The organism is Actinoplanes sp. NPDC023936 (assembly GCF_040639325.1).
In the GTDB taxonomy this organism is placed as follows: Bacteria; Actinomycetota; Actinomycetes; order Mycobacteriales; family Micromonosporaceae; genus Actinoplanes.
In genome coordinates this window covers 705-55,163 of the sequence record NZ_JBEZZR010000015.1, presented here as the reverse complement: position 1 = coordinate 55,163, position 54,459 = coordinate 705, and the positions used below count along the sequence as shown (strand labels likewise).

The 54,459-nt window shown below is 69.7% G+C and carries 51 protein-coding genes and 1 tRNA gene; 28 read left to right on the top strand and 24 right to left on the bottom strand.

Annotated elements, in window-relative coordinates; genetic code table 11:
* From AB0F72_RS20865 to AB0F72_RS20855, 3 genes are all read left to right on the top strand, one after another.
* Positions 1-459: hypothetical protein (locus AB0F72_RS20865; protein ID WP_360433631.1), on the top strand; the 459-nt coding region annotated here is incomplete at its 5' end.
* Between the two features lie 139 nt (positions 460-598).
* Positions 599-1,414 carry a site-specific integrase gene (locus AB0F72_RS20860; protein WP_360433628.1) on the top strand — a complete coding sequence of 272 codons (816 nt, stop codon included), beginning with the start codon at positions 599-601 and terminating at the stop codon, positions 1,412-1,414.
* Positions 1,415-1,816: 402 nt separating this feature from the next.
* Complete coding sequence (locus AB0F72_RS20855) at positions 1,817-2,572, top strand: phage Gp37/Gp68 family protein (protein ID WP_360433625.1); 756 nt, start codon at positions 1,817-1,819, stop codon at positions 2,570-2,572.
* On the opposite strand, the gene AB0F72_RS20850 is transcribed toward AB0F72_RS20855, so the two are convergent.
* The 3 genes from AB0F72_RS20850 to AB0F72_RS20840 form a co-directional block, all read right to left on the bottom strand.
* Positions 2,559-3,647 carry a three-Cys-motif partner protein TcmP gene (locus AB0F72_RS20850; protein ID WP_360433926.1) on the bottom strand — a complete coding sequence of 363 codons (1,089 nt, stop codon included), beginning with the start codon at positions 3,645-3,647 and terminating at the stop codon, positions 2,559-2,561. The two genes, AB0F72_RS20855 and AB0F72_RS20850, sit on opposite strands and share 14 nt — an antisense overlap.
* A gap of 356 nt (positions 3,648-4,003) precedes the next feature.
* Positions 4,004-4,195 carry a hypothetical protein gene (locus AB0F72_RS20845; protein ID WP_360433622.1) on the bottom strand — a complete coding sequence of 64 codons (192 nt, stop codon included), beginning with the start codon at positions 4,193-4,195 and terminating at the stop codon, positions 4,004-4,006.
* A gap of 555 nt (positions 4,196-4,750) precedes the next feature.
* Positions 4,751-4,891 (bottom strand): hypothetical protein, encoded by a 141-nt coding sequence (locus tag AB0F72_RS20840; RefSeq protein WP_360433619.1) that lies wholly within the window; start codon positions 4,889-4,891, stop codon positions 4,751-4,753.
* Here AB0F72_RS20840 and AB0F72_RS20835 point away from each other — a divergent pair.
* Complete coding sequence (locus AB0F72_RS20835) at positions 4,890-5,492, top strand: NYN domain-containing protein (RefSeq protein ID WP_360433617.1); 603 nt, start codon at positions 4,890-4,892, stop codon at positions 5,490-5,492. The two genes, AB0F72_RS20840 and AB0F72_RS20835, sit on opposite strands and share 2 nt — an antisense overlap.
* 366 nt (positions 5,493-5,858) lie before the next feature.
* On the opposite strand, the gene AB0F72_RS20830 is transcribed toward AB0F72_RS20835, so the two are convergent.
* Positions 5,859-6,563 (bottom strand): hypothetical protein, encoded by a 705-nt coding sequence (locus tag AB0F72_RS20830; protein WP_360433923.1) that lies wholly within the window; start codon positions 6,561-6,563, stop codon positions 5,859-5,861.
* Positions 6,564-6,676: 113 nt separating this feature from the next.
* Between AB0F72_RS20830 and AB0F72_RS20825 the strand changes: the two genes are divergently transcribed.
* A complete protein-coding gene (locus tag AB0F72_RS20825; protein WP_360433614.1) occupies positions 6,677-7,441 on the top strand; it encodes a DUF6301 family protein in 765 nt (254 codons plus the stop codon).
* On the opposite strand, the gene mctP is transcribed toward AB0F72_RS20825, so the two are convergent.
* From mctP to AB0F72_RS20785, 8 genes are all read right to left on the bottom strand, one after another.
* Positions 7,438-9,087, bottom strand: a complete 1,650-nt coding sequence (mctP, locus tag AB0F72_RS20820; protein ID WP_360433611.1) for a monocarboxylate uptake permease MctP — start codon at positions 9,085-9,087, stop codon at positions 7,438-7,440. The two genes, AB0F72_RS20825 and mctP, sit on opposite strands and share 4 nt — an antisense overlap.
* Entirely contained in the window at positions 9,084-9,290 is a 207-nt protein-coding gene (locus AB0F72_RS20815; RefSeq protein WP_360433608.1) for a DUF3311 domain-containing protein, read from the bottom strand. The genes mctP and AB0F72_RS20815 overlap by 4 nt, the downstream gene beginning before the upstream one ends.
* 121 nt (positions 9,291-9,411) lie before the next feature.
* Positions 9,412-10,704, bottom strand: a complete 1,293-nt coding sequence (locus tag AB0F72_RS20810; protein WP_360433605.1) for a glycoside hydrolase family 18 protein — start codon at positions 10,702-10,704, stop codon at positions 9,412-9,414.
* A 74-nt stretch (positions 10,705-10,778) separates the two neighbouring features.
* Positions 10,779-11,888 (bottom strand): bifunctional RNase H/acid phosphatase, encoded by a 1,110-nt coding sequence (locus tag AB0F72_RS20805; RefSeq protein ID WP_360433602.1) that lies wholly within the window; start codon positions 11,886-11,888, stop codon positions 10,779-10,781.
* Positions 11,885-12,619, bottom strand: coding sequence for a C4-type zinc ribbon domain-containing protein (locus AB0F72_RS20800; RefSeq protein WP_360433599.1), 735 nt, complete (start codon positions 12,617-12,619; stop codon positions 11,885-11,887). The genes AB0F72_RS20805 and AB0F72_RS20800 overlap by 4 nt, the downstream gene beginning before the upstream one ends.
* On the bottom strand, positions 12,616-13,449 hold the full coding sequence (locus tag AB0F72_RS20795; protein WP_360433596.1) for a Nif3-like dinuclear metal center hexameric protein: 834 nt from the start codon (positions 13,447-13,449) through the stop codon (positions 12,616-12,618). Before AB0F72_RS20795 ends, AB0F72_RS20800 begins: the two co-directional genes overlap by 4 nt.
* Positions 13,450-13,572: 123 nt before the next feature.
* Positions 13,573-14,157, bottom strand: coding sequence for a flavoprotein (locus AB0F72_RS20790; protein ID WP_360433593.1), 585 nt, complete (start codon positions 14,155-14,157; stop codon positions 13,573-13,575).
* A 49-nt stretch (positions 14,158-14,206) separates the two neighbouring features.
* On the bottom strand, positions 14,207-15,433 hold the full coding sequence (locus tag AB0F72_RS20785; protein ID WP_360433590.1) for a helix-turn-helix domain-containing protein: 1,227 nt from the start codon (positions 15,431-15,433) through the stop codon (positions 14,207-14,209).
* Between the two features lie 246 nt (positions 15,434-15,679).
* Between AB0F72_RS20785 and AB0F72_RS20780 the strand changes: the two genes are divergently transcribed.
* Positions 15,680-16,315, top strand: a complete 636-nt coding sequence (locus AB0F72_RS20780; RefSeq protein ID WP_360433587.1) for a bifunctional DNA primase/polymerase — start codon at positions 15,680-15,682, stop codon at positions 16,313-16,315.
* Between the two features lie 99 nt (positions 16,316-16,414).
* On the opposite strand, the gene AB0F72_RS20775 is transcribed toward AB0F72_RS20780, so the two are convergent.
* Positions 16,415-17,278 (bottom strand): hypothetical protein, encoded by an 864-nt coding sequence (locus tag AB0F72_RS20775; RefSeq protein ID WP_360433584.1) that lies wholly within the window; start codon positions 17,276-17,278, stop codon positions 16,415-16,417.
* Positions 17,279-17,465: 187 nt separating this feature from the next.
* Here AB0F72_RS20775 and AB0F72_RS20770 point away from each other — a divergent pair, with 187 nt between their 5' ends.
* Positions 17,466-17,981, top strand: a complete 516-nt coding sequence (locus AB0F72_RS20770) for a DUF402 domain-containing protein (RefSeq protein WP_360433581.1) — start codon at positions 17,466-17,468, stop codon at positions 17,979-17,981.
* A 476-nt stretch (positions 17,982-18,457) separates the two neighbouring features.
* Here the strand turns inward: AB0F72_RS20770 and AB0F72_RS20765 are convergent.
* The 4 genes from AB0F72_RS20765 to AB0F72_RS20750 all read right to left on the bottom strand — a co-directional run bounded on the left by AB0F72_RS20765 (position 18,458) and on the right by AB0F72_RS20750 (position 21,874).
* Positions 18,458-18,529 (bottom strand) — tRNA-Val (locus AB0F72_RS20765).
* A gap of 28 nt (positions 18,530-18,557) precedes the next feature.
* Positions 18,558-19,031 carry a peroxiredoxin gene (locus tag AB0F72_RS20760; RefSeq protein WP_360433578.1) on the bottom strand — a complete coding sequence of 158 codons (474 nt, stop codon included), beginning with the start codon at positions 19,029-19,031 and terminating at the stop codon, positions 18,558-18,560.
* 65 nt (positions 19,032-19,096) lie between these two features.
* Positions 19,097-19,528: a DUF3052 domain-containing protein gene (locus AB0F72_RS20755; protein ID WP_014441437.1), complete on the bottom strand. Its 432-nt coding sequence runs from the start codon at positions 19,526-19,528 to the stop codon at positions 19,097-19,099.
* Positions 19,529-19,627: 99 nt separating this feature from the next.
* Complete coding sequence (locus tag AB0F72_RS20750) at positions 19,628-21,874, bottom strand: transketolase C-terminal domain-containing protein (RefSeq protein ID WP_360433575.1); 2,247 nt, start codon at positions 21,872-21,874, stop codon at positions 19,628-19,630.
* 50 nt (positions 21,875-21,924) lie between these two features.
* Here AB0F72_RS20750 and AB0F72_RS20745 point away from each other — a divergent pair, with 50 nt between their 5' ends.
* The 5 genes from AB0F72_RS20745 (at position 21,925) to AB0F72_RS20725 (ending at position 29,993) form a co-directional block, all read left to right on the top strand.
* The gene (locus AB0F72_RS20745) at positions 21,925-22,329 is read left to right on the top strand and encodes a YjbQ family protein (RefSeq protein WP_360433572.1); all 405 of its coding nucleotides are present in this window, start codon (positions 21,925-21,927) and stop codon (positions 22,327-22,329) included.
* A 206-nt stretch (positions 22,330-22,535) separates the two neighbouring features.
* Entirely contained in the window at positions 22,536-25,274 is a 2,739-nt protein-coding gene (gene aceE, locus AB0F72_RS20740) for a pyruvate dehydrogenase (acetyl-transferring), homodimeric type (protein WP_360433569.1), read from the top strand.
* Between the two features lie 83 nt (positions 25,275-25,357).
* Positions 25,358-27,478, top strand: coding sequence for a methyl-accepting chemotaxis protein (locus AB0F72_RS20735; RefSeq protein WP_360433566.1), 2,121 nt, complete (start codon positions 25,358-25,360; stop codon positions 27,476-27,478).
* A 155-nt stretch (positions 27,479-27,633) separates the two neighbouring features.
* Positions 27,634-29,040, top strand: coding sequence for a glutamate--tRNA ligase (gene gltX, locus AB0F72_RS20730; protein ID WP_360433563.1), 1,407 nt, complete (start codon positions 27,634-27,636; stop codon positions 29,038-29,040).
* A 299-nt stretch (positions 29,041-29,339) separates the two neighbouring features.
* Positions 29,340-29,993, top strand: coding sequence for a hypothetical protein (locus tag AB0F72_RS20725; protein ID WP_360433560.1), 654 nt, complete (start codon positions 29,340-29,342; stop codon positions 29,991-29,993).
* Here AB0F72_RS20725 and AB0F72_RS20720 read toward each other — a convergent pair.
* The gene (locus AB0F72_RS20720; RefSeq protein ID WP_360433557.1) at positions 29,920-30,570 is read right to left on the bottom strand and encodes a TetR/AcrR family transcriptional regulator; all 651 of its coding nucleotides are present in this window, start codon (positions 30,568-30,570) and stop codon (positions 29,920-29,922) included. The genes AB0F72_RS20725 and AB0F72_RS20720 overlap by 74 nt on opposite strands.
* 537 nt (positions 30,571-31,107) lie before the next feature.
* On the opposite strand from AB0F72_RS20720, the gene AB0F72_RS20715 reads away from it, so the two are divergent.
* From AB0F72_RS20715 to AB0F72_RS20690, 6 genes are all read left to right on the top strand, one after another.
* Positions 31,108-32,292, top strand: a complete 1,185-nt coding sequence (locus AB0F72_RS20715; RefSeq protein WP_360433920.1) for a helix-turn-helix domain-containing protein — start codon at positions 31,108-31,110, stop codon at positions 32,290-32,292.
* Positions 32,293-32,513: 221 nt separating this feature from the next.
* Positions 32,514-33,452, top strand: a complete 939-nt coding sequence (locus AB0F72_RS20710) for an ACP S-malonyltransferase (protein WP_360433554.1) — start codon at positions 32,514-32,516, stop codon at positions 33,450-33,452.
* Positions 33,449-34,399, top strand: a complete 951-nt coding sequence (locus AB0F72_RS20705) for a beta-ketoacyl-ACP synthase III (RefSeq protein WP_360433551.1) — start codon at positions 33,449-33,451, stop codon at positions 34,397-34,399. The genes AB0F72_RS20710 and AB0F72_RS20705 overlap by 4 nt, the downstream gene beginning before the upstream one ends.
* A 47-nt stretch (positions 34,400-34,446) precedes the next feature.
* The gene (locus AB0F72_RS20700) at positions 34,447-34,689 is read left to right on the top strand and encodes an acyl carrier protein (protein WP_014441425.1); all 243 of its coding nucleotides are present in this window, start codon (positions 34,447-34,449) and stop codon (positions 34,687-34,689) included.
* Position 34,690: 1 nt separating this feature from the next.
* A complete protein-coding gene (fabF, locus tag AB0F72_RS20695; RefSeq protein ID WP_360433547.1) occupies positions 34,691-35,917 on the top strand; it encodes a beta-ketoacyl-ACP synthase II in 1,227 nt (408 codons plus the stop codon).
* Positions 35,918-35,935: 18 nt separating this feature from the next.
* Positions 35,936-37,324 carry a carboxyl transferase domain-containing protein gene (locus AB0F72_RS20690; RefSeq protein ID WP_360433544.1) on the top strand — a complete coding sequence of 463 codons (1,389 nt, stop codon included), beginning with the start codon at positions 35,936-35,938 and terminating at the stop codon, positions 37,322-37,324.
* A gap of 5 nt (positions 37,325-37,329) precedes the next feature.
* Here the strand turns inward: AB0F72_RS20690 and AB0F72_RS20685 are convergent, their stop codons facing one another.
* Both AB0F72_RS20685 and AB0F72_RS20680 read right to left on the bottom strand, forming a co-directional pair.
* Complete coding sequence (locus AB0F72_RS20685; protein ID WP_360433541.1) at positions 37,330-39,075, bottom strand: glycoside hydrolase family 3 N-terminal domain-containing protein; 1,746 nt, start codon at positions 39,073-39,075, stop codon at positions 37,330-37,332.
* A 167-nt stretch (positions 39,076-39,242) separates the two neighbouring features.
* Positions 39,243-39,734 (bottom strand): DUF3145 domain-containing protein, encoded by a 492-nt coding sequence (locus tag AB0F72_RS20680; RefSeq protein ID WP_360433538.1) that lies wholly within the window; start codon positions 39,732-39,734, stop codon positions 39,243-39,245.
* Between the two features lie 243 nt (positions 39,735-39,977).
* On the opposite strand from AB0F72_RS20680, the gene AB0F72_RS20675 reads away from it, so the two are divergent.
* Positions 39,978-40,304, top strand: a complete 327-nt coding sequence (locus AB0F72_RS20675; RefSeq protein WP_360433534.1) for a hypothetical protein — start codon at positions 39,978-39,980, stop codon at positions 40,302-40,304.
* 90 nt (positions 40,305-40,394) lie between these two features.
* Here AB0F72_RS20675 and AB0F72_RS20670 read toward each other — a convergent pair whose 3' ends face one another.
* Positions 40,395-41,003 carry a carbonic anhydrase gene (locus AB0F72_RS20670; RefSeq protein WP_360433531.1) on the bottom strand — a complete coding sequence of 203 codons (609 nt, stop codon included), beginning with the start codon at positions 41,001-41,003 and terminating at the stop codon, positions 40,395-40,397.
* Positions 41,004-41,172: 169 nt separating this feature from the next.
* Between AB0F72_RS20670 and AB0F72_RS20665 the strand changes: the two genes are divergently transcribed.
* Together AB0F72_RS20665 and AB0F72_RS20660 are read left to right on the top strand one after the other, a co-directional pair.
* Entirely contained in the window at positions 41,173-42,129 is a 957-nt protein-coding gene (locus AB0F72_RS20665) for an alpha/beta hydrolase (RefSeq protein ID WP_360433528.1), read from the top strand.
* A 202-nt stretch (positions 42,130-42,331) separates the two neighbouring features.
* Positions 42,332-44,452: an AAA family ATPase gene (locus tag AB0F72_RS20660; protein WP_360433526.1), complete on the top strand. Its 2,121-nt coding sequence runs from the start codon at positions 42,332-42,334 to the stop codon at positions 44,450-44,452.
* A 29-nt stretch (positions 44,453-44,481) separates the two neighbouring features.
* Here the strand turns inward: AB0F72_RS20660 and AB0F72_RS20655 are convergent, their stop codons facing one another.
* On the bottom strand, positions 44,482-45,411 hold the full coding sequence (locus AB0F72_RS20655; protein WP_360433523.1) for a superoxide dismutase: 930 nt from the start codon (positions 45,409-45,411) through the stop codon (positions 44,482-44,484).
* Between the two features lie 133 nt (positions 45,412-45,544).
* Between AB0F72_RS20655 and AB0F72_RS20650 the strand changes: the two genes are divergently transcribed.
* From AB0F72_RS20650 to AB0F72_RS20635, 4 genes are read left to right on the top strand one after another with little or no spacing between them, the layout of a single operon-like run.
* Positions 45,545-46,459, top strand: a complete 915-nt coding sequence (locus tag AB0F72_RS20650; RefSeq protein ID WP_360433520.1) for a cation diffusion facilitator family transporter — start codon at positions 45,545-45,547, stop codon at positions 46,457-46,459.
* 39 nt (positions 46,460-46,498) lie between these two features.
* On the top strand, positions 46,499-46,810 hold the full coding sequence (locus tag AB0F72_RS20645; RefSeq protein WP_360433517.1) for a hypothetical protein: 312 nt from the start codon (positions 46,499-46,501) through the stop codon (positions 46,808-46,810).
* A 55-nt stretch (positions 46,811-46,865) separates the two neighbouring features.
* Positions 46,866-47,810, top strand: coding sequence for a PfkB family carbohydrate kinase (locus AB0F72_RS20640; RefSeq protein ID WP_360433514.1), 945 nt, complete (start codon positions 46,866-46,868; stop codon positions 47,808-47,810).
* Between the two features lie 26 nt (positions 47,811-47,836).
* Complete coding sequence (locus AB0F72_RS20635) at positions 47,837-48,673, top strand: 5'/3'-nucleotidase SurE (RefSeq protein ID WP_360433511.1); 837 nt, start codon at positions 47,837-47,839, stop codon at positions 48,671-48,673.
* Between the two features lie 147 nt (positions 48,674-48,820).
* Here the strand turns inward: AB0F72_RS20635 and AB0F72_RS20630 are convergent, their stop codons facing one another.
* Complete coding sequence (locus AB0F72_RS20630; RefSeq protein WP_360433507.1) at positions 48,821-49,171, bottom strand: STAS domain-containing protein; 351 nt, start codon at positions 49,169-49,171, stop codon at positions 48,821-48,823.
* A gap of 287 nt (positions 49,172-49,458) precedes the next feature.
* Here AB0F72_RS20630 and AB0F72_RS20625 point away from each other — a divergent pair, with 287 nt between their 5' ends.
* The 3 genes from AB0F72_RS20625 (at position 49,459) to AB0F72_RS20615 (ending at position 52,294) form a co-directional block, all read left to right on the top strand.
* Positions 49,459-49,851 carry a hypothetical protein gene (locus tag AB0F72_RS20625; RefSeq protein ID WP_360433504.1) on the top strand — a complete coding sequence of 131 codons (393 nt, stop codon included), beginning with the start codon at positions 49,459-49,461 and terminating at the stop codon, positions 49,849-49,851.
* A 235-nt stretch (positions 49,852-50,086) separates the two neighbouring features.
* Entirely contained in the window at positions 50,087-51,535 is a 1,449-nt protein-coding gene (locus AB0F72_RS20620; RefSeq protein WP_360433501.1) for a serine/threonine-protein kinase, read from the top strand.
* 72 nt (positions 51,536-51,607) lie between these two features.
* Entirely contained in the window at positions 51,608-52,294 is a 687-nt protein-coding gene (locus tag AB0F72_RS20615; protein WP_360433498.1) for a hypothetical protein, read from the top strand.
* A 37-nt stretch (positions 52,295-52,331) separates the two neighbouring features.
* Here AB0F72_RS20615 and AB0F72_RS20610 read toward each other — a convergent pair whose 3' ends face one another.
* Positions 52,332-54,122, bottom strand: coding sequence for a 5'-nucleotidase C-terminal domain-containing protein (locus tag AB0F72_RS20610; protein WP_360433495.1), 1,791 nt, complete (start codon positions 54,120-54,122; stop codon positions 52,332-52,334).
* Positions 54,123-54,459: the final 337 nt, after the last annotated feature.

Genomic DNA, 54,459 nt, shown 5'->3' with positions numbered 1-54,459 from the left:
GTCCTCTCCAGCCCACAGGCCCGCCGCCTGGCCCGAGAAGCGATTGATCGAGTGCTCAGCGCAGTCTCTTCGCGCCGAGACTCCAGTAGCGTCCTCGGTGCGATCTCGAACCTGCACCAAGAACTCGTCGATGCAATCTCGACAGACGAACTCAATTTCAATCTCGCCGGCACGCGTGTCGCAGGTCGTTCCGAGCAGGATTCGGCTCCTTCGCCCACGACATCTGAGATGACTATTAGCGCAGCAGGAACCACGACCCGTGACGTGGATCTGAAGCGGGCGTGGACGATCTTAGTCACCTGCTACATCGCTATTGCAGTAGTTCAACACATAGCGAGTTATCTCCAGGCAGTCGATCCCGCATTCGACATAGAGAAGTTTATAGATCACCACGTCAATGCGCTTGGCGGCGCATGTGCCGTTCTTGGTACGTGGGCCTTGATGAAGAAGCTGTCCTAGCCGGCGGCATCAACTCTCGGTAATCCGATTCCGGAAGTACCTTTGCTCCCCCAGGCTTACCACCAGGTCGGCACCGTCCGCCCGACCCACCCTCCTTAGGCCGAGTGACGTCCGCGAGTGGGATAGCAGCCTCGTGGGTGTGCTCGCGGTTGCCACCCGTTCGGTCTGCTTCTCACACCTGAGCGCGATCATGACTGCGGCCGTCGACGACCGGTTGATCGCTAAGAATCCGTGTTCGGCAAAGTCGGTCACTCAGCCTCAGCCGATCCCCCGCAAGGTCGTGCCCTGGACGCCACCGACCGTCGCCGCGATCCGCGCCGCCCTGCTTCCGCGCTACCGCTGCACGGTGGATCTCGGTGGTGGCTGCGGCGCTCGGCAAGGCGAGATCTTCGGCGTGGCACCGGAGGACTTCGACTTCGACGGTGGGTGGCTCACCATCCGCCGTCAGGTCAAGCGGGTCCGGTCCCGGCTGGTGTTCGGGCTTCCGAAGAACGACAAGGAGCGGCAGACCCTGCTGCCGGCCTCGGTGGCCCGTGAGATCAAAACCCACCTGGCCGAGTTCGAGCCGGTCCCGGTCACTCTGCCCTGGGAGGACCCGCTCCGCGGTGAGGAGGTCACGGTGAACTTGGTCTTCACCACCAGCCGCCGCGGCGCGCTCAACCGGACCACGTTCAACAAACTGTCTTGGCATCCGGCCATCGCCGCCGCCGGCCTGGACCGGACCCGCACCAACGGCATGCACGCGCTGCGGCACCTGTTCGTCTCCACGCTGCTCGACGCCGGTGAGAACATCCGGGCCATCTCCGAGTGGCTTGGCCACTCCGATCCGGCCTTCACGCTGCGCGTCTACACCCACCTGATGCAGTCCAGCCAGGGCCGCGCCCGGACCGCGCTCGACAACATGATCGGGCTGCTGATGGCCCCGCCATGGCCCCACGGCCGAGATGACCAGTGAAACGCCTGATCAGCCTGCATGCACTACGCAGAATCCGGCGTACAGGCCGACTCGTCCGCCGCCCTCTCTAGGTCACGATCACCGGGGCGGTTTTGACTTGGCCTTATTCATACGCGTCGTTGGTCAATGTTGGCGGACTTTGGTCAGCGTTCGACGCCCTGAAGACGCCCTGACGCCCTGGAGACGCCCCAGGTAGAAGCCAGCGATCACACGCGATGGCGCTCCTTCACCCACACCGCGTCTTCTTGATTACAGTGACGCGCATCCGTCTTACGGTGACATGCTCGGATCCCTGTCCCCTCGTTGGGTGTAGTTGGGCCTATGTATCCGTTTGGATGCCGAACATCCCTTCCGGTGCGAACGGATGTTCGACAGAATGAAGAGGAAAGGAGGTGGTCACCGATGGCTGCTAACAGCACGATCGAGTGGACTGAGGCGACATGGAATCCCACCACAGGTTGCGACCAGATTTCGGCTGGATGCGACAACTGCTATGCCTTAACGCTTGCGAAGCGACTCAAGGCGATGGGCTCAGCGAAGTACCAGACTGACGGCGACCCTAGAACTTCCGGCCCCGGCTTCGGCGTCTCGCTACATCCAGATGCGTTAGACATCCCTCGCCGATGGCGAGACCCGCGGGTCGTGTTCGTCAATTCTATGTCCGATCTTTTTCACGCCCGGGTACCGCTTGAGTATGTGCGCCGGGTCTTCGAAGTCATGGCAGAAACACCGCGTCACACCTACCAGGTGTTGACCAAACGAGCTAGCAGACTAGCCAAGATCGCTCCGCAGCTTACTTGGCCTGAGAACGTCTGGATGGGCGTTTCGGTCGAGGCAGAAGATCAACTTGGTCGCGTAGACGCCCTACGAAACGTTCCCGCCTCGGTTCGGTTCGTCTCCGCCGAACCACTACTTGGCCCACTAGATGAACTTTCTCTACACAACATCGACTGGCTGATTGTGGGTGGAGAGTCGGGGGCTGGCGCACGTCCGATCGATCCCGAGTGGGTGAGATATCTGCGGCAGAAGAGCGCGGAGTCCGACACGGCATTCTTCTTCAAACAATGGGGTGGTAGAACCCCGAAAGCTGGCGGTCGCCTTTTGGACGGCCGAACGTGGGATGAAATGCCCAAGGCGTCGCGCTCTAGCGTCGCCTGATAACGGACGTTCGTTGCAGACGCCCGGGCGACTCCTGAGTGGCACTGCCAGTCTTGAGTAGCTCGGTCACCGCTCTACGCGCGTCCTGTCGTCGCCAGCGGGCCGTTTCGAGCAGGAGCCACTCGCCGAGCCCTTCTAGCGTTACCGGCCCATCATCAAGGCGTTGGAGTACGAGTTCAATTAGCTCAGGTTCGGCCATGCCAATCCCAGACCACAGCGTAAGCTGCCCTTCAGGAACGGCTCCTCGTGTACGAGGATCTTCGAATCCTAGTCCACCCTCTCCATCAACGCTCCACATGGCCTCCTTCATAACCTCAACACCTTTTTCATGGTTCGTCCCATAAACCAAATAGAGTGGAAGACCAGTTCTAGGGACGACCTTGAACTGTAGTTGGTACTTGAATCCGGCCCGCCGGAGCGCGTCTCTGTAGGTGTTGAGCCAGACCCTCCACTTCTCATCCGGCCTGACCTCACGTTCCGCAGGCGACCAGAATTCACGCCCGCCGAATACGGCATCGAAATGTTCCTCGTTGAGCGCTTCCCTGCGACTGAACCAGTTAGGCCCGAATGTTACGAGGACTTCACTCGACCGATTGTGAGCGATCCGCTGAATGACGTTTAGCGGCACCTTGACACTCCCCCAGCTATCGAAGACGCCAAGTATTGGATGCCCCCATGCTGACAGATCGGTTAATGCGGGCAACGTAGCCGATCCCGCTTCCCCATGCAACGGATGAACGGAGACCGGAAGACAACTGAGTTCCCCGAAGCGATCTTCCAGAACTTTACAGAGATGCTCATGCCGTCGGCGATCCTTTTCGAGGAAGATGAGATGCACTCGATCGCGCGACAGATTCATACGTTTGACCAATTGATGTTTCAGAAGACGGTCCAGCGCGAAGACCGGTGAACCTTCCTCACCTGCTTCGTAAATGCCCGGTCCCGCAAAGGCATCAACATAGGTCACCCTAGGTCGCAGATATCCTTTGCCCGGCGTAGGCTGAAGAAGAATTGGCCACCAAGCGTCTAAGTATCGCTTGTATAGGCGATGCTTCGCCGCCGTCGCAGGCTCCAATGACCACAGTAGATCCAATGGACCATCCTTCGCTCGAAGCTCCAGATAGCAGACGGCCTGAGAGTACTAGCCGTAGCATCACGAGCACAATGAGTCATTGAAGCTGGTGCATCGCCTAGCCGGTGGTGAACCTCGCCGCTTTCGGGCGCAGGGGCCAAGAACGCCGGCCGGAGAAGTCATCCCGGTCGCCTGGGCTCGGCCTGGCATCCCTCTGGGCAGGCGACCGGGATGACTTCGAACCGAGTGGACAACCCATCAGCGCAAGAAACCGTTGGGCCGCCTCATCCTGGGAGCCTGCCCGTCCGGCGAGGACGCCAAAGGGCCACGCGTAAGGCAACTGCGCGCCCTTCGGCGTGCTACTTGGTGTGCTGGCTCAGCACCGCGAACGCCACGAGACCAACCGTGACACTCTGGTCGAGGTTGGGAACCTGGCGGGCCAAAAGCGCCACCGAGGTAGCGATGGCGATCAGCAGCAGAGTCCGGGTGTCGACCGTCCCCTGCTCGATCGACGCAGGCTTACGGACCGGGGACCGACGGTTTAGAGTCATAGTGCGTACCTTCCTTCCATGGAATGGGTGGTTGGACGTGAGAGCGGCATCCGGCAGCCACCGGGTGCCGTTCGCCTTAGCGGCCAACGGCTCATCGCCCTCGCTCGTATGGTGTCAGAAAACGCGGTAACAGTGCGCCACCATGTTGCGTAGCCATCCCGCTTCACTAAGTAATACAGCCAGGCCGCAACAATTAGGAGACCTCAAAGGATCTTCTAAATTGTGGTCTAAGTCACGCATACTGAGCAGGAAACATCACAGCAGGGGAGCCTTTCCGAAACTCTGCGTATTCGGCCGTCCGCCCCCCGTAAGGTACCAACCATTTCGCGCCAACGGCTCGACCTACGAACGATTAAGCCCCGGCTGTAAACGATCATCGTGATCGCCATAGCCGGGGCTTAATCGCGCCTGCCGCAGGGCTGCAACCTCGGCGCCAAGGCAAAGCCGGCGGCGCCGAGGCGGGCTTCGCCCGGCCCTGCTTGGGCAGCGCGAGCGGTCGGCGAAGCCGACCGCCTTGAACCCGTATAGAAACTTCTCACAAAACCCGGACCCTGATCACCCTGCCTCGACATCCATCAGGATCACCGTCACGTTGTCGGGTCCGCCTTGGCCGAGAGCAGCTTCCACGAGCAGATCGGCTGCTTGTTCCACCTGTTCCTGTTCACGAACGATCTGCTCAGTCAGACCAGAGCTCATGTATGAGCCCGAAGAGTTGGTGGGTTGGCTTCACGCGTCAGCCCTACGCATGGGCGTTCGCTTCCTTCGAGCCTATTGGTACGACGGCGCCTACGAACCCGGCGCTCCGCTGTTTCAACAACAACGTGAGAAGTTTGCACGACTGGAGAGTTCACCCGGACTGCAACTTGGTCTTGGACACTTGCAGAAACGCAAGTTCGACTACAAGCCGGCGCTTCGCAAGGCCGCCGAGGAGATGGGCATCGATTATCAAGAACTGATGCGACATTTCCAACCCGAAGCCATCTACCAACAGAAGGGCGTAGACAGTCTTATTGTTTTGGACATGGTGCGCCTGGTCCAGCAAGGATCATGCTCGCATGTCATGCTGATGGCGGGAGATAGAGACCTCGCTGAGGCTGTGCGCACGGTTCAGCAGCTCGGAGCGACTGTTACGCGCGCCTTTCCGGACGGCGCTCCAGTTGCCAATGAGGTTCGGAATCTTGCGGACGAAGTAGTCATTTGGGGTCCTGAGACGCTTGAGCGACTTACGAAACCCTTCATGGAGCGCTTCGCCAATCTGCTGGGATACGATCCCGGGGATGGCGAGGAAGACGATTAGTCCCGCCGCATTGGCACACGCTATGCATCTCATCCAGGGAAGTTATCCCAGCCGCCTGGGCTTTCGCCATGCTAGCCCACCGCTAGGGCGTGAAACGGTGAGATTATTTGACGCCTTGGCGGGGGCCAGCATTACTCAGGGCAACCGAACGGATCGCCCCCTCCAGGAACGGCATTCCGCGGCCACCGAATGCGTTCCCGTTTTGGCACGCAGAGATATCCCTCGGATCAATTCCGACTCCGGCCGACAATCCACCAATGCACTGACCAGGGGGTCAGAACACGCTGCATCCGAGCCATTGAAAAAGGCCCTGCACCGGGCGCGAATTCGGTTCGGGATTACGAACGCGGGAACGGAAACGCCGCGTCACGAGGCGCGGTGGGCTCCCACTTCCTCGGTGTACATCACCCGCGTCTGGTTGAGCATCTGATCCAACTCGGACTGCTCCGCCCGTACCCGTGCTCTCTCCGCCGCCTTCGCCGCCCGCGCCCGCGCCGCCTCCTCCGCCGCCCGGGCCGCCTTGGCGGCCGCCGCGGCCTTGGCCTTCCGGGTGGCCGCCGCCTTGGCCGCCCGAGCCTTGGCCACCTCCGGGTCGAGACGCCGGCCGGGCCGCATGTCGGCGGTCGCCTCGACCTCGCGCGCTTCGATGGCGGCGAAGTCCGGGCGGATCTTCGCGGCTACCCATTCGACACCGGCCACCAAGCCCACCACCAGCGCGAAGATGACGCGCAAGCCCAGCGGGCCCGGCGCCGCGAAGTTGACCGCCGCGGAGATGACCACGACGACGGCCAGGATCTTCATGGCGGCCCGCTTGGCGTCCGCGGCCATGCCGGGTGTCTGGCTGACGGTGAGCATGGAGAGCATGGCCAGGTCGAAGACGGCAGGGACGATCCAGGAGAACATGCCGGCGCCGAGGCTGACCAGGAAGTGCGCCTGGTGCAGGTAGCTGGCGGCGAGCGCGCCGATCAGAATCAGGTTGTTGGCCCGCTTGGTGGTCCGGATGGCCCGGAGCATGCCGGGAACGGCGCCTTTCGCGTACTCGGTGGCGAACTGCTGCGTCAGGGTCATCATCAAGGCACGAACCTAAGCGGAACGAAGAGGGAACAAAGGCGACTCTTGGGGCAGACGCTACCGGAGACGACGTGAGTAGCACTCCTATTCGGGAGTAAAGAACAATGGCGGCCGTGAGCAGGGAGCTGGCCCGGGCGGCGGCGACGTTCGAGTGGGGCTGGTCGGCGGACGAGCTGGAGCGGCTCGTCGACGCCGTCGGCTGGACGTGGCGTGAGCCGTCCGAGGGCGCGGTGACCTGCGAATTCGGCACGGCTAGAAGCGCGGGTGGAGACGCGGGCGGGGAAGCCGGTGGAGGCGCGGGCCGAAAAGCGGGCGGAGACGCGGGCGCCGGAGCGTTCGTGTTCCGCGGCGAGGTCACCGCGATCTACCAGAACCTGATCGAGCACGACACCGCCGACGTCCTCGACCGGCGGGACGCGTTCTGCCGCGCCGTCGACGACATCGCCGAGGTGCTGGGCCCGCCACCGACGAGGACGCCCGGCCCGGATCCGAGCGCCGGGTGGCCGGTCGCCGCCGGGGTGCTGGAGGTCGTCGACCGCCCCCAGGCCCTGGACCTCTGGCTGAGACCGGAGCAACGCCGGCCGACAACACCACCACAAAAAGCAAAGAGCCACACCAACCCCATTGATTGGTACGGCCTGACCACGCTCGTGGCTACCGAGGCCGCCTGTCTACCGGCCGGCACGACCCTGCGCGTCGGACCGAGCATCACGCTGACCCAGCGGCCGGACCGGCTCACGGTCACGGTGGCCGGGACGAGCACGGCCATCGACTGGCCGGCCACCGGGACGACCTACCGCAGCATGGCGGCCGGCCTCGTCGCCTGGCTGCGCGACGAGACCGGCCACAGTCATCCGGACGAAGTACTGATCTCCTAGGTCGACGACACCGTGTCCACGGCCGTGTCGTCGCGGTGCTTCTCGATCCGCGGGTCACCCTCGTCGGCGAAGTAGTCGTCGGGAGCGGTGTGATCCGTACCCTCAGGGGTCTTGCTCGCCCGCAGGGCAAGGGTGACCAATGCCGCGACCAGGAGGTTCACGATCACCGTAACGAATCCCACATAGATGGTCTTCTTGGTGTCGAACCCGAATTCGGAGAGCGGGAACGCGGAGCCGCCGAAGTGCGCGCGGCCGGTGGCGGCGTTCGGGATCTGCCAGAGCATCCAGAAGCCGAGTGCCATGCCGGCCGCCCAGCCGGCGATCAGGGCGCCGCGGTGCAGCCACCGGGTGTAGAGGCCGATCACCACCGCGGGCGCGGTCTGCAGGATGATCACGCCGCCGATGAGCTGCAGGTCGATGGAGAACTGCGGGTCGAGGAAGACGATGCAGGCGACCGCGCCGACCTTCACGACCAGCGAGGTGATCTTCGCGACCGAGGCCTCCTGCGCATGGGTGGCGTCCTTGCGCAGGTACTCCTTGTAGATGTTGCGGGTGAACAGGTTGGCCGCGGCGATCGACATGATCGCGGCCGGCACGAGCGCCCCGATGCCGATCGCGGCGAACGCGATGCCGGCGAACCAGGAGGGGAACTGCTGGTCGAAGAGGAGCGGCACGACGGTGTTGTTGTCCACGCTGCCGGCCGAGGCGCCGGGCAGCGGCTTCACCCCGGCCGCGATCGCCATGTAACCGAGCAGCGCGATCAGCCCGAGCAGGAAGCTGTACGCCGGAAGCGCCGACATGTTCCGCTTGATGACGTCCCGGTTCTTGCTGGCCAGCACGCCGGTGATGCTGTGCGGGTAGAGGAAGAGCGCGAGCGCCGACCCGAGGGCCAGCGTGAAGTACTGCACCTGGTTGTTGGCGTTCAGCAGGATCCCGTCACCGGGCGCGGGCGAGGCCTGGAACTTCGCGTCGGCCGCGTCGAAGATGGCACCCCAGCCGCCGAGCTTGTACGGCAGCCACAGCACCGCCACCAGGATGACGATGTAGATGAGCGTGTCCTTGACGAACGCGATGAGCGCGGGCGCCCGCAGTCCGGACTGGTAGGTGTAGGCCGCCAGGATCGCGAACGCGATGATGATCGGCAGGTGCCGGGCGAGCGCGCTCTCCCCGGTCACGCCCATGGTCTTCAGCACCGCCTCGATGCCGATCAACTGCAGGGCGATGTACGGCATCGTCGCCACGATCCCGGTGATCGCCACGACGAGCGCGAGCGTCGGTGAGTCGAACCGGCTGCGCACGAAGTCGGCCGGGGTGACGAAGCCGTGCCGGTGCGACACCGACCAGAGCCGGATCAGGATCAGGAAGAAGAGCGGATAGATGATCACGGTGTAGGGGACGGCGAAGAAGCCGGCGGCTCCGGCGCCGAAGATCAGCGCGGGCACGGCGACGAACGTGTACGCCGTGTAGAGGTCCCCACCCACCAGGAACCAGGTGACCCACCCGCCGAAGCTGCGGCCGCCCAGTCCCCACTCGTCGAGGTGTGCCATGTCGGTCGGGCGCCGCCACCGGGCCGCCACGAAGCCCATGCCGCTGACCAGCAGGAACAGGAGCGTGAAGATGACGATCTCGGTGATGTGGTCTCTCATCGCCGTCCGCCCTTCGTCATCCGATAGACGAGCGTGGTCGTTCCGACGCCGAGGAGGATGAAGGCGAACTGGAGCCAGTAGAACTTCGGGAAGCCGGCGATCCGCGGCTCGTCGGCGTTGTAGAGGAACGTCAGCAGCGGCACCACGATCGGGATGAGCAGCAGCCAGTTCCAGGGGCTTTTATCGGTACGGGGCTGGTCCATGGATTTCTCCCGTCAGGCGTGTGTCCTACGTCACGCTAACGAGACATCGGTCGATCAGGCGATCCCCTATGCGCCGAACGAGCGGGGCGGTGCGCCGAACGGACGCACCGCCCACCCGTCGTCAGAGCGCGGCCGTGATGGCCTTCGTCAGCGACGCCCGGGAGTCGTCGCCGTCGAGCGACCACATCATCGCGCCGCCCAGGCCCTTGGCCCGGATGTAGAGCGACTTCTGCAGCAGGACAGCCGGGTCGTCGTACGTCCAGAAGGTCGTCCCGTCGAAGAGCCAGGCGTGCCCGTTCCGCAGGTCACGGTGCACGGTGTAGCCCTGCGCCGGCAGGTTCTTCAGCGTCTTGTAGTCCTCGGTGCCGCCACCGAAGACGCTCGGCGCGGGCCCGGTGGCCGGCTGGAACAGACCGTCCCCGCCGCCGCTGACCCCGGTCCAGCCCTGGCCGTAGTACGGCACGCCGAGGACCAGCTTCTTCTTCGGCGCCCCACCGGCGAGCCACGCGTTGATCGTGTTCTCGACCGAGAAGTCGGGGTTGTCCGGCGCGCCGGCCGGGACCCGCAGCGCGGACTGCTGGTTCGTCGTCGCCTCCCACGTGCCGTGGAAGTCGTAGCCCTGCACTGTCGCGAAGTCGAGGTACTTGAAGACCTTGGCGACCTCGAAGCCGGCGTCGATCTTGGCAGGCGCAGCCGGGACGAAAGCGGTCAGCTCGTAGTGCTTCCGGTTCGCCCGGCCGAGCTTGTCCAGCTGGGAACGGAACTCGGCGAGCAGCAGCGTGAAGTTCTGCTTGTCCTCGGGCCGGATGATGTTGCCGGTGTTGCCGGAGGATCCCGGCCACTCCCAGTCCAGGTCGATGCCGTCGATGATGCCGGCGGCGACGCCCGGGGCGAGTCCGGGCAGGTTGCCCTTGATCCAGAGGTCGATGCAGGAGCTGACCAGCTTCTTGCGGGAGGCGTCGGTGAGGACCGCGTCCGAGAAGTAGGCCGAGCCGCTCCAGCCACCGAGCGAGATCAGCGCCTTGAGGCCGGGGTTCTTCTTCTTGATCTCGGCGAGCTGGTTGAGGTTGCCGGCGATCGGCTGTTCCGCCACGTCGGCGACGCCGTCCACGCTGTTCTCCGCGGAGAACGGCGTCTGCCAGTCCGCCCATGGGTCGGCCGAGGCGCAGACGCCGTCCGCGGTGACCGGGCCGAAGGCGTAGTTGATATGGGTCAGCCGCTTCGCCGCCCCCGAGCTCTGGACGTCGGCGAGCTGGAAGTCACGGCCGTAGATCCCCCACTGGGTGAAATAGGCGACAGCGACGTGCTTCTTCGAAGAACCGTGCGAATGAGCCTGTGCAGGGGACGGCGCCGCGGCCACGACGGACGCGGCGGCGGCCGCGACGGCAACGAGGCGACGGGATAAACCGCGCATGAGCCCTCCAGGGCGAAACGTTGAAGAAAGTTTCCTAATCGAGGAAGCTAAACGTCTCGCCCTGTCAGGGTCAACTATCGAAGGTGGGCTGTTTCGTTGACCGTCCGCACCGCGATGTTCCCGTCCGGCCAGACATCCATCGTGGACACCCCCGCCGCGTCGAGGTACAGCCGGTGCAGGAACGCGTCGCCGGCGGCCAGCGCGTCCCGCAGGATCAATTTGATCGGTGAGACATGGGAGACAACCACAACGGCCTTCCCCGGGTACGCGGAAAGCACCGTCGCCATGGCACCCCGCACACGTTTCGCGACCGCTTGGAAGGACTCCCCGCCCGGCGGGGCGACACTCGTCGAACCCAGCCACGCCGACATCTCGGCCGGCCACCGTTCCTGCACCTCGGCGAAGGTGCGGCCCTCCCACGCGCCGAAGTCACACTCGATCAGGTCGTCCATCACCGTGACCGGCACGCCACCCACCTGCGCGGCGATGTGCTCGGCGGTCCGCACGCAGCGCGACAGCGGCGAGCTCAGCACCGCCGCCACCTCCGGGAAGATCCCGGCGACCCGGCCGGCCGCGGCCATCGCCTGCGCCTCGCCCTCGTCGGTGAGCGGCACGTCGCCGCGCCCGGAGTACCGGCCCTGCGCTGTCATCGGGGTGGAGCCGTGCCGGACCAGGGCGATCCGGGTGGCGTTCTCCAGCGCCGGCGGGGCCCAGGACTTCGGGGTCGCCGGCGCTTTCTCGGACGGGAGCGGCTGTCCGGTCCGGGGCGCTTTGCCGGCGGCCTCGTCCATCGCCCGGTTCGCCAGCGCGTCGGCGTCCTTGTTCCGTTCCCGGGGGATCCAGTCGAAGGTCACCTCGTCGAACTTGCCGACCAGGGTGGCCGCCTCGGCGGCGAGCGGGCGCAGCCCCGCGTTCTTGATCTGCCAGCGGCCGGACATCTGCTCGACGACCAGCTTGGAGTCCATCCGCACGTCGACCCGTGTCGCGTTCAGCTCGGCGGCGGCACGCAGGCCGGCGATCAGACCGGAGTACTCGGCGACGTTGTTCGTGGTGACGCCCGCGGAGTCGTACCTCTCCAGCAGGATCTCGCCGGTGGCCGCCTCCTTGACCACCGCGCCGAAGCCGGCCGGTCCCGGATTGCCCCGGGACCCGCCGTCCGCCTCGACGATCACGTGCAGACTCATAGGCCGGACTCCGCGGTACGCACCATGATCCGGCGGCACTCCTCGCAGCGGACCACCTCGTCGGCCGGGGCGGCCTTCACCCGGTTCAGGTCGGCGCCGTACAGCTCGATCCGGCACCCGCCGCACCGGCCGGCGTAGACCAGCGCCGCGCCCAGCCCGGTCTCCGTCCGGATCTTGTCGTAGAGGGTGACCAGGTCGGCCGGGAGGTCGGCGGCGAGCGGCACCCGCGACGCCGTCTTGAACTCCTGCTCCTTGGTGATCTCCGCGTAGGCCTCGTCGCGCTTGCGCTCGGCCTCGGACCGCCGGGCGACCGCCGCCGAGATCCGGCCCTGCACCTCGGTGAGCGTGGCCTCCGCGGTCTCCCGCTGCTCCATCAGCTCGAGTTCGGCGTCCTCCAGCTCGGACTGCCGCCGGTTGAGCGTGGCGAGCTCGTGCTGCAGGCCCTCCACCTCCCGCAGCGAGCCGCCGGCGTCGAGGCGCTTCTGGTCCTTGTCCTTACGGAGCCGGACCTGGTCGATGTCCTTCTCCAGCCGGCTGATGTCCCGGTCCAGGTCGTCGACCACGACCTGGGCGCGGACCCGGTCGTCCTCGAGCGCGGAGATCTCCCGCGCGACCGCGTCGATCTCGGCCAGTTCGGGCAGGGACTTACGGCGGTGCGCGAGCTGAGCCAGGGTGGTGTCCACGGCCTGCAGGTCGAGCAGGCGGCGCTGGGCTTCCGGGGCGGCCTTCACGAGTGGTTCTCCTTCTCTCCGAAAGCCGGGAGATCCGCGGCAACGGCTTGAACAGTCCAGGGGTCGGTGTCGATGTCGGACACCACCACGTCGACGCCGAACTCGGCACGCAGCCAGGTGGCCACGTCGTCGAGCCAGGGACGCTCGCTCGCCCAGTGTGCGACGTCGAGCAGCGCCGGGCCACCATCGGCGAGATGCTCACTGACCGGGTGGTGACGCAGGTCCGCGCAAAGATACGCGTCGGCGCCCGACCGCGTCGCGGCGGACAGGAAGGAGTCACCCGCGCCACCGCAGACCGTGACGGTCCGCAGCATCCGCGCCGGGTCACCGGCGGCGCGCACCCCGGCCGCGGTGGCCGGCAGCCGGGCGGCGGCGAGGCGGGTGAACGCGGCGAGCGACAGCGGTTCCGGAAGCTCGCCGATCCGGCCCAGGCCACGCCCCTCCCCCGCGGCCGCGCCCTCGGCGGGCACGAGCGGGCGCAGGGTGGTCAGGCCGAGGCGCGCGGCAAGCGCGTCGGAGACACCGGGGTTCGCCACGTCGGCGTTGGTGTGCGCGGTGTACAGCGCCACATCCGCCTTGATCAGCCGATGGATGATCCGGCCCTTGTACGTGTCAGGGGCGATCGACGACACCGGCTTGAGCAGCAGCGGGTGGTGCGCGACGATCAGTTCGGCGCCCAGGTCGAGAGCTTGCTCGACGGTTTCCGGCACGCAGTCGACGACGCACAGGACCCGGGTGACGGCATGGTCGAAATCGCCGAGCACCAGACCGACCCGGTCCCACGATTCAGCCCAGGCTCTCGGGTAACGCTGGTCGAGCGCTTCAACCATCTTGCGGACTGTCACGACAGAGCCCGCTCCGTCGTGCCCTTCTGGCCCTCGTCTTCGACGCCGTCGTCAGGTGCGGTGGGGTGCCACTCGGTGCAGTCGGTCACGACCAGCAACTCTATATGCCTAGGAAACCGCTCCAGGCTCGACTCGGCTGCCCGCCGTCACCGGCCCGTTCACCGCCTGCAGCGCACGCCGCCAGGGGAACTGCCCGCGGAAACGGTCGGTTTGGCCCGGGCCGCCGAGACGGCAGACATCCTCGCCGTAGAGCACCTGCACACCCCAGTCCCGCAGTTTCGCGAGGCTCTCGTGCAGCGCCGGGTGCAAAGCCATGATCTTGTTCGTGTACGGGACCACGACGGTCGGCACGCCGTAGCCGTACCCCTCGACCAGCAGGCCGAGGACCAGGGTGTCGGTGATCCCGGCGGCCCACTTGTTGACAGTGTTGACGGTCGCCGGCGCGACGATCATCGCGTCCGGCTGCGGCAGCACGTCGGGGTCGCCGGGACTCTTGTAGTCGGAGCGGACCGGGTGCCCGGTCTGCGCCTGCAGGGCCGCCACGTCCACGAACTTGCGGCCGTCCGGGGTCGTCACCACGCAGACGTCCCAGCCTTCGCCCTGGGCGAGGCTGACGAGCGTCCCGACGTCCCGGGCCATCGGTGAGCCGCACACGAGCACGTACAGCACACCGGGTGAGGGGTTGACGGTCATTACGCCCTGACCCCCCACCCGCCCGCCCTAAGACGGACTGAAGGTCCCGTCATACGCCGACTCCCATCTGTTCAGCCAGCTCCGCGATCGGCGCCGGCGGCGTGCCCCGGGTACGCCTGAGCACGTCGGAAAGGACTTCATGGGCGAGCGGGCGGCAACGGATCTCCGACGGGGCGAGCCGATCGCCCTCGAGCAGCATCTCGCCGGCCCGCTCCACGTCGCCGATCTGCGTGTAGCCACGAGCGATGTCCAGGTAATGATGGGCACGCCGCTCCGGGAGCATGGCGTGGAACCCTTCCTTGTTCATCCGCTCGTGCGCCTCCACCGCCAGCCGGCCGTCGCCGAGCTCGACAGCTGTCGCGCAGCGGTGCAGCTGCACGTTCGTCGGCCCGAAGCTGGTCCAGTAGTGGTTGAAGTCGCCGCCCAGCTCGATGGAGGCCTGCTCGGCGCCGCTGAGCAGATCACGGACGGTCGCGCTGTCCCCGATCCGGGCCGCCGACATCGCGCCGTTGAGCAGCAGCATCCCGTAGACCGAGAGCTGCTCGCCGCGGGCTCGTTCCGGTCCGGGCGCGAGCCGGTTCGCGATGTTGACGTTCACCTCGAGCGACGGCCGGACCCGGCCGAGCGCGAGCAGAGCGCTGCCCACCCGGTAACTCGCCAGACCGGCGAGGAGCTGGTCGCCGGCTCGCTGGGAGACCGCGATCGAGCGGTCCGCGGCGAGCCAGGAGAGCTCGTGCTCGCCGACCTTCCGCAGCGCAGACGAGGCGATCTGGTAGACCTGCCCGAGCAGGTGCGCCGCGGCGGGCGCGTCGTCGCTGGTCGCGTGGGCGCTGTCCGCGGCCTGCGCGTCACGCAACAGCTTCGGCAGGGCCCGGGCCAGCGCGCCGTACTTCGCGTGCTGGTAGGTCAGCCAGGCGTGGCTGACCGCTTTGCGCATCTCCGCGATCGGCGGCGAGTGTGGCACCGCTTGGAAGAACGCACTCATCTGGTCATATCGCTCCAGAGCAGCACGAATCTCCTCGACCTCTACCTGGTCGATACAGTTCTGCGTCTCCGGTTTGCGCTCCACCTCCTTGCCCAGCAGCAGCTGGACATCGACCTGGAGCACGTCGGCGATGTCGTACACGACGGAGAACTTGTCGAGCCGGCGGACTCCCCGCTCCACCTTGTCGACCCAGCTCTTGGATTTGCCCAGCCGGTCAGCGAACACCTGCTGGGACATCTTGCGTCGGCCACGCCAATAGGCGACGCGGCGGCCGATCGGCAGCTCGTCCACGGTGCCTCCCCCACTCGACCGGCGGCCCTTGGCGCCGGTCGAGCCATCCGGTGTCAGTCGCAGTGTGGACCGCTCACGTGCGCACAGATCGCACAGCGTGTGTGATCGCCTGCTAACCGATGCTCGTAGTTTTTCTGCAAGTTGCAAAGGGTGAATCTGCCGGGCCCAACGACGTCCGTCGCATCGGGATACGGCTCTTCCTGAACCAACAGCGGCCACACACCCGGATCCGGGGGTTATCGAGCTATGCAGTGGACCAGCCGTCAGCCGTTCGTCCCACCAGCGCTCCTCGATCGTCTCGACCGCGTACGCCTGCGCCGGGCCGCGCTGCGCTATGCCGCGCACGGCTGGGACGTGACGCCCGGCGCGTACCTGGCCGGCCGCCGTTTCGACTGTGGCCGTCCCGGATGCACGATCACCGGGTGCCACCCGGCGCTCGACTCCTGGGCCGAATCGGCCACCGGCGACCCGATCCGGATCGCCGCCTGGTGGCGCCGTCAGGCGCACACCGTGCTGCTGCCCACCGGGGTGGGCTTCGACGTGCTGGAGGTGCCGGCGTCGCTCGGCCGCCGGATGACCTGCCTCGGGCCGGTCGCGGACACCTCCGCTGGACGGTGGATGTTCCTGGTGCGCCCCGGCCGGGCGCTGCGCCCGGAGCTGGAGCACCGGCTCGACGTGATCCGGCACGGCCTGGGCTCGTGGATCCCCGCGCCGCCGAACCGCATGCTCGACGGATCGATCCGCTGGACCGTCCCGCCGGAGCAGGTGGAGTGGCGGCTGCCGGACGCCGACCGGGTCCAGGAGCTTCTGGTCGCGGCCGCCCGGCCGAGCTCCCGCCCGATCATCCCCCGGCAAGTGTCCACATCGCGCCGCGCGGCCTGACCGTCGTCGCCGGAAGCGGACGGTTGACCGGGCGTGCGCGCGCGAGCACATGTCACTCGACAAGGTAGTACGTCAACGCCTGTGGCGCGAGTCACTATTTCAGGTGACCGGGGCCAGGTCACGGTAGGCGGCGATCACGGCTTCGGTGCGGTCGGCCAGCTCCGGTCCGCTCTCGGCGGCCGGCGCGCCGGTCACTCGGGCGAGGGTGCGTTCCGCGTACCGGGCAGTCGCCGCGACCTGGCGCTCACGCAGAAAGGTCTCCCCCGCCAGGGCCGCCGTGTCGATGCTGCGCACGATCCGGTCGGCGGCCGCGCCGGTCTCCCGCCACAACTCCTCGGCACGCTCCGACTGCTCGGCCACCGCGGCACGGGCCGGGCTGTCCGCCGGGATGTCGGCCAGTCGCACGCCGCGCAGGTCGGCGCGCAGCCGGCGCAGCTCCTGCCGGCGGGTGAGCACCGTCGCGAGCTCGTCCAGGGCACGGGTCAGCGAACGGTCCGCGAGAACCGGGTCGACCATCCCGGCCAGCGCCGGCCAGGTGCCGCGGACCCGGTGCGAGGCGGCCAGGGCGCCGTCGAAGGCGGTCCGCTCGGCGGCCGTCCACAGCACCCGCGACGCCGGGTCACGCGGCACCGCGAACGCGCCCGGCTGAGCGCCCCGGGCCAGCCGGCGCCAGAGCCAGGCGACCAGCGCGACACTGCCCGCCGCGCCCAGCCACCAGCTGAACCCGAACGCGCTGAGCACCGCGGAGACGAACAGCAGCGGCAACGCGACCCGGGCCGTGACGACCACGCGCTGCTCCAGCGTCCGCCCGCTCGGCGCGCACGGAACGCTCTCCACCAGCGAACCGGTGCGGGTCCGGCGGGCGCGCCCGCTGCGGCACTTGATCGGGTACGGGGATACGACAGTCTTCTCGACGTCCGAGCCGACGTGCAGGTCCCAGCCGGCGTGCGGTTCCGTGCCCACGGCAAGCCTCCGTCAAGTCGTCCCGGTCGCCGGGCGGGCCCGGCCGCCAAGGGGAAACCGGCCGGGACCCGCCCACCCACGGGGTCGTCCCCGCAGGTACCAGACCCGATCGGTAGACCGCCCGGCGCCTTGAGACACCCGCCGGTGCACCCCGGTTGCCGTTGCGGCGCTGGTTAACCTCGCTGGCGTGGACCGTGTCGAGCTGGTGTTGCGCAAGTACGACGGCCGCCCCCACCGCCGGGTCACCGGCACGCTCCTCGGCGACGACGAGCACGGCACCTGGGTCGGCACCCCGCGAGGCACACTGGTCCGCTACAGCTACGGCTGGCGCCGCCGGGAACGCACCCGCCACGACGCCGTACGCCTGCTGCCCCGGGACGCCTGGTGGATGGCAATGTTCACCGCCGAGCCGAGCCGTTCCGAGATCTACTGCGACGTGACGACCCCGGTCGAGCGCACCGGCCCGTCCGAGTTCACCGTGATCGACCTGGACATCGACGTGATCCGCCTGCGCCCCGGCGGCCGGGTGGTGGTCGACGACGAGGACGAGTTCGAGGAGAACCGCCACCGCTTCGGCTACCCGGCCCACGTCGTGGCCGGCGCCACCACGGCGGCCGAGACGCTCCGCACGGCCCTGTCCGGCCCCGCCGAGCCGTTCGCCACCCACTACCGAACCTGGCTGTCCCGCCTCCCCCGGCAGTGACACATTCCGTTCCGCCCCAGCACCGGTTCCGCACGAGAGCCCCCGCCGATCAGCGTCCGTGATCGTCACCCGACGTGCCGGCATCCGAGGTGAATATCGCGCTTCGCGGAAAGCCGCGGACACCCCGGGCCCCGCAGAATGCCGCAAAGCAGAAGCACTCCACCATCGCCGGCAACTCACCGTGACGCGCAGTGAACCCGGCCCACTGCCGGACGGCGGATTCGCGAAATGCCTGCCACACAGAGAAAGCGGCAGACCGCAGAGCAAGCCCCACAGAGCAAGCCCCACAGAGCAAGCCCCACAGAGCAAGCCCCACAGAGCAAGCCCCGCAGAGCAAGCCCCACAGAGCAAGCCCCACAGAGCGAGCCCCACAGAGCGAGCCCCGCACCGTGGGGCGTCCGGGGGCTCGGCCCCCGGAGAGGAATGACGCGAGGCCCCGGTCCGCGCTTTCTGCGGACAGGGGCCTCGGACTCGCGTGGGCGCGGCAGGTTTCGAACCTGCGACCCCTCGCTTGTAAGGCGAGTGCTCTCCCACTGAGCTACGCGCCCGGCACACGGTGGGACCGGAGTGGTCATCCTACCCTGCTGGCTCCTCCAGGGCCGCCAGGGCCGCCCGCCATGCGGACTGGTCGCGGGCCTCGCCCGGACCGTTCATCTCGGCGAAGCGGATCACGCCCGCGGTGTCCACCAGGAACGTTCCGCGGTTGGCGAAGCCCCGGGTGGCGTCGAAGACGCCGTAGGCGGCGGCCACCTCGCCGTGCGGCCAGAAGTCGGCCAGCAGGGGGAAGCCGAAGCCTTCCTGCTCGGCCCACACCTTGTGGCTGTAGACCGAGTCGACGCTCACGGTGAGGACCTGGACCCGGTCGTTCGCGTACGCCGGCAGGTTCTCCTGGACCTCGGTCAGCTCGCCGTGGCAGCGGCGGCTGAACGCGAGCGGATAGAAGATCAGCAGGACTGCCTTGCGGCCGTGGAAGTCGGTGAGCCGCACGTCCTGGTTGTTCTGATCCTTGAGGGTGAAGTCCGGTGCCGGCTGGCCCACCTCGATCGGCATGGTGCCCAGCCTAACCAGGGCCGGCGCCCCGTCGGGCGCCGACCTCGAGTGAGGGAGGCAGCGAGCTACTTCTTCTTGGCGCCCCGCGGTGAGACCAGACGTGCGCCCGTCCAGTCCTTGCCGGCGTTCAGCGTCGACGTCTGCTGCAGACCGGCGGTCGGCGCGGACTCGCTGATCTCGCTGGGTTCGACGTGGCCATCACGGCCGGCCTTGGGGGTCAGCAGCCACACCACGCCGTTGTCGGCGAGAGGGCCCAGTGCATCGGTAAGCAGTTCGAAGAGGTCACCGTCGCCGTCGCGGTACCACAGCAGCACCGCGTCGACCACCTCGTCGGTGTCCTCGTCGACCAAATCTCCGACGCGTTCGGTCAGGGCATCACGGAGATCCTCGTCGACATCGTCGTCGTAACCCATCTCCATGACCACCATGTTCGGCTCGAAGCCGAACCGGTCCGCCAGGCTGCGTACGCCGTCGGCCTGACCCGCGGTCGCGCTCACTGTCCAAATCCTCCTAGCCGTGAAAAATCCCCGGAACCTTTGGGGTAGTCCACACACTCCGGGCCCGGTGCGCAAGTGGCGCACCGGGTGTGTGGCAATTTACCGCGCCAGCAGTGTGTGGGCACCCTGTGTGATGGCATCCTCTCCCACCAGAACCTGCTGGGCTGCCGGACCCAGCGGAACCGGGGCGTCGGCGGCCGCCACCCGGCGCACGGAACCGACAAAAGCCCCATCCACCAGAGCGGCCAGAACGCCCTCGCCAACCCCGCCGGAGCGGCGCGTTTCGTCGACGATCAGCACCCGTCCGGTGACGGATGCCTCCCTTACCAGGTCAGCAACGGGTAGCGGGGAGAGCCAGCGCAGATCGACCACCCGGGAACCGTACCCGTCCGCGGCCAACTGGGCAGCGACACGGAGCGACATTCGTACTCCGTTGCCGTACGTCACGATGGTCAGATCCTGGGCGGTGCCGAGCCCGTAGATGCGCGCACGGCCGATCGGGACGTGCTCACCGGCCCAGCTCGACGGCTCCGGGTACGCCGCCAGCCACTCGCTGTCGCCTTGTTGATAGAGGTCCCTCGTCTGGTAGAGGGCGGCCGGTTCGAGGAAGACGCTGACCGTCCCGTCGACGGCCGCGGCGGCCAGGCAGGAGCGCAGCATCGGCGCCGCGTCGGCGGCCCGGGCCGGCACCGCCACCACGATCCCCGGTATGTCGCGCAGCATCGCGACCGAGTTGTCGTTGGCGAGGTGGCCGCCGAGCCCGAGCGGCTGGGCCAGGCCGGGGACCCGCAGCACCATCGGGTTGCGGTACGACCCGGAGGAGAGCAGCGACATGCCGGCCGCCTCGACCCGCAGTTGCTCGGCCGCGGTGTGCAGGGCGGCCAGCCCGGTGATCTCGGGCACCGGGATCAGCCCGGCCGTGCCGGCGCCCAGGGCCAGCCCGAGCACCGTGGTGACGTCCGGCGGGGTGTCCAGCACCCGGTCGCCGCCGCGCTCGCGCAGGCCCGTGGTGACGCCGTGCGGGCCGCCGCCGGTGATGCCGGGGCCGAACACCAGCAGCGTCGGATCGGCGGCGAGCGCCTCGGTGAGGCCTGCGTTGAGGGTCTGCGCGAGGGTGAGCGGCCCGGCGTGCTCGGGCAGCTGCCCGCCGAAGACCTGCGCCCGGGCGGCCGCGCCGGGACCGGCGGCGCGCTCGGCGGCCTCGGCGACGGCATGTGCCACCCGCAGCGGGCGGCGCGGCGCCAGGGATGCCACGATCTCGCCGATCGAGGCGAGCTTCGGTTCGCCGAGCACCTCCTCGGCGGCCTTGCGGACCTGCCAGCCGACCTCGTCGTACCGGGTGATCACATCGTCCGGGCCGAGCAGGCCGGCCTCGACCAGCAGCCGGGCGGTGCCGATCAGCGGGTCACCGGCGTCCTCCGGGGCCGGGCCGGGGTCCGGGTCGCCGGCCTGCCCGAGCAGGTGGACGGTGGCGAGCCGGAGCACGGCGGGCCGGCGCTCGGCGCGCACGAACCCGGCCGCCTCCACCGCCGCGTCGTAGGCGGCGGCGAGGTCGCACCCGTCGGCGAAGCTGTACCGCAGCCCGGGACGGCCGCGCAGCAGGGCCGCGACCCAGCCGTCCGGATCGGTCGCGTCCGGCCCGTTGTCCTCGCAGATCAGCAGCAGCGGCACCGGCTTGCCGTCGGCGCCGGCCCGGCCGGCCATCTCCAGCGCCGCGGCGGCCGCCGGCCCGCTCGCGCCGGCGTCGCCGAACGAGGCGACCACTATCGCGTCGGCGGGCCAGGGCGCCGTGACGGCCCGGCTGAGCGACCGCGCCAGGCCGGCCGCCCGGGGCAGGTGCCCGCCGGGCGTGGAGATGGCGGGCAGCAGGTGCAGGTCGGGATTGCCGAAGAGCTTGTCGCGACCGCCGGTGGCCGGGTCACGGATCGACGCGACCACGCCGCGCAGCACGTCCCGGGCGGCGTCCTCGAGCCGCCGGGCCGGGTCGCTCCCCGCCGCGCCGGCCCGGTCCGCGGCCCGTACGCAATAGAAGGCCGCCGATCGATGATGCAGGAACGCCGGATCGTCGCCGCGGAGCGCCGCCGCGATCGCGGCGTTGCCCTCGTGGCCGGACGAGCCGGTGGTGGCGAAGCCTTCGTTGAAACTGCGCAGCCAGCGGGCGGCGAGGTCGAGGTGGCGGGCGGTGAGCTGGGCGTCGAAGAGTTCCCGGGTGCGGGCGCCGGTCAGGGTGCTGCCGTCGCGGACCGGGTCGCCGGGATCACGCCGGCTCTCCGGTGACCGCAGGGCCGAGACCGCATCGCGGAACCGCTCGTCGAGGTTTTGCGGGCTGGTCACGCGATTCAGCATTCCCGACCCACGGTGACACTGCCAATGCGGAAGGCCGATATATATGGACCATGCGCACCGAACTGATCACCGTACGGACCGGCAACTCTCCCGTGGTGCACGACATCACCGCCGAGGCCGAGCGGTTCGTCGCGTCCGAGCAGGACGGCCTGCTGCACGTCTTCGTGCCGCACGCCACGGCCGGCCTGGCGATCATCGAGACCGGCGCGGGTTCGGACGACGACCTGCTGACCGCGATCGACGACCTGCTGCCGGCCGAGGACAAGTGGCAGCACCGGCACGGCTCCCGCGGGCACGGGCGCGACCACGTGCTGCCCGCCTGGATCCCGCCGTACGCGACCCTGCCGGTCATCGCCGGCCGGATCGCCCTCGGCACCTGGCAGTCGATCTGCCTGGTCGACCCGAACGGCGACAACCCGATCCGGCAGGTCCGTTTCTCCTTCCTGCCCGGCTGAGTTGAGCAGCCAAGCAGTGGCGACAACCATCCAGGCGGCGACACAGATCACCAGAATGTTACTGGTCAGTACATGTGTCGCGCATCGCTGACACGTCGGGTAGGCGTGACGCTGCCCACCGAAAGGGGGCAGGATGGAGTTCCTGACCGAGCGATTCGCCACCTAGGTCGCCCGGTGTAAACGACACTCAACCAAGAGGATTGCCTGTGGCCACGGAGCGAAAGCGCCCGGTGATCAGCGATGGCCTGCCGAGCCAGCTTCCCGACATCGACCCCGAGGAAACCAACGAGTGGGTCGAGTCGCTCAACGGAGTCATCGACGAGCGCGGCGCGAAAAGAGCCCGTTATGTGATGTTGCGCCTTCTGGAGCGTGCCCGGGAGCGACAGGTCGGCGTTCCGCCACTGACGTCCACCGACTACATCAACACCATCCCGCCGGAGCGGGAGCCGTGGTTCCCCGGTGACGAGTTCGTCGAGCGGCGCATCCGGGCCTACATCCGGTGGAACGCGGCGATGCTGGTGCACCGGGCGCAGCGCCCGGAGATCGGCGTCGGCGGCCACATCTCGACGTACGCGTCGAGCGCCAGCCTCTACGAAGTGGGCATGAACCACTTCTTCCGGGGCAAGGACCACCCGGGCGGTGGCGACCACATCTTCTTCCAGGGCCACGCCTCCCCCGGCATGTACGCGCGGGCGTACCTCGAGGGTCGTCTCACCACGGACCAGCTGGACGGTTTCCGGCAGGAGCTGTCGCACCCGGGTGGCGGCCTGCCGTCGTACCCGCACCCGCGCCTCATGCCGAACTTCTGGGAGTTCCCGACGGTCAGCATGGGCCTCGGCCCGCTGAACGCGATCTACCAGGCGCGGTACAACCGGTACCTGCACAACCGGGGCATCAAGGACACCAGCCAGCAGCACGTCTGGGCGTTCCTCGGCGACGGCGAGATGGACGAGGTCGAGTCGCTCGGCGCGATCGGCCTGGCCGCCCGCGAGGAGCTCGACAACCTCACCTTCGTGGTGAACTGCAACCTGCAGCGCCTGGACGGCCCGGTCCGCGGCAACGGCAAGGTCATCCAGGAGCTGGAGGCCTTCTTCCGCGGCGCCGGCTGGAACGTCATCAAGGTCGTCTGGGGCCGGGAGTGGGACTCGCTGCTCGCCGCCGACACCGACGGCGCGCTCGTCAACCTGATGAACGCGACGCCGGACGGCGACTACCAGACCTACAAGGGCGAGTCCGGGGCGTACGTCCGGGAGCACTTCTTCGGCCGTGACCCGCGGACCCGCAAGCTCATCGAGAACATGACCGACGACGAGGTGTGGAACCTCAAGCGCGGCGGCCACGACTACCGCAAGCTTTACGCGGCGTACAAGGCGGCCACCGAGCACACCGGCCAGCCGACCGTGATCCTCGCCAAGACGATCAAGGGCTGGACGCTGGGCTCGCACTTCGAGGCCCGCAACGCCACCCACCAGATGAAGAAGCTGACCCTGGAAGACCTCAAGGGCTTCCGGGACCGCCTCTACCTCGACATCAGCGACAAGCAGCTCGAGGAGAACCCGTACCTCCCGCCGTACTACCACCCCGGCGAGAAGTCCGACGAGTTCGAGTACATGATGCAGCGGCGCCGTGACCTGGGCGGATCGATCCCCAGCCGGCGGACCAAGCACAAGTCGCTGGCGATTCCCGAGTCCAAGGCGTTCGGCGACATCAAGCGGGGCAGCGGCAAGCAGAAGGTCGCCACCACGATGGCGTTCGTCCGCCTGCTCAAGGACCTCATGAAGGACAAGGAGTTCGGCGCCCGGTGGGTGCCGATCATCCCGGACGAGGCCCGCACGTTCGGCATGGACTCGCTCTTCCCGACCAAGAAGATCTACTCGCCGCACGGCCAGACCTACACCTCCGTGGACCGGGAGCTGTTCCTGTCCTACAAGGAGGCGACGAACGGCCAGATCCTGCACGAGGGCATCAACGAGGCCGGTTCGACCGCGAGCTTCATCGCGGCCGGCACGTCGTACGCGACGCACGACGAGCCGATGATCCCGCTGTACATCTTCTACTCGATGTTCGGCTTCCAGCGGACCGCCGACGAGCTGTGGGCGGCCGCCGACCAGATGACCCGCGGCTTCCTGCTGGGCGCCACCGCCGGGCGGACCACGCTCAACGGTGAGGGCCTGCAGCACGAGGACGGGCACTCGCTGCTGATCGCGGCGACCAACCCGGCCGTGGTGGCGTACGACCCGGCGTTCGCGTTCGAGATCGCGCACATCGTCGAGAACGGCCTGCACCGGATGTACGGCGAGAAGCAGGAGAACATCTTCTACTACCTCACCATCTACAACGAGCCGGCCATCCAGCCCGCCGAGCCCGCGGGTGTCGACGTGGAAGGCCTGCTCAAGGGCATCTACCGGTTCAGCGAGGGCCCGGCGACGGACGGCCCGAAGGCGCAGCTGCTCGCCTCCGGCACCGGCATGCGCTGGGCGCTCAAGGCCCAGGAGCTGCTCGCCCAGGACTGGGGCGTGAGCGCCGACGTCTGGTCGGTCACCTCCTGGACCGAACTGCGCCGCGACGCCATCGAGGCCGAGGAGCACAACCTGCTGCACGCGGGCGACGAGCCCCGCAAGCCCTACATCCAGCAGAAGCTGGAGAACACCGAGGGCCCGTCGGTCGCGGTCAGCGACTGGATGCGCGCGGTGCCGGACCTGATCAGCCGGTGGGTTCCGAACGGGTACACCTCGCTCGGCACCGACGGCTTCGGCATGAGCGACACCCGGCACGCGCTGCGCCGCCACTTCCACGTGGACGGCGAGTCGGTCACCGTGGCGACGCTGCGCGAGCTCGCGCTGCGCGGCAAGGTGGCGAAGCACGTGCCGGCCGAGGCCGCCCGCAAGTACGCCATCGACGACGTCAACGCCGCTCCGGTGGGCGAGACCGGCGGCGACAGCTAGGAAAAGCGGTATCCGAGGCGGCCCGTCGCGATTTCGCGGCGGGCCGCCTCAGTCTTCGGCCCGGAAGTGCCGATCTGGGGGTTATGCGGCTTCGCATCCTCCAACAGCTCCTGTTCCTCGGCCTGGGTAGTGTCCTGGTCACCGCGCTGGTCCTGGTCGGCGTGGGTGCCTGGCAGAGCAGCCGGTTCGCGGAGAGCACCCAGGACGAGGTGCTCAAGCAGAACGAGGCCGAACTGGACCGCACCACGTCGTCGGTGGCGACGCTGGTCAGCACCGTCGGCGACGAGGTCCAGCACGGCGTGGACGTCGGGATGACCAGCGCCAACGGGCTGCTGGACCAGCGCGGCGGCGTCACCCTCGCGTCCCGGACCACCACCTGGACCGCGACGAACCAGGTGAACCAGGAGAAGTCCACGGTGACCCTGCCCCGGGTCACGGTGGACGGCCGCTGGCTCGGGCAGAACACCGACCCGGACAAGGCCACCCCGTTCGTCGACGACGCGCAGGAGCTGGTCGGCGGCGCGGTCACGATGTTCCAGCGGATGAACACCGCCGGCGACCTGCTCCGGGTCGCCACCACGGTCAAGGGCACCACCGGCAATCGGGTGATCGGCACGTACATCCCGGCCGTCGGCGCGGACGGTAACCCGAACGCGGTGGCCGCCGCGATCAAGGCCGGCAAGTCGTACCGGGGCGTGGCCCAGGTGGTCGACACCTGGTACATCACCGCGTACGACCCGATCAAGGACGCTTCCGGTGATGTGGTCGGCGCGCTCTTCGTCGGCGTGCCGCAGGAGAGCGCGCTGGAGAACCTCACCACGGCGATCTCCGAGCAGCAGGTCCGGGAGAACGGCTGGGTCACGGTGCTCAGCACGCTCGCCGCCGACAAGGGCCGGGTGATCGCCTCCAGCCTGGCGGGCGTCGCCGGCACCACCATCCTCGACGCCACCGACGCCACCGGCACCGCGTACGTCGAGGAGATCGTCACCAAGGCGCCCGAACTGGACGACGGCGCCACCTGGCGGACCACCTACCAGCTACCCGGCGCGGCCGGGGCGGCGGCCGGGGACACCACCACCACGGTGGCGTACTACGCGCCGTACCAGTGGGCGGTCACGGTCGGCGGGTACGACGCGGACGCGGAGAGCACTGTCGCCGTGGTCCGCGACGGCCGCAGCACCATGCTGACCGCCTTCGTGATCGCCGCGGTGCTGCTGGCGCTGGCCGGCGCCGCGCTCGCGTACTTCCAGGCCGCCCGGCTCTCCGGCCGCCTGGGCCGGCTCACCGGGGCGCTGACCCGGCTGGCCGGGCGGGACCTGACCGTCCGGGCCGACGACCGGGGCCGCGACGAGATCGGCGAGGCGGCCACCGCGCTGAACACCGCCGTCACCGAGCTGCGCACCGTCATGCAGGAGGTGACCGGCGCCTCGGCGGAGGTGAGCGGCACCGCCCAGCGGGTCGCGGCGACCGGCGGCGAGCTCGCCAGCGCCTCGGACACGGCCGCCGAGCGGGCCGGCACGGTCAGCTCCTCGGCGGACACCGTGTCGCACGTGGTGCAGACGGTGGCGTCCGGCGCCGAGCAGATGGGCACGTCGATCACCGAGATCTCACACAACGCCCAGGAGGCCGCGCAGGCCGGCCGGGACGGTGTCGGGCTGACCGCCGCCGCGGCGGGCGTGATCAGCGAGCTGCGCACCTCGACCGCCGCGATCAGCGAGGTGGTCAAGCTGATCGCCAACATCGCCGAGCAGACCAACCTGCTCGCCCTGAACGCGACGATCGAGGCGGCCCGGGCCGGCGAGACCGGCAAGGGCTTCGCGGTCGTCGCCGGCGAGGTCAAGGAGCTGGCGCAGGAGACCGCGCGGGCCACCGAGGACGTGACGGCCCGGGTCGCGGCGATCGAGGCGGACACCGCTCGCGCGGTCACCGCGATCGACGCGATCTCGGCGCGGATCGCGCAGGTGAACGATTTCCAGACGGCGATCGCGGCGGCGGTCGAGGAACAGGCCGCCACGACCGCTGAGATGGCCCGCAACATCGCCGAGGCGGCCGGCGGCAGCCGGGACATCGCCGAGGGCATCGGTACGGTCAGCGGCGCGATGGAGGGCACCAGACGCTCGGTGGCGGATGCTCATCAGGCGGCCGCCGAGCTGACCGCGACCGCGCAGCGGCTCACCGGGCTGGTCGGCCGGTTCACCGTCTGAACGGCCGGGACGGTCTCCACCTCGAGTGGCACCGATAGCGAAGGACGCCGGACGGCCTTGACCCGGCAGACGGCCGCGCGGCACGGGCGGGACGCGCCGATGCGGTCGTGTGAGCCGGTCACCCGTACCCGAAAGCTCTCGGTAGGGTGGGGGTCGTGACTGTTCGAGTACGTTTCGCTCCCTCACCGACCGGCATGTTCCACGTGGGCGGCGCCCGCTCCGCGCTGCAGAACTGGATTTACGCGCATCAGCACGACGGTGTCTTCGTGCTGCGGATCGAGGACACCGACGCCGCCCGCAACCGGCCCGAGTGGACCGAGGGCATCATTTCGGCGCTCGACTGGATCGGCATCGAGCGCGGGACGTACGAGGGGCCCTACTACCAGTCGTCCTACGCCGCCGACCACACCGCCGCCGCGACCCGGCTCTACGGCGAGGCGAAGGCCTACTACTGCGACTGCAAGCGCGACGACGTGATCGCCCGCAGCGGCAACACGCACACCGGTTACGACGGCTTCTGCCGCGACCGGGGGCTCGGCCCGGGTGAGGGCCGCGCGCTGCGGTTCCGCACGCCGGACGAGGGCGAGACAGTGGTCGTCGACCTGGTCCGCGGCAAGCCCACGTTCGAGAACAAGCTGATCGAGGACTTCGTCATCGCCCGCAGCGACGGCTCGGCGGTGTTCCTGCTGGCCAACGTCGTGGACGACATGAGCATGGGCATCACGCACGTGTTCCGGGCCGAGGAGCACCTGCCGAACACGCCGAAACAGCAGCTGCTCTGGGAGGCGCTGGGCGCCACGCCGCCGGTCTGGGGCCACGTGCCGGTGATCGTCAACGAGAAACGGCAGAAGCTGTCGAAGCGCCGCGACAAGGTGGCCCTGGAGTCGTACCGGGACGAGGGCTACCTCGCCGCCGCGATGCGCAACTACCTGATGCTGCTCGGCTGGGCGCCCACCGGCGACCGGGAGATCGTCCCGTGGTCGGTGGTCGAGGAGGAGTACCGGATCGAGGACGTGAACCACGCCCCGGCCTTCTTCGACATCAAGAAGCTGCGCGCCTTCAACGGTGAGTACATCCGGGCGCTCACCCCGGACGAGTTCACCCAGGTCTGCGCGCCGTGGCTGACCGGCACCGACACCATCGCCGCGCCGCCGTGGTCGCCGGCGGCGTTCGACGCCGAGGTGTTCGCGGCGATCGCCCCGCTCGCGCAGACCCGCATCGCGGTGCTCTCCGAGATCGTGGACTACGTCGACTTCCTCTTCCTGGACGAGCCGGTGCAGGACGACGCATCCTGGGCGAAGGCCATGAAGGAGGGTGCAGCGGACATTCTGGACGCGACAGCGGCCGCCTTCGGCGCCCTGACCGACTGGTCGGCCGAACCGCTCAAGGCGGCGCTCGAGCAGGTCGGCGAGGCGCGAGGTCTCAAATTGGGAAAGACCCAGGCTCCGGTACGCGTCGCGGTCACCGGCCGGACGATCGGTCTGCCGCTGTTCGAGTCGCTTGAAACGCTCGGCCGGGAGCGCACGCTCGCCCGCATTTCCGCAGCTCGCGCCCGTCTCTGACGGATTTCCCGGATGCGGCGGCCGGCCGGCACGGCCGGTCGCCGCACCCGGTGATGGCCTCCGTCACCCGGGTGGCCGCCGCCCCCACGGATTGCGGGGAGTGGGTACTATTCGGCCGCTGATCAACGGTCGTGCCGTTGCCGTCCAGCCGTCCCCCAAATGGCTCCAATTCACCCTGCCGCGAGATGCGGCCGGGCAGGTGTCCGGGAAGGCTGTAGGTCTGGGCCGCCGTGCCGGGTTCACCGTCGGCACGAGAAGCGGTTAATGGTCCATGTCCATCCACGGGCGGGGGGAGTCGGATGGTGCGAGGGGCAATCACCAGGCTGGTGTCGGCGGCTGGAGCGGTGGCGGTGGCCGTCGCGTTGTCGGCCGGCGTCGCGCCCGCGGCGCAGGCCGCGCCGAAGGACGCCAAGCCGAGCGCGGTGGAGATCAAGGGCAAGGGCATCACCGATCCGATCGTGGTCCGGCAGGCCGACGAGCCCCGGATGTTCGAGATGCTGCTCACCGAGGTCGACTGGCTGGCCTCGGCCCGGCCGCAGACCTCCGCGCCGAAAAACGGCAAGCTCGGCGAGAAGTACACGCTGACCATCCTGGTGAAGGACGCGCCGAGCCTGGTCTACGACCTGTACCCGCTGGCCGCCGGCGGCCCCCGGGCGTACCGGCCGGCCAAGCAGCCGTCCGGCAAGAAGTCGGCCGGCTGGTTCTACGGCCGGCTTTCGATGTCGGAGACGCTGCGGGTGGCCGGCGCGCCGCTGGAGGCGAAACCGGACGTGGTGCACGGCGGCATCGGCGGTGGCGTCGGCGAGAAACTCAAGCCCGAGGTGAACCCGGTGGAGAGCGCGACCGAGGTGTTCACCGAGGTCCGCCGGCTGTTCCTGCTCAATGGCGCGGTTCTGCTGGTGATCCTGGTCGGCCTGGCGGGGATGGCGTTCCTGATCCGGCGCCGGATCTGACGGCGGCGTTCTCCCCAGAATCGGTCCCCACCGCAGCAAGCTCGATCAGAGCCATCAGATCGGTCAGGTCAGCGTCGAACTCGGCGTCCGGCTCGGCCGATCTTTCCGTGTCCGGCAGGCCGCCGGTCACCTCGCCGGTGGTGTAACCGAGCAGGAAGGCGCAGATCATCCGGGCCAGCCGCGGCACCTCGGCGGCGGGCGCCCCCGCGTCGTGCAGGATCGCGCGCAGCGCGGCGGTCAGCCAGGACGCCGACGCGCCGGCCGCCGACCGGTTCAGCAGCAGGGGGTACGCGCTCGGATGGGCGTGCGCGAGCGCCCGTACGGCCCGGCCCAGCGCCCGCAGCCGCCGTCGCCAGTCGATGTCGGCCAGCTCGTCGCCGACCGCGGTGCCCAGCTCCAGGTTGAGCAGGTCGACGAGGCCGTCCAGCAGAGCGTCCTTGCCGCCGACGTACGGGTAGAGCGCCATCGAGGTCAGCCCGACCCGCTCGGCGACGGCCCGCATCGACATCGCGGCGAGTCCGCGCTCGTCCACGAGAGCGAGCGCCTGGTCCAGGATCAGCCGTCTCTTGTCGTCCATCCGGCCTAGCTGACCAGTCACGCGGTCCGGCCCGGGCGTAACTCGCCCGGGCCGGACCCGCACTCACTCGTTAGAGAGCCGTCAGCACCAGCGGCCGGGTGGCCGCCCCCGGCCCGCGGCGCGCCGCCTGGGGCGCACCGCGCCGTGCAGGTGGGCGCCGGCCCACCCGCGCAAATCAGTACGACAACCAACCCGTCCCGATCCCGAATCCAGGATCGGCTCCTCGTCGACCGGTGCGGGCACCGTCATGTCGTCGAGGACGGAGTCGCCGTCGGCACGCGTAGACGCGTCGTCCCGTTCCATCTTCTCGCCTCCTCGATCCGCGTCCTCGACACCAACACCAGCATTCCTCGGCACCGTTTCTTCATCGGCACCTCGGAGCCCGGTGTTAACCCCCCGGCCCGGACCGCACTAGTCCGACACGATGCCAGGTCACTGACCGGAATCGCGGGAGAGGCGCACCGCTACACCGGTCAAATGTCATAAAACCGTCTAAAACCTCTCTGCGTCGCCGTTTGCGCGGCGTGTCAGGCTGACCTGGTGGCTGAAAGCACCACCAACCCGCTGGCGCCGGGCACCCTGCGCCGGATCGAGCGGCACGCCGGAGCGCTGGCAAGCTCCGCCGTGGCCCGCATGGAAGAGACGTTGCCGTGGTTCCGCGCGCTCCCGGCCGATCAGCGTTCCTGGGTGATGCTCGTCGCACAAGCGGGTGTTCGGTCACTCGTGGAGTGGCTGAGTTCCGGGGCCACTGTCGCGGCGAGCACGCAGGAGATCTCCGACGAGGTCTTCGCCGCCGCGCCGCGCGCCCTGGCCCGGGCCATCACGCTGACGCAGACCGTCCAGCTGATCAAGGTGACGATCGACGTCGCCGAGGCCGAGGTGCCCGGCTTCGCCGAGGAGGGCGAGACCGACGCGCTGCTGCAGGCGATCCTGCGCTTCTCCCGGGAGATCGCCTTCTCGGCCGCCCGGGTGTACGCGCGGGCAGCCGAGTCCCGCGGCGCCTGGGACGCCCGCCTGCAGGCGCTGCTGGTCGACGCGCTGCTGCGCGGCGACTCCTCGGACGTGCTCGCCAGCCGGGCCGCCGCCCTGGGCTGGACCGACGCTCCGCCGGTCACGGTGGTGGTGGGCCGCTCGCCGGGCGGCGACATCACCGCGGTGCTGCACGCGGTCTACCGGGCCGCCCGCCGGGCGCGGCTCGAGGTGATCGGCGGCGTGCACGGCGACCGCCTGGTCGTGGTGGCCGGCGGCGCCACCGACCCGGTCGCCACGGCGACCGCGCTCGCGGACAGCTTCGGCGAGGGGCCGATCGTGGTCGGCCCGGCCGTCCCGTCGCTGGACCAGGCCACCGAGTCGGCCCGTGCCGCGCTGAACGGGTTCCGGGCCGCGCCGGCCTGGCCGGGGGCGCCGTCCCCGGTCTCCGCCGACGACCTGCTGCCGGAGCGCGCGCTCGCCGGCGACCAGGATGCCCGGCGCAAGCTGCGGCAGGAGGTGCACGGCGCGCTGGCCCGGGCCGGCAGCGGGTTGATCGAGACGCTGGACGCGTTCTTCGCCGCCGGCGGGGTACTGGAGAGTGCGGCACGTGAGTTGTACGTGCACCCGAACACGGTCCGGTACCGGCTGCGCAGGGTGGCCGAGATCACGGCTCTTTCACCGTTCGACGGACGTGACGGGTTCGCATTACGCCTGGCGCTGACGATCGGCAGGCTCGACCCCGCAACTTGAGTGGCACCTGCCTCGTAGCTCAAGGTGGCCCCTGCCTCGTAGCTCAAGAAGGTCGCGTCATTGCCGATGACGTGTCCAGCAGGAAATTCCCGCTTTCGTGGCAAAACGGGCTAAAGTAACCCGAAGGAGCCGACTGTTTGTTGGGTTCCTACAAACCTCGTCGTAGGGTTTCGTCGCCCCCGGCAACCCCCGAAACTCCCCCGATCCGGAAGAGTCAAGACGTGCTCGCCGTACTCTCCCCCGGCCAAGGCTCGCAGAAGCCCGGCTTCCTGATTCCCTGGCTCGCCCTACCCGGCGCCGAAGCCCGCCTCCGTGCGTGGTCGGCGCTCGCCGGCGTGGATCTGATCCACCTCGGCACCGAGGCCGGCGCCGACGAGATCAAGGACACTGCCCGGACTCAACCCCTGCTGGTCGCGGCCGCGCTGCTCGCCGGCGAGCAGCTCGGGATGGACGGCGTCGGCGTCGTCGCCGGCCACAGCGTCGGCGAACTCGGCGCGTCCGCGCTGGCCGGCGTGCTGACCCCGGACTCCGCGATCACGCTGGCCGGGGTGCGCGGACGGGAGATGGCCGCCGCCTGCGCCCTCGAGCCCACCGGCATGAGCGCGGTTCTCGGCGGCGATCCGGACGAGGTCGTCACCGCGATCGAGAAAAACGGGTTGTACCCGGCGAACCGCAACGGGGCCGGCCAGATCGTCGCCGCCGGGTCGCTGCCCGGCCTGGCCGAGTTCGCGGCCGCCCCGCCGGCCAAGGCACGGGTCATCGCGCTGGCGGTGGCGGGCGCGTTCCACACGCCGTACATGGCGCCCGCCGAGGCCGCTCTGGGCGCCGTGGCGCCCAGCCTGACCGTGAGCGACCCGGTCCGGACCCTGCTGTCGAACCTCGACGGCAAGCCGGTCGCCGACGGCGGCGAGGTGCTCCGGCGCCTGGTTCGCCAGGTGATCGCACCGGTCCGCTGGGATCTGTGCATGGCCTCGCTGCGCGAGCTCGGGGTCACCGGTGTGATCGAGCTTCCGCCCGCCGGCACCCTGGCCGGCCTGGTCAAGCGGGAGCTGAAGGGCGACGGCGCGCCCGAGATCGTCACCTTGAACACACCGGACGACCTGCCGGCTGCCCGCGATCTGATCGCCCGCCACGGCGGAAACCAAGGAGGAGCACGATGACCGCGGGTTCCCGCATCGTCGCGATGGGCCACTACCAGCCCTCGCGCGTGGTCACCAACGACGACCTGGCCATGACCCTGGACACCAACGACGCGTGGATCCGGGACCGGGTCGGCATCGCCGAGCGCCGCATCGCCGAGAACGAGACGGTCGCCGACATGGCGACGTACGCGGCGGAGAAGGCGCTCGCGAGCTCCGGGCTCAGCGCGGCCGACATCGACCTGGTGACCGTCGCGACCTGCACGTCGATCGACCGCTGCCCGAACGTCGCGGCCCGGGTCGCGGCCCGGCTCGGCATCACCGCCCCGGCCGCCTACGACCTGAACACCGCGTGCTCGGGCTTCTCCTACGCGCTGGGCACCGCGGACCACGCGATCCGCGCCGGCGCCGCCCGCAACGCCCTGGTGATCGGCGCGGAGAAGCTCTCCGACGTCACCGACTGGTCCAACCGGACCACAGCCGTGCTCTTCGGCGACGCCGCGGGCGCCGCGGTGGTCTCCGCGGTTCCCGACGGCGAGGAGGCCGGCGTCGGCCCGGTGCTCTGGGGCTCCGCCCCGGACAAGGGCGACGTGCTGCGGATCGAGGGCTGGCAGCCGTACATCGAGCAGGAGGGCCAGGTGGTCTTCCGCTGGGCCACCACCGAGCTCGCCCCGTTCGCGATCGAGGCCTGCCGGCGGGCCGGCATCGAGCCCTCCGACCTGGCGGCCTTCGTGCCGCACCAGGCCAACACCCGGATCATCGACGGCATCGTGAAGCGGCTCGGACTGAGCCCGGACGCGATCATCGCAAAAGATCTGGTCAATTCCGGCAACACCTCAGCGGCAAGTGTGCCGTTGGCACTGTCGAAGCTCATCGAGCGGCGCGAGGTCCCCTCCGGTTCCCACGTGCTGCTGTTCGGCTTCGGCGGCGGCCTCACCTACGCCGGCCAGGTCGTCCGCTGCCCCTAGGCAGCACCTGACGGCGTATCCACCACCCACCGAGAGAAAGAACGAAGATGGCAACTCGCGAAGAGATCACCTCCGGCCTCGCCGAAATCCTCGAGGAGGTCGCCGGGGTGAACCCGGACGACGTCGCCGAGGGTAAGTCCTTCACCGACGACCTGGACGTCGACTCGCTGTCCATGGTCGAGGTCGTTGTCGCGGCCGAGGAGAAGTTCGGCGTCAAGATCCCCGACAACGAGGTCCAGAACCTCAAGACCGTCGGCGATGCCGTCACCTACATCGAGGCAAACCACTGACATGAGCAACGTAGACGTCGTCGTCACCGGGCTCGGCGCGACGACCCCGCTGGGCGGGGACGTCGCGTCCACCTGGGACGCCATGCTCGCGGGACGCTCCGGGGTCGGCCCGCTCACTCAAGAGTGGGCGGGTCAGCTCCCGGTGCGGATCGCCGCACAACTCGCTGTGGAGCCGTCCACGCTGATCGAGCGGGTCAAGATGCGCCGCCTCGACCGGTCCGAGGCGATGGCTCTGATCGCGGCCAAGGAAGCCTGGGCCGACTCCGGCCTGGCCGACTCCGGCCTCGACCCGGAACGCCTCGCGGTCAGCCTCGGCAGCGGCATCGGCGGCGCGACCACGCTGCTGGACCAGGACGACATCCTGGAACAGTCCGGCCCGCGCCGGGTCAGCCCGCACACCGTGCCGATGCTGATGCCCAACGGACCGGCCGCCTGGGTCGGCATCGAGCTCGGCGCCCGCGGTGGCGTCCGGGCCATGGCCAGCGCCTGCGCCACGGGTGCCGAAGCCGTGTCCCTCGGTCTCGACCTGATACGCGCCGGCCGTGCCGACGTGGTGGTGGCCGGTGGCGTGGAAGCTGTCGTGCACCCGCTGCCGCTCGCCGGTTTCGCCTCGATGCGCGCCATGTCGACGCGCAACGACGAGCCGGAGAGGGCGTCCCGCCCGTGGGACAAGAACCGGGACGGTTTCGTCCTCGGTGAGGGTGGCGGCGTCATCATCCTGGAGCGCGCCGACCACGCCGCAGCCCGCGGCGCGCATGTCTACGCCCGTCTTCTCGGCGCCGGCATCACCTCGGACGGCTACGACATCGTCCAGCCGGACCCGGAGTGCAAGGGCGGTATCCGCGCGATGGGGATGGCACTGCGCGACGCCGGCCTGACCGGTGCGGACATCCAGCACGTCAACGCGCACGCCACCTCGACGCCGGCCGGTGACATGGGCGAGGTCCTGGGCATCAAGACCGCCGTCGGCGACCACCCGGTGCTCACCTCGACCAAGTCGATGAGCGGGCACCTGCTCGGCGCGGCCGGTGCGATCGAGTCGATCGCCACCATCCTCGCCCTGCGCGACGGCGTGGTGCCACCGACCATCAACCTCGACGACCCGGACGAGCGGCTGATCCTCGACGTGGCGGCGCACAAGGCGCGGCCGCTGGAGATCTCGGCCGCGATCAACAACTCGTTCGGTTTCGGTGGCCACAACGTGGCGCTGGTCTTCGCCCGCGCGTAACTCCCTCCGGAAGCCGCTATGCAGGACGCAGCCGTCGATCATCGGGACCCCGAGTCCCGGCTGCGGGCGTTCTTCGACCGGGGCACCACGCGTCTGCTGGTGCCCCGGGACGCCTCCGGCGTGCTCGTCGCCCGTGGTGACGTGGACGGCACCACGGCCATCGCCTTCGCCACCGACGCCACCCGGATGGGCGGCGCGCTCGGCATCGAGGGCTGCTCACGGATCGTCGCGGCGATCGACCGGGCGGTCCGCGAACGGGTTCCGGTCACCGGTCTCTGGCACTCCGGCGGCGCTCGTCTCGCCGAGGGCGTCGTCGGTCTCGACGGCGTCGGCCAGATCTTCGCGGCGATCGTCCGCGCCTCCGGCCGGGTGCCGCAGATCTCCGTGGTCCTCGGGCCGGCGGCCGGTGGCGCCGCCTACGGCCCGGCGCTCACCGACATCGTGATCATGAGCACGGCCGGCCGGATCTTCGCGACCGGCCCGGAAGTGGTCCGCAGCGTCACCGGCGAACGGGTCGACTCCGAGCGGCTCGGCGGCCCGGAACCGCACAGCAACCGCTCCGGCGTCGTGCACCTCACCACGGCCGACGACGCGGCCGCTCTCACCGAGGCCCGCCGGCTGGTCCGGCTGCTCGGCCACCAGGGCCGGATCTCCCCCGACGACGTGGCTCCGGGACGGCTCGACGCCTTCGTGCCCGGTTCCACCGACCGGGTCTACGACGTGCAGCCCGTGGTCCGGGCCCTGCTCGACGCGCCGGGTGTCGAGCTGCACGCCCGCTGGGCACCGAACCTGGTCACCACGCTCGGCCGGTTCGGTGGCCGTACCGTCGGTGTGGTCGCCAACAATCCGCTGCGTCTCGGCGGCTGCCTGGACGCGGCCGGCGCCGAGAAGGCGGCCCGGTTCGTGCGGATGTGCGACGCGCTGGGACTGCCGCTGATCGTGCTGGTCGACGCGCCCGGCTATCTGCCCGGCGTGGACCAGGAGTGGGACGGGCTGGTGCGCCGCGGCGCCAAGCTGCTGCACGCCTTCGCCGAGTCGGTGGTGCCCCGGGTCACCCTGGTGACCCGGCGAGCGTTCGGCGGCGCGTACATCGCGATGAACTCCCGGGCGCTCGGCGCCACCGCTGTCTTCGCCTGGCCGGACGCCGAGATCGCGGTGATGGGCGCAGGTGCGACGGTCGACGTGCTGGAACGCAAGCGGCTGGCCGCGGCGCCGGCCGAGGAGCGGGCGGCGCTCCGCGAGCGGCTGATGCGGGAGCAGACCGAGAAGTCCGCCGGGATGGACAGCGCCCGCGAGATCGGCGTGGTGGACGCGGTCATCACGCCGGCCGAGACCCGCCGGCGGATCGCCGAGGCGATCGCCGCCGCGCCCGCCGGTCGCGGCGAGCACGGCAACATCCCCCTCTAGGCCCGTTACTTCACGCAGGCGCTGCGCTTCAGGCCGGTCACCTCGATCGGTGACTTGCCGGGCGCCTTCGCCTTGCCGGCGATCACCGCGGCGAGCGCGGTCAGCGACAGCTTGCTCGACGAGTACGTCGCGATCAGCGTCGGCGAGCGGGACAGCCCGAGCAGCGACGGCATGTCCATCATCACCGTGATCGCGGCGGAGTCGTCCAGGTCGACGGCCGAGTCCCCGTACCCGACCAGGCGGATCTTCGCGCCGCCGTCGGCCTGCACCTTCACGCCGGCCTCCTGCAGGGCGCGGACCATGGTGACCCGGGCCAGCTCGCGCGACGCTGGCGCGGTGACCGTGACAGCGCCGTTCACCAGCGGGCCGGAGCACTTGCCGCGGAGCACGGTGATCGAGGCGGCGTCCAGCGCGCCGACCGAGCGGGCGTGCGCGGACGAGCCGACCACATCGAGGTCCGGCTGGTTCCGGATCTCGGTGCGGAACTTGAGGGTGAGGATCCGGGTGACCGCCTCGACCAGCCGTTCCCGCTTGAGGCTGCCGCTCTTCAGGCCGGCGAGGATGCCGTCCCGCGCGCCGGCGATGTCCGGCGGCATCAGCAGCATGTCGTTGCCCGCGTTGAGCGCGCGGACCGCGGCCTCGCCGGCCGGCCACTTCTTCGCCGGCGCCATGTTCATCGCGTCACTGATCGCCACCCCGGTGAACTTGAGGTCCTTGCGCAGCACGTCAGTCATGATCTTGTGCGAGAACGTGGCGGCCGTGCCCTTGTCGATCGCCTCCAGGTCGAGGTGGCCGGACATCACCACGCCGGCGCCCGCCTCGACGCCCGATCGGAACGGCGGCAGGTCCTGCGTCTCCCAGGCCTTGCGGCTCTGCTTGATCACCGGGAGCTCGTCGTGGCTGTCCCCGCTGGTGTGCCCGTGCCCCGGGAAGTGCTTGAGGGCGGCCGTGACGCCGGCGCCCTGCAGGCCGCGCACCGCGGCGGTGACCTGTGCCGCGTTCGCCTTGGCGTCCGAGCCGAACGAGCGGGAGCCGAGCAGCCCGCCGCCCTTCGCGGTGATCGTGTCGGCGACCGGGGCGAAGTCGACGGTGATGCCCATCGCGGCCAGCTCCTCGCCGGCCGCGCGCCACGCCACCTCGGTGAGGCTGGGCTGGCCGGCGGCGCCCGCGGCCATCGCCGACGGCAGCATGGTGACGCCCTCGGTGATCCGGGTGACCACGCCGTACTCCTGGTCGGTGCCGATCATCAGGGGTGCGGCGGCGGGCAGCTTCAGCGCCGCCTGCTGCAGGCCGCGGGTGAGCTCGCGGACCTGCTTCGGGTTCTCCACGTTGGTGGTCGGGTTGGTGTCGCCGGTCGGGTCGTCCGGGGTGAAGTTGACCAGGATCAGGCCGCCCAGCTTGAACTTCTCGATCATCTCGGCGGGGGTGTTCACGCCGGCGAGCTGCTGGTTCCCGGCCTGGGCGCCCTTGTCGACGGAGGTGGCGTAACTGCCGTAGGCGTACGGCATCAGCACCTGTCCGGCCAGGTCCTCGTCGCTGAGCCGGGTCACCACCTCGGCGGCCCGGGCGGCCGGGTCGGCATTGATCACCAGACCGGCGCTGGCCGAGGGCTGGACCGCGATCGAGGGCGACGCCTGCGGCGCCGCGGAGGTGGGTGCGGTCGGCGCCGGCTCATCGTTTCCGCATGCTCCGGACAACAGCAGCAAGGGTACGGCCAGAGCGGCGCGGAGCACGTTTTTCACGCACGCCATCGAACCAGCTCGTGGCGAGCGTCGCCACTTTATCCCGGAGAACCACCGGTAGCCGGTGTGTCACTAGTCGCGTTATTCGCCCGTTTACCCAGATCGCGGCGACCGGCGAGCCCGCCCGGGGCGCGCCGGCGGGACGCTCAGCCGACCCGGGCGAGCAGTGTCACGGGTCAGCCGACCCGGGTGAGCAGTGTCACGGGGGCGCCGTCACCGGCGTACCGGTACGGCTCGAGCTCGGCGTCCCACGCGGTGCCGAGCGCCTTGTCCAGGGCGTGCGCCAGCGCCTCGGGCGCACGGACCGAGGTCATGATGGACCGCAGCCGGTCCTCGCCGATCTGGATGTCTCCGGAGGCGCCCATGACCCCATGGAAGAGGCCGCGCCCGGGGACGTGCATGAACCGCTCGCCGTCGAGGCCCGCGCTGGGTTCCTCGGTGACCTCGAAACGGATCATGGGCCACTGCCGGAGGGCAGCAGCCAGCTCGGCACCAGTACCGGCTCGGCCGGTCCAGCTGCACTCGGCTCGGCGCATGCTCGGATCGACCGGTTGCACGGTCCATTGCAGATTGACCGGCGCTGTCAGGACGCGCGCGATCGCCCACTCGACATGCTGGCACACGGCGAGTGGAGTCGAGTGGACGTATACGACGCCACACGTTGGCACGGTGACCTCCCGGAGACCGAGGTGCGTCTTCCCCTACGACCTCGACCGCGGTTGATCGTGTCCCATGATGCCGGGTGGTACGGATGGTGCGCCAGAGAATCCGCAACATCGACTATGGGACCTGCCGTAGTGGCATACCCAGTGCAACGCCGTTACCTGCTCCGACGGCACGGTTCGCCAGTCGTCGTGTAGGGTTGTCACGGCCTTTTTTCTCTTCAAATGCTTTCCTCAAGGAGTACCGCCGTGGCGAGCAACACCTCAAAGACCGCCCGCGCATCAGTCCGCGCCGGCCAGAGCGCGTCCGGCGCGCTCAGCGTGCTCGGTGAGTACAAGTACCTCATCCCGCTCGCCAACGGCCGCTTCGCGTACGTGCGCAACCTGACCAACGGCAAGACCACGCACCTCAAGACCGACTCCGACGCTTTCGTCGAGGAGGTCCGGGTGCTGGCCGCCGCCGGTCACGGTGCCAAGATCCGTGCCGAGCTGACCGCTCTGCACACCGCCAGCCCGGAGGACGGCTGGGACGCCACCGAGAAGCGTCTCGCCGACGCCGGCGTCTTCGAGGGCTGACAACAGCCAGGAAAAGGCGCCTCCCGGTTTCGACCGGGAGGCGCCTTTTCGCACTTCCTGAAGATCAAGGCAGGCTGAGCTCCCGCAGGCTCAGGAGAGGAATTCCACCCAGCCGCTGTCCAGGTCGTAGATCGCGCCCACCACGTTGAGCCGGCCGGCCTCGAGGGGTTCGGCCAGGGTCTGCACCTTGCGCAGCCGCTCGGTGGTCCGGATGACATGGGCACGGATCGCCTTCTCGGCGGCGTCCTCGTCGTCCAGGCCGACCTCGCGCACCGCCGGGGCCAGCTGGTCGACCAGGTAACCCACCTCGTCGTCGGAGACCACGCCGTCGCGCAGCGCCTGCACCGTGGCGTTCACCGCGCCGCAGCGCTTGTGACCCACGACGACCACCAGCGAGACCCCGAGCGAGGCGACCGCGAACCCGGCCGAGCCGATCAGCGAGCGGTCCAGCACGTGCGCGCCGGAACGGGCCACGCAGATCGAGCCGAACGACTGGTCGAAGATGGCCTCGAGGGGCACCCGCGAGTCGATGCAGCCGAGCACCAGCGAGTGCGGCTGCTGCCCGCCGGCGGTCGCTGCCGCCTGGGTCACGTCGTGGCCGTAACGGGGATTGCCGTACACGAAACGCTTGTTGCCCGTCACCAGCCTGCTCAGCGCTTCGGCAGGGGTGAGGATCTGGGCTTCTCGGATGGCCGCCATGAGGAGATTTTCGCTGTTCAGGTCCACCGCGAAAGTAATTGCGAGCTAACTCACTGTCCGTGCCGAACCAGCCGAAAGTCTTGACGAAACATGCTGGTAATACACGAGATCACGAGTGATGATTATTTCCCGTGGGTACTACGGGGCCGTGACTCTCACGGAGGTGCCCATGCCCCAGCGTTCCGAGATCACCCTCGCCGACGGCGTACGGCTGCACGTGACCGTTTCCGGTCCGGCCGACGCGGCGGTGACAGTCGTGCTGCTGCACGGCTGGTGCCTGGACCGGCGGACCTGGCGCGACCAGGTGGCGGCCCTCGGCGGGATGGGACACAAGGCTCCGCGCGTGATCGCCTACGACACCCGGGGACACGGGCGCTCCGGGCACACCCGGCTCGGCTCGGCCACCCTCGACCAGCTCGGCGACGACCTGGCGGAGGTGCTGCGCCGGTACGCGCCAACCGGCCCGGTGGTTCTCGCCGGGCACTCGATGGGCGGCATGACGATCATGGAGTTCGCGCACCGGCACCCCGAGGAGTTCGCGTCCCGGGTGGCCGGCCTGCTGCTGGTCTCCACCACGGCCGAGGGCCACACCCACACCCACTACGGCCTGCCGGCCCGGATCGCGGCGCTGCTGCGCGCCGGAGAGACCCTCGGCGCGGGTGTGCTCGCCCGCTCCGGCGCATGGCGCCCGCACCGGGTCATGCTGCCGGCCCTGCGCCCCGCTATCCAGTGGCTGCTCTTCGGTGAGGACTGCGCCGAGGCCGCCCTCAAGGTGACCCTGGGCGGCATCGGCCGCGCCTCCCTGCGCTCGATCGGCGGCTTCCGCGAGTCGGTCGGCGCCCAGCACCGGCTGGACACCCTGGCCGCGCTCGGCGGCGTGCCGGCCACGGTCATGGTCGGCGACCGGGACCGGCTGACCCCGCCGGCCTGCGCCGAGTCGATCGCCGGCGCCCTGCCCGGCGCCCGGCTGGAGATCCTGCCCGGGGCCGGCCACATGCTGCCCCTGGAGCGGCCGGACGAGGTCTCCACGGCGCTCGTCACCATCGTCCGGCGGGCCGCCCGTGCGGCGAAGCGCAGCCGCCGGGCCGCCGGGGAGACCACCACCCGCTGCCGCCAGGCCGCTTAGTCGTTTCCCGGAAAAGCCCCTCTCACGAGCGTGGCGCCGGTGATCCTGAGAGATTCCGGCCATCGGCGAGGGAGGTGCGTTCGACGCGCTCCCGTGCACGGGAGTAAGTTCGATTGCCCCCTTCGCGCGAGCGCTGGTGGTGCGCAGAGGTTGCCCCCTTCGCGCGAAGCGGCTGGTGGGCATGAGAGGGAGAACGACCGACTTGAGCGACGCCACCGTCCTGCAACAGGAGATCGCGGTCGAGCAGGAGCACGTGGACCGGGTTTACGCCCGTCTCAGCGAGCTGCGCCGGGACGCCTCCCGGGCCGAGAAGGAGGGTTACCGGCTGGCCGGTGTGGGCACGTTCGGCGCCCTCGTCGAGCGCGACGCGATGGTCTTCCACGCGGCCCGGCGCCGGCACGCCCTGGACACCGAGTACGAAGGGCTCGTCTTCGGCCGTCTCGACCTGAAGACCGAGGCCACCCACTACGTCGGCCGGATGGGCATCCGCGACGAGGACTCGAAGCCCCTCGTGGTGGACTGGCGCGCCCCGGCCGCCGCGGCGTTCTACCGGGCCACCCCGGCCGACCCGCTGGGCGTGGTGCGCCGCCGCATGATCCAGTCCAGCCGGGAACGGGTCACCGGGATCGAGGACGACCTGCTCGACCCGGACGCCGCGCCGGCGGACATGCGGGTGGTCGGTGACGGCGCCCTGCTGGCCAGCCTGGCGAAGGCCACCGGCCGCGGCATGCGCGACATCGTCGCGACCATCCAGCGCGAGCAGGACGAGGCGATCCGCTCCCCCGCGTCCGGTGTCACGATCGTCACCGGCGGTCCGGGCACCGGCAAGACCGCGGTGGCCCTGCACCGGGCGGCGTACCTGCTCTACTCCGACCGCAGCCGGTTCGCCGGCGGCGGCATCCTGGTGGTGGGCCCGTCCGGGGTCTTCGTGGAGTACATCGCGACGGTGCTGCCCTCGCTCGGCGAGGAGACCGCGACGCTGCGCTCGCTCGGGTCGCTGGTGCCCGGCTACGACGCCACCCGGGTCGACTCCGGCGACGTCGCGGCGATCAAGGGCTCGCTGCGGATGCGGCGGGTGCTCGAGCGCGCCTCGCACGACGCCGTGCCGAACGGCCCGGCCGAGCTGCGCCTGCTCTACCGGGGGACGCTGCTGCGGCTGGACTCCGCGGCCCTCGACAAGATCCGGCGGCAGGCGCTGCCGCGGGGCGCGCGCCGCAACGAGGTCCGCGGGCACGGCTTCGACCGAATCTTCGACGCGCTCTGGGCGCAGGCCCGCGACCACAAGGTCACCGGCCTGCCGGAGAAGCGCGACTTCGAGGCGGAGCTGGCCGACCGCAACGACTTCCGGGAGTTCCTCAAGGCCTGGTGGCCGCGGTTCACCCCGATGCGGGTGCTGCGCTGGCTGGCCGACCCGGGACGGCTTCGGGCGTACGCGACAGGGGTCCTCTCCCGGGACGAGATCGCGACGCTGCAGGGATCGTTCGACGCGCTGGACGCCGAGGGACCGACGATCGCGGACGTCGCGCTGCTGGACGAGCTGGACGAGCTGCTGGGCCGGCCGCGCAAGCCCGCCAAGAAGTCCAAGAACCCGTTCCACGTCCGGGACGGGATCCAGGAGGTCAGCACGTACGCGGACCGGCAGGCGGCGGCCCGCGCGCAGCAGGTGCAGCGCGAGGAGGACTACCGGGAGTACGCGCACATCGTGGTGGACGAGTCCCAGGACGTGTCCCCGATGCAGTGGCGGATGATCGGGCGGCGCGGGTCGTACGCGTCCTGGACGATCGTCGGCGACCCCGCGCAGACCGCCTGGTCGGGCGACCCGGAGGAACTGGACCGGGCCCGGGAGCGCGCGCTCGGCTCCCGCAAGCGGGCCAGCTACGCGTTGACCACGAACTACCGGAACTCGTCGGAGATCTTCGCGGTGGCCGCATCGGTGATCCGCAAGATCATGCCGGATCTGCCGCTGCCGTCGGCGGTCCGCAGCACCGGCGTCGACCCGGCCGACGTGGTGACCGGCGTGTCCGCGCTGCCCGAGGCGGTCCGGGAGCTGACCGAGAAACAGCTCGCCGAGGTGGACGGGACGATCGGCGTGATCATGCCGGTGCCGCGCCGGGACGAGGTGGCCGGCTGGGTGGCCGGGCTGCCGGAGCGGGTGCGGGTGGTGACCGCGCTGGAGGCCAAGGGCATGGAGTACGACGCCGTGGTGCTGGTCGAGCCGGCTCAGATCGCTGTCGACCGGGCCGGGATCCGCACCCTGTACGTGGCGCTGTCGCGGGCGACGCAACGGCTCACCACGGTGGGCACGAACCCCGGCTGGCTCTAGGGCTCTTTACAAAACCAGCCCTTGGCCGGTCAGGGAATCCGGACGGCGACCGCGTTGTACGTGGTCTCCGGCGTCGGCGGCGTGGTGAACCGGGCGTTCGGCAGGTAGAACCGCTTGCCGAACTCCGCGATCGTGGTCGGCACGTCGAACGCCGGGTTCGAGGTCCGGGAGACCACGGTCCCGGCGGTGCCCCGGCGGTTCAGCTCGACCTTGGCGATCACGTTGAGCCGGTTCTGCACCGCGTACAGGGTCCGGCCGCGCAGCCAGAGCCCGTCACCGTTGACGAGCGTCTCGGACGGCCCCAGGTCGATCTTCGTGGCCACACCCGAGAACGACACCCGGAACAGCGAGCCGGTGTTCGACTGGACGATGATCAGCGCGCGGCCGTCCGGCGTCGTGGTGATGCCGTTGGCGTTGTTCCCCTCGGCCAGCACGAAATCGCCGGTGAGCGGCACCCGGACGGCCTCGGCGGGCAGCCTGCCGTGCCGGCCGAACGGCAGCTTGAACAGCACGGCGTTGCGGGAGTCGGTGAACCAGGCCGCGTCGCGGGTGACGATCACGTCGTTGATGAACGCCGTCGTGCCGGCCGGCTGGAGCCGGTAGGACTTCAGGATCTCGCCGGTGCGCAGATCGAGAACCCGGGCGTCGCCACCGGCGCCACCGGCCACGAAGAGCCGGTTGCCGTCGATCTTGAGGCCGAGTGAGGCGGTGCCGGGGCCTTCGCTGATCGTGCGGCCGGCGCCGGTGCGCAGGTCGGCGCGGTAGATGTCGCCGTCGACGCGGGAGCCGAAGTAGGCGTACGGTTTTGTCCCGATAGCGATCCCTTCGGGCTGGAATCCGCTCGGCAGGGTGATTGTGGCGGGCAATGGATGAGACTTGGCCGCCTCGGCAGGCGCGGCGGCTACGGTCACCGCGAGGGCGGTGCCGAGAAGAGCGTTCGCAAGGGTACGGCGAAGCACAAATACTTCCTTTCCAATGCGGACGGGTCACTGGTGATTCCAACCCGTAGTCGCGGCGCGCACAACTGATTGCACATATTGCAATGTGAACATATATTGGCGACGGCCCGCGGGACGACGGAAGGTAGACAACATGGGAGCCGGCCACGACCACGGCGTATCGGCCCTGCACAGCGGGGCGCGTCACCGCAGATCACTCTGGTGGGCGGCCGCGCTGCTGACAGCGGTGATGGTCGGCGAGGCGACAGCGGCCGGTCTCACCGGTTCACTCGCTCTTCTCTCCGACGCCGGCCACATGTTCACCGATGTTCTCGGGATCGCCATGACGCTCGCCGCCATCACCGCGGCCGGCCGGGCCGGCGGCGACTCGCGCCGCACCTTCGGCCTCTACCGCCTGGAGGTGCTCGCCGCGCTCGCCAACGCCGCGCTGCTCACCGTGGTCGCCGGCTTCGTGCTGGTCCAGGCGGTGCGCCGGTTCACCGATCCGCCCGAGGTGCCGGGCGGGTGGATGCTGCTGGTCGCGGTCGGCGGCCTGCTCGCCAACCTGGTCGCCTTCGCGCTGCTGCGGTCCGGCGCCAAGGAGAACATCGGGGTCCGCGGCGCGTACCTGGAGGTGCTCGGCGACCTGCTCGGCTCGGTCGGGGTGATCGTGGCCGCCCTGGTCATCTGGTTCACCGGCTGGGCGTACGCGGACCCGATCGTCGCCGTGGTGGTGGCCCTGATGATCCTGCCCCGGACGTTCGCGCTGGGCCGTTCCGCGGTCCGGATCCTGGTCCAGGCCGCGCCCGAGCACCTGGACATCTCGGCCGTCCGCGAACGGCTGGCCGCGGTGCCCGGCGTCTGTGACGTGCACGATCTGCACGTCTGGACACTCACCTCGGGCATGGACGTGGCCTCCGCGCACCTGCGCCTCGACCCGGCGGCCGAGCTCGGCGCGGTGCTGACCGTGGCCCGCGAGGCGCTGCACGCCGACTTCGCGATCGACCACGCCACGCTGCAGGTGGAGCCGGCCGGACCGAGCCGGCACTGTACGCCGACCGGCTGGTGAGGGTGGCGATCATCACACCCGGCGCGCGATGATCGATAGATGTCGACGACCGTCATCCACCAGCCCCGCGTGATCTGGGATGCCGCGCGAGCCTTCGTCCGCGCCGCGGGGGCACCGGGTTACCACGAGTTCGCCTCCGAGGCCCACCACCGGCTCGGCCCGGAGATCTACGAGGCCCTGATGGACACGCACGAGTACCTGGTGACCGAGGCCGCCCGCACCGGCGGCGACCGGACCGCCACCGACCTGGAGGCGGGCAAGTGGCGGGTGCGCCTCGAGGAGTTGCTGCACGCGCGCCCCGAGCTGACCGATCCGGTCCGGGAGCTGACGCGGCGCGGCCTGGAGTTGTAAACGAGGCCCCTGTTCTTTTTGCGATCTGCCACGCCGGATGCGCGAAAAGATAACAATGCGAGACATGAGTGACGGCCGGGTCATGGTCTTCGCGCCGGCGCCCCAGCTGACGGTGACCATCGAACAACACCACGATGAGCCCGAACTACACGTCCATCCGGGTGGACAGGGCATCTGGCAGACCCGGATGATCACGTCGCTGGGCGCGCACGTGACGCTGTGCGCAGCCGCCGGCGGCGAGGTCGGCCGGGTGCTCAGCCCGCTGCTCGACGAGCTTCCCGGGGTGACGCTGCGGCTCGTCATGCGCGAGCACGGCAGCGGGTGGTACGTGCACGACCGCCGCGGCGGCACCCGTCAGGAGATCGCCGAACGGCCGGGCACCCCGCTCTCCCGCCACGAGCTCGACGAGCTCTACAACCTGACGCTCGCCGAGGGCCTGCGTGCCGGGCTGGCGATCCTGAGCGGCCCGGCCCACCCTTCGGTGATCAAGCCGGAGGTCTACGGCCGGCTCGCCGCGGACCTGCGCAACAACGGCTGCCAGGTGATCGCCGACCTGTGCAGCAAGCACCTGGCCGCGGTCCTGGAGGCGGGCATCTCGGTCCTGAAGATCAGCCACGAGGAGCTGATCGCGGACGGGACCGCACCGGACGGCTCGACCCCCTCGCTGATCAAGGCGCTGCAACACCTGCACGAGCACGGCGCGGAGACGGTCCTGGTCTCCCGCGCCGACGAGGGCGCCCTGGCCCTGATCAACGGCGAGATCTTCAACGTCGCGCTCCCCCGGCTCACGCCGGCCGAGCACCGGGGCGCCGGCGACTCGATGACGGCCGGTGTCGCCGCGGTCCTCGCGCACGGCGGCCCGATGGAGGAGGCGGTCCGCACCGGCGCGGCGGCGGGCGCCCTCAACGTCACCCGGCACGGTCTCGGCACCGGCCACGTCGACGCGGTCCGGGTACTCACCGAACGAGTCGAACTGACTCCGATGAAGAAGGCATCATGAGCTCGAAGCCGGGCAAACAACCCCCGATGAGAATTCTGATCACCAACGATGACGGCATCGAGGCGCCGGGCATCCGCTGGCTGGCCCGCGCTGTCGCCCACGAGGGCTACGACGTGGTGGTGGCCGCGCCCCTGAGCGAATCGAGCGGTAGCAGCGCCGCCATGACAGCTGTGGTGCAGGACGGCAAAATCATGTCGGAACCGCGGGAGCTTCCCGGCGGAAAGAACATTCCGGCGTACGGGGTCGCCGCGTCACCCGCGTACATCGTGCTGCTGGCGCTCCGCGAGGCGTTCGGCCCGGTGCCGGAGATGGTGATCTCCGGCATCAACCGGGGAGCCAACGCGGGCGCGGCGGTGGTGCACTCCGGGACGGTGGGCGCCACGCTCACCGCCTCGCACGCCGGCCTGCGCGGCCTCGCCGTGTCGCTGGACGTGCTCACGCCGGCGGCCGCCTCGGCGGAGAGCGGTGGCGCGGCGATCGCCGCGCTGGACCGGATCGACGACGAGCAGCACCACTGGGCCAGCGGCGCCGACCTGGCCGTGCGGATGATCCCGTCGCTGATGCACACCCCGCCGGGGACGGTTTTCAACCTGAACGTCCCGGACCTGCACGTGGACGGCATCCGCGGACTGCGGCAGGCGCATCTGGCCCGGTTCGGCCAGGTGCAGATGAGCATCGCCGAAGCCGGCGACGGGTTCGTCCGGACGGCCGTGCAGGCCGCCGAAGAGGAGTTGGAGCCGGGGAGTGACCTGGCAGCTCTCGCCGAGAATTTCGCCGTGGTCACCCCGATCCGGGCCCCGCACGAGGACACCGACATCAGGATCAACGTCGACGCCGTCCGCGTCCACAACCCGGCGCTGTGAAACCGGATGCCCGGCCGGGCCATCCCCGACCCGGGCCATCCCCGACCCGGGCCATCCCCCGACCCGAGCCATCCCCCGACCCGAGCCATCAGAGCCATGAGCCGGGCCGGGCCGGCCGGCCCGGATCGCGCGGCGCCGGTCGCCCGATCAGGCTCCGGCGGCGGTCACTGCTTCCTCGTAGGGCTGGGGGTTGCCGAAGAGCCCGAGCAGCCCGGTCACCCAGAGCTGCCGGTGAGCGAACCGGCTGGGCCGGGTGACGACGAGCTTGACACCGCTGACCCCGGCCAGCTGGAATGCGGCCACGAGGGCGCTGATCCCCACCGAGTCGATGAAGGTCACGTGCTGCATGTTGAGCTCGATCCGAACCGGGCTGGCGTCGGCGAGTTGCGCGCCCACCGCCTCACGGATCTCGTACGCGTTCTCGACGTCGATCTCGCCTCGCGGCGAAACCTCGATGGCGCCGTTGGCCAGCGTCGACGTCGTTATCGACAGCGTCACGCCTCTTCCCTCCACCCGCCCAGCTCCTCCGGGCGTTGTTTCTGCTGTTCGCAGGTCGTCCGAGCCGGCTGAACCGCAGGCCAGGACCACCCTCGGAAGGTTCGGTGAATCTGACCGAAAGGTTAGGCCCCGAACCTGTCAGTCGCCTGAGTGGCCCGTGTGAACGAGGTAAACAGTACTGCGGACCGTCAAATCGTTTTGGAACCGTGATGCCGTCCACACCGGACGTTTGTCGAGCCCCGATCCGGGGCATGCTGGCTCTCAGGGGCCACCGCAGGAGGTAAATCGTGTCGTGGAGCAGGAAAAACCGGGCCGAACGGACCGCCGAGCAAGCCTGGGAGTACCTCACGTCGGCGATGACGTCCGCCGAGGAGGGCGCCGGGAAGGCCGGCCGGACGAGCCGCAACCTGGCCAAACAGGCCGCCAGCCAGGCCGGTGACCGAGTGAGCTCCGTCACAGACGAGGCCTGGTCCCGGGCGAACGCCGCCGCGAACGCGCTGGCCGGCCGCAAGCCGTCCCGACCGTGGGGCCTGATCGCGGCGATCGGCCTGGTCGGCATCGCCCTCGGCTGGGCCGCGGCGAGCACCGCCCGGGCCGCCCAGGAGCGGCAGGCGGAGAACGAGGAGCTGGAGCTCGCCGAGACCGCCGTCGTGGTCACCCCTACGTACGACGAGCGCTGAGCGCCGGAGTGGTTTCGCACACACCCGCTGTCGTACCGTAGGGCCGTGGCACGCGGCGGGTGAGCGTCAGACGCCCGGACACCCGGGAGACGCTGGTCGAAACACGCCTATCGAGGACCCCGAGGCCGCCGTTCCTGACCTCCCGCTGATTGGCGGAGATCTGTACAGTTGAGCGGCATTCGGCTTCCTCCTGCGGCACCCTTTCCGGGCCGCCCGATCAGATAAGGTCCCACTGGTGCTCAGTGCCGGAGATCTCCTGGACAACCGGTACCGGTTGGACGATCGCATCGCGACCGGCGGGATGGGTGACGTCTGGCGCGGCACTGACGTGGTGCTCGGCCGCACCGTCGCCGTGAAGGTGCTGCGCACCGCGATGCTCGAGGATCCGGAGTTCGCCACTCGGTTCTACGGCGAGGCCCGGATGATGGCCACGTTCCGGCACCCGGGCGTCGTCGAGGTCTACGACTACGCGAGCGACGGCGACCACGGCGGCCAGGAGAAGGTCGCCTACCTGGTGATGGCGTTCGTCGAGGGCGAGCCGCTGTCCAACCGGGTGAAAGAGGGACCGATCCCGGTCACCGAGACCCTGTCGATCGTGGCGCAGGCCGCCGACGCGCTGCACGCCGCGCACCAGGCCGGCATCGTGCACCGCGACATCAAGCCCGGCAACCTGATCGTGAAACCGACCGGCGCGGTCATCCTGATCGACTTCGGGGTCGCCCGGTCGAACGCGCTGACCAGCGTCACCGGTCTCAACGCCATCGTCGGCACCGCGCTCTACATGGCGCCCGAGCAGGTCGCCAAGGGTGACCTGACACCGGCCACCGACGTGTACGCGCTGGGCGCCGTGGCGTACCACTGCATCGCCGGGCACCCGCCGTTCGACGGGGAGAACGCGCTCCAGGTGGCGTTGCGCCACCTGGAGGACGAGCCGCCGCCGCTGCCCGACCACGTGCCGCTCGAGGTGCAGCAGCTGATCGCCCGGGCGATGGCGAAACAGCCGGGCGACCGGTTCCAGAGCGCTGCCGAGTTCGCCGAGGCGGCGTTCGCGTCCGCCGGCCCGCTGGACTGGAAACGGCTGACCGGCACCTCGATGGTCGCCCCGCTCAGCCCGGCGGCGCCGACCCGTGCCGTGCCACGCCCGCGCGACTTCCCGCCGCAGATGCCGGTGTCCCCGGCGCCGCGGCCGGTCCCGGCGGCGACCACCCGGTCGTCGCAGCCGCTCGCCCAGCGCGGGCTGATGATCGCGATCCTGGCGCTCTTCGCGGTGGCCGGCGGACTCGGGCTGATCTTCGTGCTCAACCAGGGCGACGACAAGCAGCCGGTCACCTCGCCGACCCAGCAGAACGACCCGATCGACGAAGAGGTGGCGCCACCGCCGGTGAGCGAGGAGGCCGAGCCGTCCACGGCCGCCACCTCCCGCAGGCCGGTGCGGCGGTCGCTGAGCGCGTCGGCGAGCCCGTCGCCGTCGCTGTCGTCCGCCTCGCCCTCGCCGGCCGTCAGCACGACCCCGCCGACGACCAAGCCGACCACACCGACAACGACGCCGCCCACCACGGAGCCGACGGCCGACCCGACCACGACCCCTCCCGAGGAGCCGGAGGAGCCCGAGGAGCCCGAGGAGCCGGGCACCACGGCCACGACCACCGCGCCGGCCGGGGGCGGCGGGGGCACGACCCCATAATCCTCAACTCGTGCGGGTGGGGGCCGATGAGCGAGGCGGTTGCAACCGTTCCGCTACCGGGAAGGTCCCCCGATGACAGTCCAGAACCCGGACGCTCCGCCGTGGGCGGTCTCACCGGACCCGGAGCCACCGGTCGCGCGTGATCCCGCCGCGCCGCCTGGCGCCCGTGAATCGGCCGCGCCGCCTGGCCCGCGTGATCCGGCCGCGCGGGACCCGGCCGCCCTGCCGTTCGGCGGCGTGGTCCCGCCGTACGGCTCACCCGCGAACAAGCACGGCCAGCTGCTGGTCCGGTTCCCCGGTGAGGTGCACGGCTCGGCCCGCCCACTGGCGCCGTCGTGGCGCCCGGTGGTGTTCTGGACGTTCTTCCTCAGCGTGCTCGGTGTCATCGCCGCGATGCGGCGCTCCGGGCGGGCCCGGCGGTACGGGCGGGAGCGTGCCCCGTACTGGACGGCGTTCGGTGTGACGTTGGTGGTGGGCGCGGCGTTCTGGTCGGCGCTGGCCTACAGCGTGGCGCTGCCCGCGTACCGGCACGTCCAGGAGACGAAGCTGACCACGGCGCTGGAGGACACCGTCCTGAACGACGGCCGGATCGCGAAGCTGGTCGGCGCGCCCGTCACGAACCCGCGGTGCACCCCGGCGGGCGATCGGGGCTCGGACGGCCTGCGTACCTACGCCTGCCGGTTCACGCTCGTCGCCGGCGGCGAGACCTCGGTCTTCGTGGAGGCGGACCGCAACGGCAACTGGGAGATGGGCGACTGAAAGGGCGGGGCCAGGAAGCAGCCCCGCCCGGAAACGATCAGAAGGTGATCGGCACGCCCGCGCGGACGAGCTGCCAGTTCTTCACAAAGAAGTCGGCCGGGTTGATCGAGCCCTTGGCCTGCGCCCAGTCGATCAGGAGCTGACGGATCTCCTGCTGCGCGTTGTAGACCTGCGTCTTCACGATGCCGGGGAAGCTGCCGCCGCCGGAGCGCCGGTAGTTGTTCACCGCCACCACGAACTGCGCGTCGGCCGCCACGTCCACGCCACCGATCTGCAGGCGGGTGATCCGGCTGCCGACCGGCTTGCTGATGTCGATGTCGTAGTCGACGCCGGAGAGGACGTCGTAGTTGTAGTCCGGCACCGACGGGTCGCTGATCGTCTCGGTGTTCACCGGGGCGTCCGGCGCCAGCGTGACGAAGTACTTCGCCGAGTGCTCCAGGTACGCCTTCACCTCCGCGCCGGTCAGCACGACCGCTTCCAGGGTGTTGTCGTAGATGTAGAGCCCCGCGACGTCCTTGATCTTGACGTCGCCCTGCGGGAACACGGCGGTACGGCTGAACGGCGCCGCGATCGACAGGACCGGCAGCGACGCGTACGACGTGCCGGCCAGCGCCGCCGTGACGGTGTCGGTCTGCACCTTGTTGATGTAGTCCAGGATCGGGGTGTCCGCATACCGCGACGTCTCGGCGGAGAGCGTCTCGGTGGAGGTGGCGACGACCTGGTTCACGTACGCCACGGTCTTCTCGTGCTGTTTGCGGACGACCGCGAGAACCTTCGGGTCGGCCTCGACAGTGTTGGTGTTGAGCATGACGGCCGCGCTCGTCTTGATCGTCCAGCGGCCCCTGTCGCGGACGATGTCGAAGTCCATCTTGGTGAGGCGCTGGCCCCACTTCGACGGCTCGGAGAGCAGCACCTGCTTGCCGGTCTTCAGGTTGGTGACGAACCGCTGCGGCACCTCGCGGTGCGCGTGCCCGAAAAGGATCGCGTCGATGCCCGGCACCTGCTCGGCGATCAGCGCGGTCGGGTTCTCGTTGGGCAGCTCGTCGCCGTAACTCGACGTGCCACTGTCACCGCCGTGCGCGGAGATCAGCACGACGTCCGCGCCGCGGGCCCGCATGATCGGCACCCACTTGGCCGCCGAGGCGATCATGTCGGTGAACTCGATCTTGCCTTCGACGTTCGCCCGGTCCCAGATCGCCGAGCCCGGGTTGGTGAGTCCCAGGATGCCGACCCGCAGCGTCGGCGCGTGCTTGCCGAGCGAGACCTTCTTGATGATGTACGGGGTGAACGCCGGCTTGCCGGTCTTCACGCTGATCGCGTTCGCGGCCAGCGCCGGGAAGCCGAGCTGGCGGATCCAGAGGTTCAGCAGCGGCAGGCCGTAGTTGAACTCGTGGTTGCCCAGCGTCACCGCGTCGTAGTCCAGCACGTTCATGGCGCGGGCCATCGGGTGCTTCTCACCGGTCGCGGTGATCGGCTCCTGCTTGGCGTAGTACGTGGCGAGCGGCGTGCCCTGGATCGTGTCGCCGGCGTCGAGGACCAGGACCGGTCCGGTCGCCTCCTTGCGCAGCTTGGTGACGAGCGCGGCCAGCTTGGCCACGCCGATGTCGTTGTGCGCGCTGTCGTCGTACTCCGCGTCCTTGTAGTAGTCCCAGTTGTAGACGTTGCCGTGCGTGTCGGACGTGCCGAGCACGGTGAGCCGGTAGGACGTCGGCGCGGAGGGCTTGTGGCCGCCGGCCTGTGCCGCTTCGGAGAAGACGAGCGGCGCGGCGACAGTCGCCGCGGAGGCGGCGAGCACGCTACGGCGCGATACGCCGGAGAGAAGGGTCATTCCCCGGACCCTAACGCTCGATTGGGGGATCGGTCGATCGGTGTCGTGTTGCGCGAAGATCAAATTTCCTCCAACACCGGGATACCGAGCAGAAACATGCCGACGTGGAGGGTTCGCGCTACCCGGTCGGCGAGGGCTTCCGCTGGTAGCTAGCACGAGCTACAGCCCGGCGGGGCGACGCCAGCCGTAGACCAGAGCGGCTACCCGAGCTTGATCACATGCCTGAGCTACGGCCGGGCCACGCCAGCCGTAGACCAGAGCGGCTACCCGAGCTTGATCACATGCCTGAGCTACGGCCGGGCCACGCCAGCCGTAGACCAGAGCGGCTACCCGAGGT

Excerpts from the sequence above, each read along its gene's own strand:
- fabF (WP_360433547.1), top strand. The coding sequence starts at position 34,691 with ATGAGCAACGTAGACGTCGTCGTCACCGGGCTCGGCGCGACGACCCCG.
- AB0F72_RS20690 (WP_360433544.1), top strand. The coding sequence starts at position 35,936 with ATGCAGGACGCAGCCGTCGATCATCGGGACCCCGAGTCCCGGCTGCGG.
- AB0F72_RS20845 (WP_360433622.1), bottom strand. The coding sequence starts at position 4,195 with ATGACTCTAAACCGTCGGTCCCCGGTCCGTAAGCCTGCGTCGATCGAG.
- AB0F72_RS20830 (WP_360433923.1), bottom strand. The coding sequence starts at position 6,563 with ATGATGACCCTGACGCAGCAGTTCGCCACCGAGTACGCGAAAGGCGCC.
- AB0F72_RS20840 (WP_360433619.1), bottom strand. The coding sequence starts at position 4,891 with ATGAGCTCTGGTCTGACTGAGCAGATCGTTCGTGAACAGGAACAGGTG.
- AB0F72_RS20650 (WP_360433520.1), top strand. The coding sequence starts at position 45,545 with ATGGGAGCCGGCCACGACCACGGCGTATCGGCCCTGCACAGCGGGGCG.
- AB0F72_RS20780 (WP_360433587.1), top strand. The coding sequence starts at position 15,680 with ATGCAGTGGACCAGCCGTCAGCCGTTCGTCCCACCAGCGCTCCTCGAT.
- AB0F72_RS20635 (WP_360433511.1), top strand. The coding sequence starts at position 47,837 with ATGAGAATTCTGATCACCAACGATGACGGCATCGAGGCGCCGGGCATC.
- AB0F72_RS20720 (WP_360433557.1), bottom strand. The coding sequence starts at position 30,570 with ATGGACGACAAGAGACGGCTGATCCTGGACCAGGCGCTCGCTCTCGTG.
- AB0F72_RS20665 (WP_360433528.1), top strand. The coding sequence starts at position 41,173 with ATGCCCCAGCGTTCCGAGATCACCCTCGCCGACGGCGTACGGCTGCAC.
- AB0F72_RS20725 (WP_360433560.1), top strand. The coding sequence starts at position 29,340 with ATGGTGCGAGGGGCAATCACCAGGCTGGTGTCGGCGGCTGGAGCGGTG.
- AB0F72_RS20610 (WP_360433495.1), bottom strand. The coding sequence starts at position 54,122 with ATGACCCTTCTCTCCGGCGTATCGCGCCGTAGCGTGCTCGCCGCCTCC.
- AB0F72_RS20760 (WP_360433578.1), bottom strand. The coding sequence starts at position 19,031 with ATGCCGATCGAGGTGGGCCAGCCGGCACCGGACTTCACCCTCAAGGAT.
- AB0F72_RS20745 (WP_360433572.1), top strand. The coding sequence starts at position 21,925 with ATGCGCACCGAACTGATCACCGTACGGACCGGCAACTCTCCCGTGGTG.
- mctP (WP_360433611.1), bottom strand. The coding sequence starts at position 9,087 with ATGAGAGACCACATCACCGAGATCGTCATCTTCACGCTCCTGTTCCTG.
- AB0F72_RS20790 (WP_360433593.1), bottom strand. The coding sequence starts at position 14,157 with ATGACCGTCAACCCCTCACCCGGTGTGCTGTACGTGCTCGTGTGCGGC.
- AB0F72_RS20805 (WP_360433602.1), bottom strand. The coding sequence starts at position 11,888 with ATGAGTCTGCACGTGATCGTCGAGGCGGACGGCGGGTCCCGGGGCAAT.
- AB0F72_RS20670 (WP_360433531.1), bottom strand. The coding sequence starts at position 41,003 with ATGGCGGCCATCCGAGAAGCCCAGATCCTCACCCCTGCCGAAGCGCTG.
- AB0F72_RS20750 (WP_360433575.1), bottom strand. The coding sequence starts at position 21,874 with ATGCTGAATCGCGTGACCAGCCCGCAAAACCTCGACGAGCGGTTCCGC.
- AB0F72_RS20735 (WP_360433566.1), top strand. The coding sequence starts at position 25,358 with ATGCGGCTTCGCATCCTCCAACAGCTCCTGTTCCTCGGCCTGGGTAGT.
- AB0F72_RS20815 (WP_360433608.1), bottom strand. The coding sequence starts at position 9,290 with ATGGACCAGCCCCGTACCGATAAAAGCCCCTGGAACTGGCTGCTGCTC.
- AB0F72_RS20645 (WP_360433517.1), top strand. The coding sequence starts at position 46,499 with ATGTCGACGACCGTCATCCACCAGCCCCGCGTGATCTGGGATGCCGCG.
- AB0F72_RS20810 (WP_360433605.1), bottom strand. The coding sequence starts at position 10,704 with ATGCGCGGTTTATCCCGTCGCCTCGTTGCCGTCGCGGCCGCCGCCGCG.
- AB0F72_RS20795 (WP_360433596.1), bottom strand. The coding sequence starts at position 13,449 with ATGGTTGAAGCGCTCGACCAGCGTTACCCGAGAGCCTGGGCTGAATCG.
- AB0F72_RS20700 (WP_014441425.1), top strand. The coding sequence starts at position 34,447 with ATGGCAACTCGCGAAGAGATCACCTCCGGCCTCGCCGAAATCCTCGAG.
- AB0F72_RS20685 (WP_360433541.1), bottom strand. The coding sequence starts at position 39,075 with ATGGCGTGCGTGAAAAACGTGCTCCGCGCCGCTCTGGCCGTACCCTTG.
- AB0F72_RS20705 (WP_360433551.1), top strand. The coding sequence starts at position 33,449 with ATGACCGCGGGTTCCCGCATCGTCGCGATGGGCCACTACCAGCCCTCG.
- AB0F72_RS20640 (WP_360433514.1), top strand. The coding sequence starts at position 46,866 with ATGCGAGACATGAGTGACGGCCGGGTCATGGTCTTCGCGCCGGCGCCC.
- AB0F72_RS20615 (WP_360433498.1), top strand. The coding sequence starts at position 51,608 with ATGACAGTCCAGAACCCGGACGCTCCGCCGTGGGCGGTCTCACCGGAC.
- AB0F72_RS20855 (WP_360433625.1), top strand. The coding sequence starts at position 1,817 with ATGGCTGCTAACAGCACGATCGAGTGGACTGAGGCGACATGGAATCCC.
- AB0F72_RS20835 (WP_360433617.1), top strand. The coding sequence starts at position 4,890 with ATGTATGAGCCCGAAGAGTTGGTGGGTTGGCTTCACGCGTCAGCCCTA.